The sequence below is a fragment of the Nocardia sp. NPDC004718 genome, assembly GCF_053601535.1.
Genome location: NZ_JBSGCA010000028.1, coordinates 56,404 through 98,546, shown reverse-complemented (window position 1 = coordinate 98,546; position 42,143 = coordinate 56,404). Strand labels below are relative to the sequence as shown.

The 42,143-nt window shown below is 68.9% G+C and carries 33 protein-coding genes and 1 pseudogene (1 of these 34 running past the window's edge); 17 read left to right on the top strand and 17 right to left on the bottom strand.

The features are described 5' to 3' along the window. From ACWEH3_RS21960 to ACWEH3_RS21940, 5 genes are all read left to right on the top strand, one after another. Positions 1-596, top strand: a 596-nt coding sequence (locus ACWEH3_RS21960) for an ATP-binding domain-containing protein (RefSeq protein ID WP_452358376.1), incomplete at its 5' end; no start/stop codon positions are given. 46 nt (positions 597-642) lie between these two features. Then, the gene (locus tag ACWEH3_RS21955; protein ID WP_450014990.1) at positions 643-1,116 is read left to right on the top strand and encodes an RNA polymerase sigma factor; all 474 of its coding nucleotides are present in this window, start codon (positions 643-645) and stop codon (positions 1,114-1,116) included. Further along, positions 1,116-1,727: a methylated-DNA--[protein]-cysteine S-methyltransferase gene (locus tag ACWEH3_RS21950; protein ID WP_450014989.1), complete on the top strand. Its 612-nt coding sequence runs from the start codon at positions 1,116-1,118 to the stop codon at positions 1,725-1,727. Before ACWEH3_RS21955 ends, ACWEH3_RS21950 begins: the two co-directional genes overlap by 1 nt. Continuing rightward, positions 1,724-2,521, top strand: a complete 798-nt coding sequence (locus tag ACWEH3_RS21945; RefSeq protein ID WP_450014897.1) for a 2OG-Fe(II) oxygenase — start codon at positions 1,724-1,726, stop codon at positions 2,519-2,521. The genes ACWEH3_RS21950 and ACWEH3_RS21945 overlap by 4 nt, the downstream gene beginning before the upstream one ends. Before the next feature lie 5 nt (positions 2,522-2,526). Further along, on the top strand, positions 2,527-2,775 hold the full coding sequence (locus tag ACWEH3_RS21940) for an Ada metal-binding domain-containing protein (protein ID WP_355070936.1): 249 nt from the start codon (positions 2,527-2,529) through the stop codon (positions 2,773-2,775). Positions 2,776-2,881: 106 nt separating this feature from the next. On the opposite strand, the gene ACWEH3_RS21935 is transcribed toward ACWEH3_RS21940, so the two are convergent. From ACWEH3_RS21935 to ACWEH3_RS21915, 5 genes and pseudogenes are all read right to left on the bottom strand, one after another. Next, a complete protein-coding gene (locus ACWEH3_RS21935) occupies positions 2,882-3,916 on the bottom strand; it encodes a cytochrome d ubiquinol oxidase subunit II (protein WP_450014896.1) in 1,035 nt (344 codons plus the stop codon). A 3-nt stretch (positions 3,917-3,919) separates the two neighbouring features. Continuing rightward, a pseudogene (locus ACWEH3_RS21930) lies at positions 3,920-5,262 on the bottom strand (cytochrome ubiquinol oxidase subunit I). A gap of 386 nt (positions 5,263-5,648) precedes the next feature. After that, entirely contained in the window at positions 5,649-6,143 is a 495-nt protein-coding gene (locus tag ACWEH3_RS21925) for a DUF1360 domain-containing protein (protein ID WP_450014895.1), read from the bottom strand. Between the two features lie 655 nt (positions 6,144-6,798). After that, positions 6,799-7,218 carry an Hsp20/alpha crystallin family protein gene (locus tag ACWEH3_RS21920; protein ID WP_450014894.1) on the bottom strand — a complete coding sequence of 140 codons (420 nt, stop codon included), beginning with the start codon at positions 7,216-7,218 and terminating at the stop codon, positions 6,799-6,801. A 170-nt stretch (positions 7,219-7,388) separates the two neighbouring features. Next, positions 7,389-8,015, bottom strand: coding sequence for a hypothetical protein (locus tag ACWEH3_RS21915; RefSeq protein ID WP_450014893.1), 627 nt, complete (start codon positions 8,013-8,015; stop codon positions 7,389-7,391). Positions 8,016-8,305: 290 nt separating this feature from the next. Here ACWEH3_RS21915 and ACWEH3_RS21910 point away from each other — a divergent pair, with 290 nt between their 5' ends. Further along, positions 8,306-9,409 (top strand): glutamate--cysteine ligase 2, encoded by a 1,104-nt coding sequence (locus ACWEH3_RS21910; protein WP_450014988.1) that lies wholly within the window; start codon positions 8,306-8,308, stop codon positions 9,407-9,409. A gap of 30 nt (positions 9,410-9,439) precedes the next feature. On the opposite strand, the gene ACWEH3_RS21905 is transcribed toward ACWEH3_RS21910, so the two are convergent. Further along, positions 9,440-10,435, bottom strand: coding sequence for an alpha/beta hydrolase (locus tag ACWEH3_RS21905; RefSeq protein ID WP_450014892.1), 996 nt, complete (start codon positions 10,433-10,435; stop codon positions 9,440-9,442). Positions 10,436-10,620: 185 nt separating this feature from the next. Between ACWEH3_RS21905 and ACWEH3_RS21900 the strand changes: the two genes are divergently transcribed. Then, positions 10,621-11,631, top strand: coding sequence for an alpha/beta hydrolase (locus tag ACWEH3_RS21900; RefSeq protein WP_450014891.1), 1,011 nt, complete (start codon positions 10,621-10,623; stop codon positions 11,629-11,631). Then, a complete protein-coding gene (locus tag ACWEH3_RS21895) occupies positions 11,628-13,046 on the top strand; it encodes an MFS transporter (protein ID WP_450014890.1) in 1,419 nt (472 codons plus the stop codon). The genes ACWEH3_RS21900 and ACWEH3_RS21895 overlap by 4 nt, the downstream gene beginning before the upstream one ends. Positions 13,047-13,274: 228 nt before the next feature. On the opposite strand, the gene ACWEH3_RS21890 is transcribed toward ACWEH3_RS21895, so the two are convergent. Then, the gene (locus ACWEH3_RS21890; protein WP_450014889.1) at positions 13,275-15,473 is read right to left on the bottom strand and encodes an MMPL family transporter; all 2,199 of its coding nucleotides are present in this window, start codon (positions 15,471-15,473) and stop codon (positions 13,275-13,277) included. 265 nt (positions 15,474-15,738) lie between these two features. Here ACWEH3_RS21890 and ACWEH3_RS21885 point away from each other — a divergent pair, with 265 nt between their 5' ends. The 3 genes from ACWEH3_RS21885 to ACWEH3_RS21875 are packed head-to-tail and all read left to right on the top strand — an operon-like array spanning position 15,739 to position 24,262. Next, positions 15,739-22,143: a type I polyketide synthase gene (locus tag ACWEH3_RS21885; protein ID WP_450014888.1), complete on the top strand. Its 6,405-nt coding sequence runs from the start codon at positions 15,739-15,741 to the stop codon at positions 22,141-22,143. Positions 22,144-22,171: 28 nt separating this feature from the next. After that, a complete protein-coding gene (locus ACWEH3_RS21880) occupies positions 22,172-23,569 on the top strand; it encodes a condensation domain-containing protein (protein ID WP_450014887.1) in 1,398 nt (465 codons plus the stop codon). Positions 23,570-23,578: 9 nt separating this feature from the next. Further along, the gene (locus tag ACWEH3_RS21875) at positions 23,579-24,262 is read left to right on the top strand and encodes a hypothetical protein (RefSeq protein WP_450014886.1); all 684 of its coding nucleotides are present in this window, start codon (positions 23,579-23,581) and stop codon (positions 24,260-24,262) included. A gap of 15 nt (positions 24,263-24,277) precedes the next feature. Here the strand turns inward: ACWEH3_RS21875 and ACWEH3_RS21870 are convergent, their stop codons facing one another. The 8 genes from ACWEH3_RS21870 to folE form a co-directional block, all read right to left on the bottom strand. Beyond that, positions 24,278-26,386 (bottom strand): MMPL family transporter, encoded by a 2,109-nt coding sequence (locus ACWEH3_RS21870; protein ID WP_450014885.1) that lies wholly within the window; start codon positions 26,384-26,386, stop codon positions 24,278-24,280. Continuing rightward, positions 26,383-27,582 carry a peptide synthetase gene (locus ACWEH3_RS21865; RefSeq protein WP_450014884.1) on the bottom strand — a complete coding sequence of 400 codons (1,200 nt, stop codon included), beginning with the start codon at positions 27,580-27,582 and terminating at the stop codon, positions 26,383-26,385. Before ACWEH3_RS21865 ends, ACWEH3_RS21870 begins: the two co-directional genes overlap by 4 nt. 26 nt (positions 27,583-27,608) lie before the next feature. Next, positions 27,609-28,655 (bottom strand): NAD-dependent epimerase/dehydratase family protein, encoded by a 1,047-nt coding sequence (locus ACWEH3_RS21860; protein WP_450014883.1) that lies wholly within the window; start codon positions 28,653-28,655, stop codon positions 27,609-27,611. Further along, entirely contained in the window at positions 28,652-28,933 is a 282-nt protein-coding gene (locus ACWEH3_RS21855) for a hypothetical protein (protein WP_450014882.1), read from the bottom strand. The genes ACWEH3_RS21860 and ACWEH3_RS21855 overlap by 4 nt, the downstream gene beginning before the upstream one ends. 2 nt (positions 28,934-28,935) lie before the next feature. Next, entirely contained in the window at positions 28,936-30,609 is a 1,674-nt protein-coding gene (locus ACWEH3_RS21850; RefSeq protein ID WP_450014881.1) for a fatty acid CoA ligase family protein, read from the bottom strand. Next, positions 30,606-31,520, bottom strand: coding sequence for a hypothetical protein (locus ACWEH3_RS21845; RefSeq protein WP_450014880.1), 915 nt, complete (start codon positions 31,518-31,520; stop codon positions 30,606-30,608). The genes ACWEH3_RS21850 and ACWEH3_RS21845 overlap by 4 nt, the downstream gene beginning before the upstream one ends. An 8-nt stretch (positions 31,521-31,528) precedes the next feature. Then, the gene (locus ACWEH3_RS21840; RefSeq protein ID WP_450014987.1) at positions 31,529-32,581 is read right to left on the bottom strand and encodes a 3-oxoacyl-ACP synthase III family protein; all 1,053 of its coding nucleotides are present in this window, start codon (positions 32,579-32,581) and stop codon (positions 31,529-31,531) included. Positions 32,582-33,130: 549 nt separating this feature from the next. Further along, positions 33,131-33,727 (bottom strand): GTP cyclohydrolase I FolE, encoded by a 597-nt coding sequence (folE, locus tag ACWEH3_RS21835; RefSeq protein ID WP_450014879.1) that lies wholly within the window; start codon positions 33,725-33,727, stop codon positions 33,131-33,133. Between the two features lie 174 nt (positions 33,728-33,901). Here folE and ACWEH3_RS21830 point away from each other — a divergent pair, with 174 nt between their 5' ends. Next, positions 33,902-34,603, top strand: coding sequence for a helix-turn-helix transcriptional regulator (locus ACWEH3_RS21830; protein WP_450014878.1), 702 nt, complete (start codon positions 33,902-33,904; stop codon positions 34,601-34,603). A gap of 87 nt (positions 34,604-34,690) precedes the next feature. Here the strand turns inward: ACWEH3_RS21830 and ACWEH3_RS21825 are convergent, their stop codons facing one another. Continuing rightward, positions 34,691-35,353, bottom strand: coding sequence for a TetR/AcrR family transcriptional regulator (locus tag ACWEH3_RS21825; protein WP_450014877.1), 663 nt, complete (start codon positions 35,351-35,353; stop codon positions 34,691-34,693). Between the two features lie 106 nt (positions 35,354-35,459). Between ACWEH3_RS21825 and ACWEH3_RS21820 the strand changes: the two genes are divergently transcribed. From ACWEH3_RS21820 to ACWEH3_RS21805, 4 genes are read left to right on the top strand one after another with little or no spacing between them, the layout of a single operon-like run. Then, a complete protein-coding gene (locus ACWEH3_RS21820; protein ID WP_356961934.1) occupies positions 35,460-36,335 on the top strand; it encodes a metal-dependent hydrolase in 876 nt (291 codons plus the stop codon). Next, complete coding sequence (locus tag ACWEH3_RS21815) at positions 36,332-37,399, top strand: PDR/VanB family oxidoreductase (protein ID WP_450014876.1); 1,068 nt, start codon at positions 36,332-36,334, stop codon at positions 37,397-37,399. The genes ACWEH3_RS21820 and ACWEH3_RS21815 overlap by 4 nt, the downstream gene beginning before the upstream one ends. 38 nt (positions 37,400-37,437) lie before the next feature. Further along, positions 37,438-38,910 carry a flavin-containing monooxygenase gene (locus ACWEH3_RS21810; protein WP_450014875.1) on the top strand — a complete coding sequence of 491 codons (1,473 nt, stop codon included), beginning with the start codon at positions 37,438-37,440 and terminating at the stop codon, positions 38,908-38,910. A gap of 5 nt (positions 38,911-38,915) precedes the next feature. Further along, a complete protein-coding gene (locus ACWEH3_RS21805) occupies positions 38,916-39,827 on the top strand; it encodes a short-chain dehydrogenase/reductase (protein ID WP_450014874.1) in 912 nt (303 codons plus the stop codon). A gap of 13 nt (positions 39,828-39,840) precedes the next feature. Here ACWEH3_RS21805 and ACWEH3_RS21800 read toward each other — a convergent pair whose 3' ends face one another. Then, entirely contained in the window at positions 39,841-40,524 is a 684-nt protein-coding gene (locus ACWEH3_RS21800) for a TetR/AcrR family transcriptional regulator (protein ID WP_450014873.1), read from the bottom strand. A 144-nt stretch (positions 40,525-40,668) separates the two neighbouring features. On the opposite strand from ACWEH3_RS21800, the gene ACWEH3_RS21795 reads away from it, so the two are divergent. After that, positions 40,669-42,143, top strand: the 5' portion of a protein-coding gene (locus tag ACWEH3_RS21795) for a succinic semialdehyde dehydrogenase (RefSeq protein ID WP_450014872.1). It continues 97 nt past the right edge of the window; the window shows 1,475 of its 1,572 coding nt (coding positions 1-1,475); the start codon lies at positions 40,669-40,671; its stop codon lies beyond the right edge, outside the window.

The following is a 42,143-nucleotide window of genomic DNA, read 5'->3' as shown; positions in this document are numbered from 1 at the left end:
CCGACGTGGTGCGGGCCGCGACGACGGTCACCGCCGCCGCCCTCGACGGCGACGCGACGGGCGCGCTGCACGCGCTGGAAACGCATCGCCTGCTGTGCGCGCACCGGCAGGGGCCGTTCGGCGTGGAGCGCTGGGACCGGATGGGCGCGGAGTGGGCCGCCGCCGCGGGGGCGGCCCCCGATTCGCAGCAAGCGCCCTGGTATCCCGGACAACCGCTGCTGGTCACCGCGAACGATCACGAGGCGCGGATCTACAACGGCGACACCGGCGTCGTCGTGCGGATGCCCGACGGCTCGCTGCGCGCGGCGCTGCAACGTGGCAGCGAACCGTACCTGGTACATCCCACGCAGTTCCCCGCGGTCGTCACCGTCTTCGCCATGACCATCCACCGCAGCCAGGGCAGCCAGTACGACACCGTCTCCGTCGTCCTCCCCGAGCCCGAATCCACGTTGCTGACCAGGGAATTGCTGTACACCGCGATCACCAGAGCACGCCGCCACGTCCGGATCATCGGCACCGAGGAGTCCATCCGCGCGGGCATCGCGCGGCGAGTGCTGCGCGCCAGCGGGCTGTCGCGCCGGGAAGGGCCCCGATGACGGGATCTCACATTCGCGGCGCCCGCGGCGTCTACCTGGTGTGAGCCTGCCCCCGTTCGAGGAAATAGTGGCCGAATACGGCCCGATGGTGTTGCGCGTCTGCCGGGCGGTGCTCGGCCCGTCCGACGCGGCCGACGCCTGGTCGGAAACGTTTCTCTCCGCGTTGCGGGCGTTTCCCGGCCTTTCCCCGGACACGAACGTCGAGGCATGGCTGGTCACCATCGCGCATCGCCGCGCGATCGACGTCGGCCGGGCGCTGACGCGCGCTCCCGTCCCAGCCGAGACGTTGCCGGAACGTCCCGCCACCGCCCCCGGACCCGCCGACTACGACCCCGACCTGTGGGCCGCCCTGCGGGCACTGCCGACCAAGCAGCGCCAAGCGGTCGCCTACCACTATCTGGCCGGGCTTCCCCACGCGGAGATCGCCGAATTGCTCGGCAACTCTCCGGACGCCGCCCGCCGCGCCGCCGCGGATGGCCTGAAGACCCTGCGCAAGCTCTACCCGAAGGACGAATCATGATGGCCACCCTCGATCACGGTGACGGGTTGTCGCGCGCGCTGACCCCGGACGCCGACCTGCTCGCCACGCTGCACGCGCGACTGACCGCCGATGCCGACGCCGCGGGCCTGCTCGATGTCGCCTACCGCCTGCTGGAGACCCCGGTCGGGACGTTGCTGCTGGCCGCGACGCCCGCCGGACTGGTCCGCGTCGCCTACCCGACCGAAGACCACGACGCGGTACTCGCCACACTGGCCGGGCGGATCAGTCCCCGGATCCTCGCCGCGCCCGCCCGCTTGGACGTGGCGGCCCGGCAGATCGAGGAATACTTCGCGGGCCACCGAACGCGTTTCGACCTGCCGCTGGATCTGCGGCTGGCCGCCGGGTTCCGCCGCCAGGTGATCGAGCACCTGCCCGCCATCGGCTACGGACAGCGCGCGAGTTATGGCGCGGTGGCGGCGGCCGTCGGGAACCCACGCGCGGTGCGCGCCGTCGGCTCCGCCTGCGCGCGCAACCCGCTGCCGGTGGTGATCCCGTGCCACCGGGTGGTACGCGGGGACGGGTCCGTCGGACAGTACGTCGGCGGCGTCACCGCCAAGCACGCGCTGTTGGATCTGGAGGCGGCGGCATGAGCGAGCCGAGCACCGGAACCGTTGGGGACGGTCGCTGCGCGGAGCATCGTGCCGGGCCCGCTCCCGTCCCGGGGCGGGCCGAAGCCGCCGCCCTGGCGGATCGCGTCGACGCCCAGCCGTGGCAGACACTGCTCGCGGAAGTCGACGCGCACGGCTGCGCGGCGACCGGGCCGATCCTCACTCCGCAGGAGTGCGCCGAATTCACCGCCATGTGGGATGACCTCACCCGCTTCCGATCCACCGTCGACATGGCGCGCTATCGATTCGGCGAAGGCACTTACCGCTATTTCGCGCATCCGGTGCCCGATCCGATCATGGAACTGCGGGCGGCCTTCTACCGAAAACTGTTGCCGCTGGCACGTTCCTGGGCCGATCGCCTCGGCGACGCGGCTCCGTGGCCGGAGGAGTTCGGTGATTGGCTCGACATCTGTCACGCCGCGGGGCAGACCAAGCCGACTCCGATCCTGCTGCGCTACCACGCCGGTGATTGGAACGCCCTGCATCGCGACCTGTACGGCGAGCTGGTCTTCTCGCTTCAGGTCGTCGTCGGGCTGGACCGGCCGGGGATCGACCACACCGGCGGGGAATTCCTGCTCGTGGAGCAACGCCCGCGCGCTCAGTCCAAAGCGACCGTGTCGGTGCTCGAACAGGGGCACGCGTTGGTTTTCACCACCCGCGATCGGCCGACGCCATCCAGTCGCGGCTGGTCCCGCGCCCCGATCCGCCACGGTGTCAGCCGCGTACGCAGCGGTGTGCGGCACACTCTTGGTCTCGTGCTGCACGACGCGGAATAGCCATCGTGTACACCTTGCTCGACGGCGACGGCCGACCGTATCGGAGCATCGTCCCCGGGCGATACGGCGGCCACCGTCGCAGCCGCATCTACGGCCGTCTGGACTGCCCTTCGGCGCTCCGTGCGCTCGCCAGGGGCGCCTACCGCACGCATCGCGTCTTCTTCGCGACCGAATCCGACGCGATCTCCGCTGGCTACCGGCCTTGTGCGGTCTGCGTGCCCGGGCGGTACGCCGCGTGGAAGAAAACGCGCTGATCGCGGATCGCGCCAGAGCCCGCAGCGCCGATTCGAACAGGGGCCGGCTGCTGTGCGGGTCCTGCCGCCGGCAACCCCAGGATCTGGTGCCGCTGGGGCGGAGTAGCTACGCCTGTTCCGGTGCGCCGGTGCGCGCGGGCTCGTCGCGGACCCACGCGTCGGTCTGGGTGAGCCAGAACAGATAGGCCAGGGCGGGTAGCACGGTGACCGCGGCGGCGGCGACGACGACGAGCAGTCCCACCAGGGTTGCTCGTGCACCGGCGGCATCCGCGATGAGCATCTGATCGACGAGGATCCATGGCGTCTGCGCGACGGCCCACCCGATGACGATCGCGGCGACCGCGACCGTCGCGGGAACGCGCGCCCACCCGAATCGGCGGCGGTACACCAAGGCCAGGGTGAGCACCCCCGCGGCCGCCGAGACCGCGATGAGCGGAAGGGCGCGCCCGAGGAGTCCGGCACCCAGGGTAGGTGCGTCGTGACGGATCGGCGCGATCGCCGCGATCGCGACCGCCCCGGTCACGCCACCGACGATCAGTGTGCGCAAGCGCAGGTATCCGGCGAGGGCGTCGTCGCCCGAGCGCGCGGCGTCGGCGGTGAGGAAGACTCCGGCCAGGAATGCCGACGTCCCGACCGCCAGAACACCGCCGAGAATCGAGGTCGGATTCAGCCACGACCGCAACCGGTCGCCGTACCCGTCGGCGGGCACCCGGCCGGAGGCGATCGCGCCGACCGCGGTGCCGAAGAAGAACGGCGTGATGAGCGACGCGCCCGCGAACAAGGCGCCGAACAAGCGTGCCTGGCGCAGCGTCGCGGAGTACTTGCGGAACGCGAAATTCGCACCGCGCAGCACTATTCCGAGCAGCGCCAGGCTCATCGGGATGAACAGGGTGGTCATGACGGCGGCGAACACCGCCGGGTAGGCGGTCCAGAGGAAAACCAGAATGTAGATCAGCCACACGTGGTTGGCTTCCCAGACCGGTCCGATGCTGTGGTCGATGAGCACTCGCAAGCGGCTGCCGCGCCGGGGTCCGCCCGCGGTCAGGTCCCAGAATCCGGAGCCGAAATCCGCGCCGCCGAACAGCGCGTAGAGCACCACCCCGGTGAACATCGCGGTCGCGACGACGTCCGAGAGATCCATCGGTCACGGCTTTCCGACGCTGCGGGCGCGCTGCGCCTGGTCGACCGGCGACGCACCCGGACCGTAGGGGGCGGTGATGGTCGCGGTGCCGGTGCGCCAGCGCCGCGCCATGGAACGCAGGACGACGGTCGCGCCCACCGTCATCCCGGTATACACCAGCAACACGCCGGCATAGGTCCACCACAAGCCGGTGCTCGTACTGGCGGCGTCGGTGGTGCGAAGGACCCGCCAGACCGTCCACGGCTGACGGCCCACTTCGGTCGCGATCCAGCCGCATTCCAGCGCCAGGATCGCCAACGGTCCGGCGGCCACCGCCGCCCCCAGGAACCAACGTTCGGCCAACGGATCGTGGCGCCGCCAGCGCAGCAGCCAGAACACGATCACCATGAGCGCGAGCAGGGTGCCGATGGCGACCATGGTTTGAAAGGCGAGGTGGGTGACGTTGACCGGCGGCCGATCCGTCAGCGGTACCGAGTCCAATCCGGGTACCGAGGCGGTCAGCGAGTTGCGGGCGATGACGGAACCCAGCCGGGGGATCTCCAGCGCTCCCCGCACCTCTCCATCGACGAGAACGCCGCCCAATCGCAGCGGGGCGGGCCCTTCGGTGGTGGTGGCCAGTTCGAACGCGGCCAGCTTCGACGGTTGCGTATCGTGCACCCGCATCCCCAGCACGTGCCCGAGGAGTGGTTGGGCGAGCGCGGCGACGGTCGCGAAGACGAACGGGACCGTGAACCCGAGCCGGTGATGAGGGTCGCGACGTCCACGCAGCAGACCGGCGGCATAGACGCCGGACACCAGGAATCCGACGACCATGAAGGCCCCGACCCACATGTGCGCGAACTGCAGGTACACCCGCCGTTGAACATCGCACGCCACGGATTCACGTCGGTCACCTCACCGTCGGCGAGCCGGAATCCGGTCGGGTTGTTCATCCACGCGTTGACGCTGACCACACAGAAGGTGCCGACCACCCCGGCGGCGCCCATCGGCACGAGCATGGCAAGGTGGCGGCGCGGCGGCATGCGACCCCATCCGTAGAGGTAGATGCCCAGGAAGATCGCTTCGATGAAGAACGAAAGCCCTTCGAAGGCGAACGGCAAGCCCAGCACATCGCCGAAGCGGCCCATCAGCCCCGGCCACAAGAGCCCCATTTCGAAACTGAGCACCGTTCCGGAGACCGCGCCGATGGCGAACAAGATCGCCGACACCGTCGCCCACCGCTTCGCCAAGCCCAGTGCCACGGGGTCGTCGTGAACGATGCCACGGCGATGCACGACGTAGATCATGGCGGGAAAGGCGACGCCGAAACAGGCGAGCACGATGTGCCAGCCCAATGAGAACGCCATCTGCTGGCGTGCGGGCAGCAGGCCGGGCGGCCCTTCGCCCGACGCCTGGTAGAGCGCGACGAGCGTGCTCGACACGATGCGGGCCCCTTTCACTCGGTTTCGATAGCCGCATGCTGCGCCACGCACGCTCCGCTCTCAGCCGGGGTATCCCTTTCGCGCTGTATCAAGCCGGTGAAGGCGTCGAACAGCGGGCCCGGCCGCCGACACCGACCGCGGACCCGAAGCCACCCAGGTGCTGACCTACACCCGCACCCACACCACCCCCGCGCCGCACGACCTGCCGCGACCGCATCGATCCAGCCGCCGATGCCGATTGCGGCTACGGCCGGGGCGATAGCCACAAACCTGGGCGGCCCGTGTAACCGGATCGGTGCAACACCGCTTCGTCAGCCCAGCGCCGCCGGCTTCTCGCCCTCGGCGATCTGCTGAGCGGTGGCATATGCGAGGTGCAGGAAATCGGCGCCTGCCAAGGCGGCCGCGGCGTCGGTCAGCACGCGCGTCATCCGCGGCGCGAAAACGTGTCCAATGGTCAAACCGGTGATCGCCCATACGTCGAAACAGAACGGGCAGCTGAGCAACTCGCCGATGCTGTGCTGGACACCGTGGGCCGCCTTCGGCTCCTCGGCCACCTCTCCGGGACCACCGTCAGCTGCGGCCGGTCGCGTGAACGCTGCGCGTACCGGAGCCGTCACCGCGGCCTTCGTCCCCAAGCGGGACAGCTTGTGCGTGGCGAACGCGGTGACCACCAGATCACGAATGGTCATATCGCGCGGAAGCTTGCGACCTGTCGCGTTCCCGAGCAGTGCGACCACCGCCACTACAGTCGCGTAGGCAACCATCGTGGCGACATAGCCACCCACGGGACGAGAGTTGTCGGTCACCGCCGGAATTCCGCGAGCATATCGTGAACGATCAGAAGCGCTCGTCGCATCACAGCCTCCTCTTGGCACCCTGATGAATCTCTTCCGGCCTACCCTGGCCGTGGCCCGGCAAACAGCCGGGGGGAGTCGGGGGAGGGGTCTGCGGTCCCTCCCCCGATCAGGAGAAGAGTGACGTGACTACGAGAGGTCGTTCCTGCGGCGAGCTGTCATCCCTGCGTGCCACATGGTGTGGCGGTGCGCGTGGAGCAGATGCTCGCTGGTGCTCGCAAGCGCCTGGTACAGGGAGCGGCGACCGCCTCGCCGCGGAACCGGATTCTCAGTGGGATACGGGCATCACCTCCTTCTTCCGATTTCCATTTCACTGTGCGGTGACGGTTGCGGAGGACCGCGTTCGGTGGCAGGCCCTGCTTCGGGGTGCCACCCGTGCGTCCCGAGCATGTCCCGGTCGGGACAAGGGCTCGGGGCGCGCCGCGGTCCCGGCGCCGGGATGGACGGGTGCCCCCACCCGCGCAATCGGGCCCGTGCCTCGCACAGGGTCGCGTCGACCTCGGCGAACAACCGTTCGAGGTCGGGGTCGAGCAGCCAGGCATCGCACTCGTCGAGTGACCGCGGACGTACAGCCGAATCGGACATGACGGCGTCTCCCGTCCGGGGGTCAGGCGTCGATCGCCTTGTGCCCGTTGCCGCGGCCGACCTCGATCTTGCGCGGCTCGGGCCTGTCCGCCAGCGGGATCCGCAGACGGAGCACGCCATCGGCGTAGTCGGCGCGGACCTGGTCGAGGTCGAGGTCGTCGCCCAGGAACAGTCGGCGGCTGAACTCGCCGCGAGGCCGCTCGGTGGCCAGCATCTCGCGATCGGCGTCGAGTTCCGGTCTGCGCGCCCGAACGGTCACGACGTCGCGCTCGACGTTCAGGTCGAGGGAGTCGTGATCGATGCCTGGTGCGTCGATCTCGACGACGAACTGGTCGCCCTCACGCCAGGCGTCCATGGGCAGGACGGCGGGGCCGGCCGCTGTGCCGAACACCTGCTGCGTCCAACGTTCCACATCGCGGAACGGATCAGTGCGCATCAGCATGATCGTCACCTCCAACTCACTCTATTCTGCATAGAACGAATCAGATAACTTGTGCCATGAGGCATAGATTTCTTATAGCACCTATTTGAGTACTGCGCAAGTACCCAGCCGAGGAACGCGCGCCCCCTCGCCATCACCAGCTCCGAGTCGATGTACCGCCCTGGTTCGGGTCAGCTCGCGGCTCGGTCCGGGAAGTGGAGTACGAGACCCGCGTCCCAGGCGCGGTCGATGATGTCGGCGATATCGATGTCGCGTATGCCGCCGAACGCGGGGCCTGCGAACAGTTCGTCGATGTAGCGCAGGATGTGCTCGGCCACGGTGGATTCGACCCGGCCGACGCCTCCGGCGAGTCGGGATGTGAGGTCGCGAGCGCGCATCCTGATGGTGAGGTCTTCGGCGTGGACCTCGTCGGTCCGGATGAACAGTCCGCAGGGTTCGCGGGGAATCAACGCGAGCCGGATCAGTACGCGGGCCGCGCCGATGTATCGCAGCGTTCGACAGGGCAGGCGGACGCGCAGGCGCAGCAGCATGGGCACCGCGATCGTCATATCCCAGGGTCCGCAGTCGCATCGCACGGCGTGTACGGGTCCGGCTTCGGCGATCGCGGTGGCGCGCACGAGTCCGTTCAAAGCTACCGGCACCGGCCCGATCTCGATGCGCTCACCCACGATCCGCGCGACGACGTCGGCGATTCGTTCCGGAGTTGCCGCGGCACGTAACACCCTGTCGGCGAAGTCCCTGCGCGACAAAACATTTGCCGGCACGCTGCCGGGTGCCGTGTCGTGATGTTCGGCCATGTCGCTACCTCCGTCGTGCGCGGTCACCGGAAGACGAGTGGATACACCGCAGGTACGTGGCATCTACCCCGCCAGCGCGATCTCAATCGAGGGGCGCCGCACCGGCTACGACGGCTGACCAGCCGGTGTCCGATCGTTTGGGTATGCGCGAAGGGGGTACGGCACGAACACATTCGCTCGCTCCGTCGACACACAGGTAGGCAAGTGGCCTGGGCGGATCACATCGGCGCGAGACGGGCCGCTATCACCGAGGAATACCGGCCGAAGTATCGAAGGGCGTGATCACGACCATGGACAACGATGTACCGACTGTCGGTGTCGAAGAGGAATTCCTGCTGACCGACCCCGAAACCGGCGCCCCTACACCGGCCAACATCCGAGTTGCCGAAGCGGCGAGGAAGGCGGACATCGATCTGCAGTTGGAGCTGACCAGCTGTCAGGTGGAAACCAGTAGCGGGGTGCATTCCGATATAGGCGCCCTGCTCACGGAATTGCGCACGCTGCGTAGGACCGTCGCGGAATGCGCGGCCGCCAATGACGCTCGGCTCCTCGCTGTCGCGGTGCCCCCGACCGTGCCCGAAGGCTTCCCGGTCACCGATACGCCTCGATATCGGCGGATCGCCGACAGCTTCGGCATGATCGCCCATGAACAAGGACTGTCCGGATGCCATGTGCATGTCGGTGTGCCCGATCGCGAGACCGCGATACTGGTCGGCAATCACGTGCGGCCGTGGTTGCCGGTATTCCTCGCGTTGACCGCCAATTCGGCGATTTACCGTGGCAGTGAGACCGGTTACGCGAGTTGGCGCAGCATTCTGTGGCGGCGCTGGCCCAGCGCGGGACCGCCACCGTACTTCGCCTCCGTCGAGGACTACGACGCGATCGTCGCGACGATGCTCGCCAGCGGCAGCATTCTCGACAACAAGATGGTGTATTGGGACATCCGGCCCTCGGAATCGTTCCCTACCGTCGAGGTGCGGGTCAGCGACGTACCCGCCACCGCGGAGGAAGCCGCGCTGCTCGCCGCCTTGGTCAGGGCCACCGTCACCATGGGGGTGCGGGCGATCGAACAGGGTGAACCCGCCCCGCCCGTCCCTGCCGAAGTACTTCGCGCCGCCTACTGGAACGCCGCGCAGTCGGGTTTGGACGGTGACGGACTCGATCCTGTCGAAGGGCGTGTAATTCCACACCGAGATCTGCTGGACGAACTCGTTGCGCACATCGAGCCCGCGCTGCGGGACTTCGGTGACCGAACCTTCGTCACCGAAGCGATCGCCGACCTCGGCAAGCGTGGCAACGGCGCCCGACGCCAGCTCGAAGCGCTGCGTGACCGTCATGAGATCGGCGACGTGGTCGATGAACTGGCACACGCAACCCTGGAAGGGTGCACCTGACGGGGCTGATCGCGGATCGCCCCGGAGCCGCTACCGCAGAACGGATTCGAACAAGGGCCAGCTGTTGTGCAGGTCGTGCTGCCAGTAGCCCCAGGAATGGGTGCCGCTGGGCCGCAGATCGAAGGTGGCGGGGACGCCGAGTTCTGCGAAGCGGTCGCGCAGTGACCTGGTGCAGCGGTCGGAGATGGCTTCGAGCATGCCGCCGATGGCCAACTGGTCCGCCATCTTCGCGGGGTTGCCGTCGATTCCCGTGCTGTGCGGCTGGTCCAGCGGGCCCGCCTGCCCGTTTCCGGAAGCCACGTAGATCGTCGTGCCGCGCAGCCGTTCCGCGTGCACGTAAGGATCGTTGGCCGCCCAGGCCGGATCGCCCGGCGGTCCCCACATGTTCGTCACGGTGCCGCCTTCCGCGGTGACGATCGCGGCCACCATGGCCTGTCCGGCGGGGTCGCTGGTGCGCACGCAGCCGCTGTAGGAACCGATGGCCTTGTACAGACTCGGTGCGGCCATGGCCAGCTGGAAGACCGAGGTGCCCGTCATCGAGACTCCGGCGATGGCGTTGGCGCCGGTGCCGCCGAAGGTGGCGTCGATGATCGGGGGAAGCTCGCGGGTGAGGAACGTGGTCCAGCGCGGACGGCCGAGGACCGGGTCGTCGGCGCGCCAGTCGGTGAAGTAGCTTCCCGCGCCTCCGACCGGCACCACCACGGTCACCTGCCGGTCGGCGAAGAATCGGTCGACGTCGGTCCGGTCGGTCCAGTCGTCGCCCGCGGTGCCGCCGTCGATGCCGTTGAGCAGATACAGCACCGGAGCCGGACGGGACGGGTCCGGGCGTGGCAGCACGATGACCGATACCGCTGCGCCCATCGCGGGGGAGAAGACGGTCAGCTCGACGGCTCGCCCGTGTGCGGGTCGCATCGGGGGTGGCTCGGCGACCGCCGGGCTTCCGGAGCAGATCAGCATCAGCAGTGCGAAGAGCATTGCGCGCCGGACCGTTCCGCGTGAGTCGCGGCACAGTCGAGGGAACGCCATGCGCTCGACGCTAGGTTCCGCCGCACCGGGATCGCAATGGTCGCGGGCCCGGTTTGGGAAATGCGGCAAACAGTCGACGAATCGAATTGGTAGGAAACACAGGATCACTCGAAAATCCGGCGGGTGGGCCGCCCGATGTTATTGACTGCGAATTCGAGCCCTCCTACCCGGGGCCAGGAGTCGACATGCCCGGATATTCGCATCGAACAGGCGCGGTACTCGCCGCGGTCCTGATTTTCACCTGCGTGATGATCGGCGCACAGCCGTTGGTCCGCGCCGATCCATCGCGACCCGTCGCGGCGGACGGCTCGCGAATAGTGGAAACCCGGTTCGAATCCGACCGGCAATCCGAACTCGAGGTGTACTCGGCGGCGATGAACAGCGCTACGCGAATTCGGGTGCTGCGCGCGGCCGATCCGGACACACCGGCGCCGACCTTCTATCTCCTCAACGGCGCCAACGGTGGTTCGGAGGGGAATTGGCTCGACGGCACCGATCTGGTCGATTTCTTTCGCGACAAGCAGGTGAACGTCGTGATCCCGTTCGGCGGTGCGGGAAGCTACTTCACCGACTGGCGCAGCGACGACCCGGTGCTCGGCAGGCAGCGCTGGTCGACCTTCCTCACCGAAGAGCTGCCACCGCTCATCGACGCCACCTTCAACGGCGCCGGGACGAACGCCATCGCGGGCATCTCGATGGCGGGCACCTCGGTGTTCCAGTTGGCCATGGCCGCACCGGGTCTGTACAAGGCCATCGGTTCCTACAGCGGCTGCGTGCGCACCAGCGACCCCGCGGGGCAGGCGGTGGTTCAGGCGGTCGTCACGCAGCAGCGTGGCACCGTCGTCAACATGTGGGGGCCGCCGACCGATCCCGCATGGCGCGCCAACGATCCGTACCTGCACGCGGACCGGCTGCGCGGCACCGCCATCTACGTTGCCACTGGTACCGGGCTGCCCGGCCCGAAGGACAACTTCGAGGGCGCGCACGGCGACTTCGCGCACCTGCTCTACCAGCTGGTATTCGGGGCACCGTTGGAGGCGGTGGCGAACCTGTGCACGCACCAGTTGCAGGACCGGTTGCGTCAGCTGGGCGTCGCTGCGACCTTCGATTTCCGGCCGAACGGCACCCACTCCTGGGCTTACTGGCACCAGGACCTGCGCAATTCGTGGCCCATGATCGAAGCGGCGATCCGATGACCCGCAAAGAGGCCGCGGTGGCGCTCGGATCGTTCGGGGCGTGCCTGATCTCGGTCTTCATGCAGATGATCGATGTGACGATCGTCAACACCGCCCTCCCGGTCGTCACCGCGGAGCTGCGGGCGTCGCGGTCCGAGCAGTTGTGGGTGGTGGCCGGGTACTCGCTGGCGTTCGCCTGCGTGCTGCTCACCGCCGCACGCGTCGGTGCGATCGTCGGCCGCCGCCGGATGTTCCTGTGGTCGACGGTGGCCTTCACGCTGGCCTCGGTGTGGTGCGGGGTGTCCACCACCGCGATGGAACTGGTGCTCTCCCGGATCGCGCAGGGCGTGGCGGGCGCGGGGATGGCGGCGCAGACCATCGCCATCATCACCGCGAGTTTCCGCCGTGAGCATCATCAGTACGCCTTCGCCGCGTACGGCGCGACAGCGGGTTTCGCGGGAATGCTCGGCCCGATCCTGGGCGGCGCGCTGATCACCCTGGATCCGTTCGGGCTCGGCTGGCACGCGATCTTCCTCATGAATCTGCCGTTGGGCGTGGCGGCGATCGCGCTGGCCGCGGGCTACCTGCGATCGGGCCCGGCGCGGGATTCGGAGCCATTGGATCTGCGCGGGGCCATGGTGGCCACCGCGGCGCTGTTCGGGCTGCTGTTCGCGCTGTCGGACAGTCAACAGGCGGGCTGGCGCCCGCTGCACGGGGTGTACCTCGCGGCCGCGGTGGTGCTCGGCGCGGTGTTCGTGGCACACGAGCACGCGACGCGCCGCCGAGGCGGCCGGGCGCTGGTGCGGCTGGACCTCTTCGCCGACCGGGGTTTCGCGGTCGGATCGGCACTGGTGGCGATCTTCTTCGGCCTGTTCACCGCGTTCGTGTTCACCGTATCGATCCTGTTGCAGGACGTGCTGCGGTTCTCCGCGCTGCGTACCGGGATCGCCATGACGCCGTTCGCCCTCGGTGCGGGCGCGGGTGCGCTGCTGTCACCGATCCTGATGCGCCGCTGGGGGACTCGAGCGCTGGCCGGCGGTATCGCCGTTTTCGGCGGCTGTGTCGCGGTAGGAGTGGGATACCTGTACGTAGGAGATGGCGCCGTGAACCTTCCGCTGGTGCTAGGGCCTACGTTTGTCGCGGGCTTCGGCGTCGGGGTCTTCGGTGTGCCGCTGCAACCGCTGATGCTGGCGGAATTGGACGAGCAGGCCATGGGCGAGGCGTCAGGCGTGCTGCCCACCATCGAGCAGATCGGCAATTCGGTCGGACTGGCGGTGCTCAGCGCGCTGTTCTTCCGCGCGCACACGCTGCCGGGCAGCATGATCATGCTCTCGGCCATCGCCGTCGCGGCTGTCGGCCTGGCCGCACTGGCACTGGCGCTGCCGAACCGGGCGCGTGCGGCCACGAGTCCGTTCAGTTGGTCGATCGCGGGCTGACCGCGACGACTCGGCGAGACTCGCCCCAGGTGGCGACAGCTGTAGGTGTTCCCGTTCGCCGGCTTCGCGCTCATCGTCTCCTCCACGACGACTCGGTTCTCGAATATCGCGGACGTCGTGCTGGCGAGAAACGGACAAGGTCATCCGCAGTGCGGCTACTCACCTCACCGCACAGCCGTTTCCGGTGTCGGCCGCGCTCCACGCCGGGGGCGCCCGGCCGTTCGAGGACTACGGGTGTTCGGCGCCGTGGACGGATTCGGTGCGTGGCTCCTCCGGTTCCGGAGACGTTCGGTGCGGCCCGCCGTGCCGCAGCCAGGACGGAGCCCACCAGCAGGCGTCGCCGAGCAGGCGCATGGTCGCGGGCACCAGCAGCATCCGCAGGATCGTCGCGTCGATGAACAGCGCCGCGACCATGCCGTAGGCGATGTACTGCATCATGACCAGATCCGACAGCGCGAAGGCTCCCGTCACCACCAACAGGATCAGGGCGGCGGCGGTGACGATCCAGCCGGTGCGTGCGATGCCCGCGCGCACCGCCTCGGTGGTCGTCGCGCCCGCGGCCCGCGCCTCCACGATGCGGGCGAGCAGGAATACCTCGTAGTCCGTCGACAGCCCGTAGATCACGGCGACGATCAGCACCAGTACCAGCGCCATGATCGGCTGCGGGGTGAACTCCAGCAGCCGCGCGCCGTGGCCCTGAACGAAGATCCAGGTCAGGATGCCGAGCGTGGAGCCGAGCCCGAGCAGATTCAGCAGCGCGGCCTTGAGCGGCAGCACCAGGGAGCCGAAGGCCAGCACCATCAGCACGGTGGTGACCAGGAAGACGAGCGCGATCATCAGCGGCATCCGGCGCAGCAGCGCGTCGACGCTGTCGCGCTGCATCGCCGGCTGCCCGCCGACCAGCACCGTCGTTCCCTTCGGTACGGGCATGGAACGCAGATAGTCGATGGTCGCGTTCGCGTCGTGCGCGTCGCGCAGCACGGTCGAGGTGGTGAAGACGCTCGGATGCGCCGGTCCCTGCACCGCGCGCGGGAACGGCGCGACGATGCCGGGGGCCCGTCCGGCCTGCGCGACCACCGCGTCGATATCGGCTGTGTTGTGGGTGATCAGCACCAGATCGATCGGATTGATCTGCCGCAGCGGAAAGACCTGATCGAAGTGCTCTTGCGCCGCGCGGGCCGGATGACGCGGCGGCAGGAAGCGCTCGGAGATGCCGCCGAAGGCCACGTCGCGCACCGGGGCGATGAGCAGCACCAGGACGGCCACCACGGGAACCGCGACGGCCAGTGGCCTTTTCATCACCCATCCGGCGACGCGGCCCCACGGATTGTCCGCCTCTCGATCGCCGGCGCGGCGCGCGTGGAACCGATTGAAACCCAACCAGTCCACGCGGGGGCCCAGCACGGCCAGCATGGCGGGCAGCAACGTGATCGAGATCAGCGCCGCCAGCGTCACCGTCACCATCCCGCCGAGGGCGAACGAGCGCAGAAAACCCTGCGGGAACAGCAGAATGGCGCCCGCGGCGACGACCACGATGGTCGCGGAGAACACCACGGTGCGTCCGGCGGTCGCGACCGTGCGCCGCACGGCCTCGGGTACCTCGCGGCCGTCGGCCAGCTCTTCGCGGAACCGGCTCACGATGAACAGACCGTAGTCGATGGCCAAGCCGAGGCCGACCATCGAGACCACCGGCGAGACGAAGGAGTTCACTTCGATGACGGTGGTCATGGCCCGAATGACCCCCCACGCCCCCAGCACGGTCAGCCCGCCGACAATGAGCGGCAGCGCGGCCGCCACGACGCCGCCGAACAGGAAGAACAGCAGCACCGCCACGGCGGGAACGGCGAACAGCTCCATGCGACGCTGATCGTGGGCCATGGTGTCGTTGAGGGCCGCCGCGACGGGTTGCCCGCCCGCGACCTCCATATCGATGCCAGGTATCCGGAACTGGTCGGCGACCTTTCGGTAGTTGCGCATGATCTCCGTGTCGTCGCTGCCGCGAATGGCGACGGAGGCGAAGGCGTAGTCGCGGTCCTCGGAGCCGAAGATGTCCGGTAGGTGCAGCCCGGTGTCGGTGGGCCAGTAGGTGGCGTTGATCTTGCCGATCCGGTCCGGAAAGCGTTGCGGCAGGCTGTTCAAATGACCCACGACCGTCGCGGCGAAGGCCGGGTCATCGATCGTCTTGCCCGACGGGGCGCGATACAACAAGAGCACATCGGCGATGTGGTCGTGGCCGAACGCCTCGGCTTCGAGCCGGGCCGCCCGCGCGGATTCCGAGGCCGGATCGTTCCACCCGCTGACGCTGAGGTGCTCGTCCAGCCCGAGACCGTAGGCGCCGAGCGCGAGCAGTGCGGCGACGACGAATCCGATGACGGTGAACCGCCGCCGGACGAGCGCATCGGTCCAGTGCGTGAACTCGGCGAACAATGCCGCCTCCTAACCGATGACATCATATTTCGGCGCGGCCCGGGGACAGTTGAAACCTAGCGATACCAAGGCATTTCACCGGCGGACGATCCGGAATTTCGAGATGCCACAACATGGTTCGCAAGCGGATTGTGAAGTCTCCCTGAGCCCACGACGGCCGGTGTGGTGGCCGTTACGCTGGGCCGGACGCCAAGTGTGCACAGGCTGATTTGTGAATCGCCGAAAAAGAATGGCGATCGAACTGGATCCGACCCGGAGGATGTGCATGTCGGATATTGCAATTGTCGGCATCGGCTGCAGGTTTGCGGGGGGCATCGACTCGCCCGAAACCTTTTGGGAATTCGTCCTGGACAAACGGGACGGTGTGGTCGAAATGCCGGCCGATCGCTGGGATTACCGCCGCTACTACGATCCGGAACCGCGTACGCCGGGGCGCAGCTACACCAAGCGCGCGGCGTTCATGACGATCGATCCGTGGGAATTCGACCCGGACTTCTTCGGCATCTCCCCTCGCGAGGCGACCGTGCTCGATCCGCAACAGCGGCTGATGCTCGAGGTGACCTGGGAGGCGCTCGACGACGCCGGGATCGCGCGACGCGCGGCGGGCGGCTCGATCGGCGTCTACGTCGGCGGGTTCGTGGTGGACCAGTCGGTGATCGGCGTGGTCGGCCCGGCTCTGTTCCACACCGACATGCACACCCCCGCGAGTGCGTCCTACACCATGCTGTCCAACCGGATCGCATACGCGCTCAACCTCGTCGGACCCGCGCTCACCGTCGATACCGCGTGCTCGTCGTCGCTGGTCGCGTTTCATCTCGCCTGTCAGGCGCTGGAGAACGGCGACTGCGAGGTGGCACTCGCGGGCGGTGTGAACGTGATGCTGCAACCGGAGACCTTCGTCCTGATGTGCAAGGGCGGTTTCCTGGCCGCGGACGGCCGCTGCAAGTCCTTCGACGCCTCGGCCGACGGTTACGGGCGGGGCGAGGGCGCGGGCATGGTGGCGCTGAAGAAGCTCGACGCCGCGGTCCGCGACGGCGACCGGATCTACGCGGTGGTGAAGGCGACCGGTTCGAATCAGGACGGCCGCACCACCGCGATCACCGTGCCCAGCGCCGAATCCCAAGAGGCACTGGCTCGTTCGGTGTGCCGCCGCGCAGGCCTAGCGCCGGAGACGATCACCTACGTCGAGGCGCACGGCACCGGCACGCTGGTCGGCGATCCGGTCGAGTTGCGCGCGCTCGGCCGGGTGTTCGGCGCGCCCGCGGGCCGCACGCGCTCACTGGGCGTCGGCTCCGTGAAGTCGACACTCGGGCACACCGAGGCCGCGGCCGGTATCGCGAGCGTGATCAAGGCGGCACTGGCGATCCGGCATCGCACCATCCCGCCGCAGGGCTGGCTGGACCAACCCAATCCGGACATCCCGTTCGACGAGTTGGGATTGCACATCCAACTCGAGGCGGAGTCGCTGCCCGCCGACGCCGAGCCGATGACGGTGGCGGTCAACGGTTTCGGCTACGGCGGCACCAATGCCCACACCATCTTGCAGGAGTTCCGGTCGACCGCCGCTGAACCTGTCTCGCCCCCGCGGCACTTCGGCGTCCTGCCGATCTCGGCGCGCAGCACCGGCGCGGCGCGCGCGCTGGCCGGTCGATTCGGCGATCTGATCGCCGCGGGCGCCGACCCGGAACAATTGGCCGAGGCCGCCTGGACGCGCATGGCGCACCATCAGTACCGCACGGGCGTGCTCCTCGGCGACACCGCCGGCCTCGTCCGCGATCTGCGCTCGTTCGCCGCGGGCGAGGGCCGCGACGCCGCGCGGACGATCGTGGCGCGCACGGCCGAACCGGTGTTCGTTTTCTCCGGCATGGGTCCGCAGTGGTGGGGGATGGCGCGCGAATTGCTCGGCAGCCGAGGCGTTTTCGCCGACACGGCGGAGGCGGTCGACGCCGAGTTCCGTTCGATCGCGGGCTGGTCGATCATCGAGGAACTGCTGCGGCCCGAGCAGGAGTCCCGGGTCACCAGCACCGAGGTGGCGCAGCCGGCCAATTTCCTCGTGCAGGTGGCGCTGGTGCGGGAACTGGCCGAGTACGGCATCCGGCCCGCGGCCGTGGTCGGGCACAGTGTGGGTGAGGTGGCGGCGGCCTACGTGAGTGGCATGCTGTCGCTGGGCGACGCGGTGCGGGTGGCCCACCATCGGGCCCGGTTGCAGGCGACGACCGCCGGATCGGGCGGCATGCTCGCGGTCGGGATGTCGCCGGAGCGGGCTCGCGAGCTCGTCGGCGACGACCATCGGGTGGATGTCGCCGCGATCAACAGCGCGAGCTCGCTGACCTTGTCCGGTGATGTCGACCGCCTCGACAAGATCGCCGAAAAGCTCACCGAAGACGGCGTTTTCGCGCGCAGACTGCGCGTCGAGGTGCCGTACCACAGCCGGTTGATGGACCCCATCCTGGACGAACTGCGCGCGGCGCTGGCCGGGCTGACGCCGATGACGCCGATCGTGCCGCTGTACTCCTCGGTCACCGGCGAACACGTTGTCGGTCCCGACTGGGACGCGGAGTACTGGTGCGCGAACGTGCGGCAGCCGGTCCGATTCGTCGACGCGGTCGCGAAGCTGATCGGCGCGGACAGTCGGGTCTTCCTGGAGGTCGGCCCGCACCCGGTGCTCTCGGGCAACATCCGCGAAGCGCTGCTCGGCGCGGACGTCAACGGCGCGACCGTGCCGACGCTGGATCGCAAGCAGCCGGATTCGGTGAGCATCCGCCGCACCCTCATCGGCCTCTACGGCGCGGGCGTGCTCGACCTGGACGAGCTGTTCCCGGCGGAGCGCGCCACCCCGCACGTGCCGCTGCCGCGCTATCCGTGGCAACGGACCCGGCTGCACGCGTCGCTGCCGCTGTTCGAGCAGGCCCGGTTGGGCACCCCCGGCGGCTACGCCATGCTCGGCGACCCCGACGTCGAGGGCAGGCCGGACTGGCTGCTACAGGTCGGCACCGAGCTGCTGCCGTGGCTGGCCGATCATGTGGTCAACGGCGTCAAGATCATGCCGGGCGCGGCGTACCTGGATGCGGCCTTGAGCGCGACGGCCGCCCGTCTGGGCGTGGAACGCGTCGCGCTGGAACAGGTTCGGTTCGTGGCCCCGCTGATCATGGGCGCGCCCGACGTGCCGCTGGTGGCGCTCACCGTCGAGGAGACCAGCGGCCGGTTCATGATCCGTTCGCGCTCGGCGACCGGGACGGCCTGGACGGTGCACGCGTTCGGCCGCACGCTGACCGGTAGCCACAAGCCGACCAAGGTCACGGTGCCCACCCTGGACGTCGGTCTCGACATCGACCCGCAGATGTTCTACAGCGGTCTGGCCGCGGCGGGACTGCAGTACGGTCCGGCCTTCCGCCGCGTCACCTCCGTGCGCGTCGGCGCGGACGCGGTGGTGGCCACCGTCGACGGCGCCATCGCCACGGATTCCGGACATCTCGCCCACCCCGCCGTGGTCGATGCCGCGATGCAGTCCGCGGCCCTGCTGTTCGCCGACGCCAGGATCGACGAGGGCACGCTGGTTCCGGTCGGTGTCGCGGCGGTGCGGCTGGTCGCGCCGCTGCCCGAGCGGATCACCGTGGTCGCGCGGCGCGATCCCCGGGCCCGGCTGCGCGCCGAGGTGGATCTGCTCGACGACGAAGGCAGCCTCGTGATGCGGTTGAGCGGCCTGCAGATCGGTGCGCTGGCGCCGGGCCAGGATCCGCTGCACCGGATGGTCGACTTCTACTACGCCGAGACGCTCGAACCGCGCGATGCCCTCGATCCCGCTGCGCTGCCGCGGGATTCGGTGTCCACGGTGATCGTCGCGCTGGGCGGCGACTGCCGCAGGGCGGGGCAGCTGGCCGCCGCGATCCCGGGCTCCCGGCTCTACGTGGCGGGCGTGGCGGGCCGTGAACTCGCGGCCGATCTGGCCGCGACACTGGCCGCCGCCAAGGCAGAGGGCGCCGACCGGCTGCACGTCTGCGTGGTCGCGGGCGCCGTCGAGGACGATGTTGCCGATCTGTGGATACTGGAGCGGATCGCGGTCGCTCTCGACGAGTTCGTCCACCCGGAGGCCGCCGAACAGGGGCCCCAGAGCGTCTTCGGTGACGGGTGGTGTCATGCCACGCTGGTGACCGAGGGCGCGTTCGCGCTGCCCGACAGCCCGATCCCGCCGAACTCGAATCATGCCGCGCTGGCCGGTGCGCGCCGGGTGCTGCTCAACGAGCAATCGGCGCTGCGCTGGCGGCTGATCGACGTGGAACCCGGCACCGAGATCGGCGAACTGCTCGGAGAACTGGCCGTGCCCGGCGCGTTCTGGAACGACAACCTCGACGAGGTGGTGCTGCGCGCGGGCACGCGCTGGGCCCCGCTGGTGACCAAGCCGCTGCAGGCGCGCCTGGACGCCCTCGACACCGCCGAACCCATGACCGACCCGGAAGCCAACTTCACGCTGGACTTGCCCCGGACCCGCTTGCTGTCGGCGTTGGCGTGGCGGCAGTGCCCGCGGCCCCAACCCGGACCGGGACAGGTCGAGGTGCGGATGAAGATCATCGGCCTGAACTACAAGGATCCGCTCAAGGTCATCGGTCTGCTCGGTGAGCGCGAGTTGGCGCCGACCTATTTCGGCACCGTACCCGGAATGGAGGGTGTCGGCGAGGTGGTGCGGGTCGGCGAGGAGATCACCGACCTCGCGGTGGGCGATCTGGTCGCGGTCGCCGCCAAGGGCATGATGCGGCGCTACGTCGTCGTCGACCGGCAACTGACCATCCCGCTGCCCGCCGACGCCGATCCCGCCTACTGCACCAGCACCATCGCCTTCGGCACGGCCGAGTACGCGCTGCTGGATCTGGCCCGGCTGGAACCGGGGGAGACGGTGCTGATCCACGGCGCCGCGGGCGGCGTCGGCACGGCCGCGATCCAGGTGGCCAAGGATCGCGGGGCGCGCATCATCGGCACCGCCGGTGCCGACGAGCGCCGCGCCCACGTGCTCGCCCTCGGCGCCGATCACGCGATCGACTCGCGCTCGCTCAACTTCGTCGACGACGTGCTCGAGCTGACCGGCGGCAAGGGCGTCGAGGTGGTGCTCAGCAGCGCGCCGGGTGAGATCCTGCGCCAGAACTTCAACGCCGTCGCGGAATTCGGGCGCATCGTCGAGGTCGGCAAGGCCGACATCTACACCGGCGGCCTGCTGGAGATGTCCAACTTCGACAAGAACCTGGCGTACTTCTCGATGGATCTGGACCGCCTGGTCGCCGTCGACGCGCAGCGGCTGGCTCGTTTGCTGCAGCGGGTCTACGAGAAGGTGCTCGCGGGCACCTACAAACCGTTGCCCTACCGGCTGTTCGAGACCGACGAGGTGAGCCGGGCGTTCGAGGAGACCATCCGCTCGACCGGTCTGTCCCGGATCGCGCTGCGCCTGGATTCACCCGCCCCGGCGGTGCGGCCTTACCTACCGGACCTCGAGATCCACAGCGCGGCGACCTATCTGGTCACCGGCGGGTTCGGCGGGTTCGGGATGGCCATCGGACGCTGGCTGGTATTGCGCGGGGCGCGGCGGCTGGTACTGCTCGGCCGCGGCGGCGCGAGTACGGAGGAGGCACGCCGCCAGCTCGAGGCGTGGCGCACCGTAGGCGTCGAGGTGATCGAGGAGCGGGCCGACGTCACCGATCCGGAGGCGGTCGCCGCGATCGTCGCACGCTCCCACAGCGCCGAGCACCCGCTGCGCGGAGTCTTCCACGCGGCGGGCGCGGTGGCCGACAATCGCCTGGACGCGATGCGGTTCGAGGAACTGGACAAGGTGTATCGCCCGAAGGTGCACGGTGCCCGGGTACTGCATCGAGCCGTGGCCGACGCCGGGATCGGGTTGGACATGTTCGTGCTGTGCTCATCGGGCGGCTCGATGTACGGCATCTACGGGCAGTACAACTACTGCGCGGCCAATGTGGCGGTGGAGTCGCTGGCCGAGGAGTGGTCGCGGGCCGGCGAGCGGGCGCTGTGCGTCGGCTGGGGTCACCTGTCGGGCGCGACGGGCGGCATGGCCGCCGACGAGACGGCCCTGAAGTACCTCGATCTGGTCGGCTTCGATCCGATCGACATGGCCGACGCCACCGCCTATCTCGAGCAGACACTCCGCTTGGGCGTGGCCCGCGCGGCGATCATCCCGACCGATTGGGCCAAGCTGACCGGCACCTTCCCACAGCTGACTCGCACGGGCCGCACCACCGCGCTCGCACAGGCCTCCGCCAAGGACACCTCCGAGCTGGCTCGGCTGCGCGCGGAGGTGGCCGCGATCGAAGAGGGCAAGCGCGGGGCCTTCGTCGCCCGCAAGATGGCCGAGGAACTCGCCGTCGTCATGGGCGTGCCGGTCGAGTCCATCGACATGACCGTTCCGGTGCCAGAACTCGGGCTGGATTCGCTGATGGCGGTGGAACTCGGCGCGCGGGTCACCAAGACCCTCGGTATCGATCTGATGTCACTGCAGATGGGCCGTTCGTTCAGCCTGGAGCAGGCCGGACCGAAGGTGGCGGAACTGATCTTGGCCGCGGATTCCGGTCAGGCACAGCCGATCGCGGATCCGGTCGCGCCGACCACTTCGAATGGCGCTGCGGCCGAACGCGTTCCGGTGCTGATGACGGCTGGGGCCAGGCCGTGACCGACCGCCGTCGAAACGAGGTGTTCCCGTGGTCCGTTTCGGGCTGATCGATGAGTGGGAGCCGGGGCCGGGCCGGCTGGTCGGCTGGTCGGCGTCACCGGAGTCGGTGGCGCGCGCCCGCCGGGCGCCGGTGCACCCGGCTCCGCCCTCGCACCAGCAGGAGCAGTATCTGCGGCTCGCCGATCGGCACGCCGACGCGGATTTCCGGTACTCGGGCCTGTGCCTGGTGACCGCGGAGATCCCGACCGGCGGCCTCGATCCGGCCGCGACGACGCGGGCGGTCAACGCGTTCCTGTTGCGCCACGACACCTTCCGAACCTGGTTCCGGGTCGACGCCGCCGGTGCGATCGAGCGTCACCTGGTGCCCGCGGAGGACGTCGATTTCGTGCCGGTCGACTACGGCCACGTGGACGAGGCAAGGGCGATCCGCGATCACGTCCAGAAGACGACGCCGGGGCCTTTCGACTGGGACTGCTTCACCTTCGGGGCGATCCAACGGGAGGATTCGACGACGGTCTACCTGGCCGTCGATCATCTGCACACCGACGGATTCGGCCAGTACCTATCCGGGTTCGACCTCGCGCTGCTGTATCTGCGCGAGGTGTGGGAAGACGTCGGCATGCTGCATCCCGCGGCCAGCTATCTCGACTACTGCACCGCCGAACGGGAGTACACCGGCCGGATGACGCTCGCCTCGCCCGGCGTACAGAAATGGCTGGAGCTGATCCGCGGAAACGACGGCGAACTGCCCTCCTTCCCCTTGGATCTGGGCAGGCGGACCGATGTCTACAACCGCAGCGCGCACCGCACGGTCACGCTGTTCGACGAGCACACCGCGCTACGGTTCGAGCGGGTCTGCCGCGACAACGGCGCGGAGTTCGTCGGCGGGATCTTCGCCGCGGCGGCGCTGGCCGAGCGTGAGCTCATCGACAGCGACTATTACTTCGGCATGACACCGGTCAGCACCCGCAGTTCCGCCGCCGAACGCGCGTCGGTCGGCTGGTATGTGACGTTGCTGCCGGTGGCCTTTCCGATCGCGCCGACCACCACCTTCGCCCGGGCCGCAGCCATCGCGCAGCACGCCTACGAGAACGGCCTGCGCCTGGCTCCCACCTCGTTCCAGCGCGTGGTGGAACTGCTGCCCGCCGACTCCGATCTCGACCTGGAACCGGGCTGGTCCACGCCGATGATCTCCTACGTCGACGCCCGAGAACTGCTCGGCAACGAGATGTTCGACCTGGCGTCGTGCGGGTTGTACGCCAATCGCGCAGCGTCCGAACAGGTACTGATCTGGATCAACCGGCTCGCGTCGGAGACCACGCTGAGCGTCATCTACCCGGACACCCCGGTGGCGCACGGTTCCGTCGAGCGCTACGTGGCCACGCTCGAAGCGGTGTTCGCGGCGGCGGCCGAGGACACAGTGTGAGGAGGACATGTGCGCACCGCTTTTCGTGACCCGGGGATACCCGACGGAGAGAAGTCCGTCTACACCGTCAGCGTGGCCGATCGGCCGCCGAAGCTCGATCTGATCAGCGTGGTATCGCACGACGGTGACGGTTACCGCTCGATGCTCGAGGTCGGCCTCGGACACGCGAATTTCGCGATGACCATCGAGCAGCGGTTCCAGCGCTCGGGAGATCGGTTGTCGGCCGAGCGCTATCGCGCCGAGACACGCTCGGGCACCACGGTCGTCAGCCGCGAGGAGGCCAACTTCGTCGGCACCACCCATCTTCAGTTCGGCGGCGGGATCGTGCCGTTTCCGGCCAACGTGATGCCGCTCGCCGGCGGCCTGACGCTGCTGCGCGGCCTGGACTTCGCCGAGGGTGCCGAGGAGTGCGTCGACCTGTGGCTCGCCTTCTCGGTGCACGTCCCGCTCGGTGCGAAAGTGGAGCAGCGCACCGTCGTCGACGTACCGGCCGGTCGCATCACCAGCTGGCAGGTGCGTCTGCGGCCGCGGCTCACCGGGCTGAACACGATGGTGGAAAAGGTGATCGGCGGGTTCCTGCCACCCGCGGTGGCGCACTTCGACGCGGTCGCCCCGCACCGGCTGGTCCGGATGAGTTTCCCGACCGGGCCGATGCCGTGGGATCCACGCGGCCTGCTGGAACTGGTCGCTTAGCACCGCTGGACTCCGTCAGGCCGCGGACGTGCGTTCCCGGATGCGGTCGACGGTGGCCGGGATGATGCGGCGGCGCGGTGACCACCAGTTGGCCGGGCCCATCAGCTGGACCAGCGCGGGCACCAAGAGCATGCGGACGAGGGTGGCGTCCACGACGAGTGCGATGATCATGCCAAGACCGAGGAAGCGCATCGGGGTCAGCGGGGAGAGGGTGAACGCCCCGGTGACGATGACCAGCAAGGTCGCCGCTGCGGTGATCACGCGCGCGGTCTTGACCGTGCCGACGCGCACCGACGCCGCGGTGCCGGCGCCCGCGTCGTGCGCTTCGACCATGCGCGACAGCAGGAACACCTCGTAGTCGGTGGACAGCCCGAAGACGACCGCGATGATCAGCACCAGCATGCCCGCGGTGATCGGGCCGGTGCTCACGCCGAGCGAACCGGACAGATGCCCGCCGCAAAAGATCCAGGTGAGCACGCCGAAGGTCGCGGCGAGGCTCAGGAAGGCGAGGGCGACGGCCTTGAGCGGCAGGACGATCGAGCGGAATGCGGTGAACAGCAGCACCAGCGTCGCGCCGACCATTACGAGGATCATCCACGGCATCCCGGCGACGATGGACCGCACGCTGTCCACGGTGGCCGCGGTGTCGCCGCCGACCCACAGCACGGTGCCGTCCGGCGGCGTCAGGGCACGGATGCCGCGCACCGAGGCGCTCGCCGCTTCGGTGCGATCGGTATCGCGCAGGAACGCGTGGAAGACGACGAAATCCTCGGCGCGACCCACTTGGACGACCTGCCGCACACCGTCGACCTTGCCCAGCGCCGCCGCGGTGGCATCCACCGCGGCTGCCTGCGGCGGCCCGTTCGTGCCGTGCAGCACGGCGGTGGCTCCGCTGCCCGCCGCGGGAAACTGCGCGGTGAGCTCTTCGATGGTGACGCGCATGGCGTTGTCCGGGGGCAACGCGTGGTGGTCGATGTCGCCCAGCCGCAGCCCGGCCAACGGCGCCGCGAAGACCAGCAGGACGGCGCCGACGACCACGGTCACCAGCCCCGGCCGCCGCAGCACGCGGTCGACCAGGCCGCCCCAGAACCGGTCGGTGCGATCGATCGCGCGCGCGGTGCCGAGGCGCGCGCCGAACAGGGCGAGCAGGGCGGGCAGCACGGTGAGCGAGAGTCCGGCGGCCAGCGCGACCGCGGTGATCGCGCCGATGCCCAGCGAGCGCAGCACCGCCTGCGGGAAGACGAACGTACCCGCGAACGCGCAAACCAGCAGCAGTGCCGAGAACGCGATGGTGCGTCCCGCGGTCGAGTAAGTGCGGGTGATCGCGGAGCGCACGTCGTGCCCCTCGGCGACCTCCTCGCGGAATCGGGTGACCAGGAACAGCCCGTAGTCGATGGCCATTCCGAGGCCGAGCAGGGAGGCGATGTTCACCGCGAATGTGCTCACCTCGGTGAGTTCGGCGAGCACGCGGATGGCGCCCAGCGCGCCGAGCACGGTCAGGCCGCCGACCACGACCGGGAAGGACGCGGCGACCAGACCACCGAACACCAGCACCAGGATCAGCAGCGTCAGCGGAAGCGAGAGCGCTTCCGCCCGGACCAGATCGTGCTGGGACTGCGCGTTGATCTCCGTGGAGACCGCGCTGTAGCCGGACAGATCGGCCGGAACACCCGGAACGCGAAGCAGTGGTTCGATGTCGGGGTACACGGCGACACGCTGGTTGGCGTCACCGGCGAGATAGACCACGGCGAGCGCGTGCCGTCCGTCCGCCGCGCGCAGGAACTGCTTTCGCGCGAACCCGGCGTTCCAATAGGTTTCGATCGGCCGTTGCAGCATCGCCGGATCGATCCGCGCCAGCGCCTCCTGCACCGAGGGGCCGATGTCGTCGAGCGTCTGTCCCTCCGGAGCGGTGTAGCGCACGACCACGTCGGGATTCTGCGGTCCGAAGTGCTCGCTCACGAGCTGATCCACGTGCGCGGACTCGCTGCCGGGATCGATGAACCCGGCAGCGGTGACCTTGTCCGACGCTCCGATGCCCAAGAGACCGGACAGCAGCATCACCCCGGTCACGACGGCGAGCACCATCCGTGGCCGGGCGAGGACGACCCGGGCGACGGCGGTCATGCCACGGCCGCCTCGTGCGGCGCGAGCTCGGCCTCGAGCCGCGCGGTGATCTTGTCCAGCAGCGCCTCCAGCCGGGGCTCGATGCCCGCGCCGTTGCGGCAGGAGACGGTCAGCTCCAGCTTCCCGCGCGATTCGACCATGGCGAACAGCAGCGGCATCGCGCCGCTGTGCTGCGGCAGCAACCGCATGGTGGTCGGTGTCCAGCCGGGGACGGCCAGCTCATCGAGATCGCAGCTGCCCAGGTGGGAGACGGTGGCCGACACCATGTTCCGGTTCAGCCGTGCTCCCAGCCAGTTGCTCCCGCGCAGCACCGTGCGAATGACGGCTTCCGGGAACTTCGACAGCTTGCCGTTGTCCAATTCGTTCAGTTCGCGTTTCTCCCGCAGACCGACCCGCATCCGCTCCCTGACCGCCTCCCAGTCTTCGCCTGGCGCCACGTCCAGAAACAGGGGCAGCGCTAGGTTCGCGGTGGACCGCAAGCCGGGATCGTGCCTGCGCAGATCGACCGGAATCATGAAGCGCGACTTCGTCTCCGACTCTTCGGCCAGGATCGCCGCCACGCGCGCGACGATGCCCCTGCCGGTCGCCTCGATCGTGCGGTGGCGCAGCAGCCAGCGCGGGGCCGCCGGATCCTGGCGGCCGTGTCCGGACGGCGCCTGGAATGTGGGCAGCACCAAAGTCGGTCTGCCCGCAGCGCCGACCCGCGCGACCAGTTCGGCGTCCGCGACCGGGTCGGGAGCGCCGAGCGGCCGCTGCCCCCGCAGGGCGCGCAACACGTCGTCCACCCACATGCGCATGCCCATGCCGTCCATCACGCCGTGGAAGGCGCGGAACAGCACGGTGGTCTGCGCACCCGTGAGCAGCAGCACCTCGGTGGTGCGGTCCGGCGTTGGACCGATCGGGCTGTTGAGCACCGCGTCGTGCTCCAGCGCGTCGTAGTTCAGCGACCATCCCGGCACCACGCGCACGGTGGCGGCCAAACCGCTGTCCACCCAGTCGCGGCCGTCGCGGACGAGGCGGGTGCCGGGAGCGGCCGCCGAGGCCACGTCGACGGCGGCCTGCACGGCGGCCGGGTCGAGGCTGCCTTCACCATGGACGGCGATGTGCATCACGAACGGCGGAGTCACCTGTCGCGTGGCGAAATAGAGGCGTTCGGTGGGGGTGATCTTCCTGCGGAAGACGGGGGCGTTGCTCATGCTGGTCTCCGGTAACGGGGAAGTGCTCAGCGCAGGTCGCGGGTGAGTTCGACCGCTCCGCCCTGGCTTTGCAGCCAGGTGAGAAAGGCGGCCAGCCCGCTGTCGCGGTCCACGACGGGCCGGTAGCCGAAATCGCGCGCGGCGGCGCCGGTGTCGTAGGTGGCGCTGCGGGTGAGCAGAGCGACGGCGTAGCGCGAGAGCGGAGGCGACCAGCGTGTCGCGACGGCGGGGATGCGCCAGATCGTCTCGATGACCCGCACCGCCGCGTCGATCACCTTGGGGTTGGGTTTCCTGGTCGGCGGCTGGTATCCGAGCTGGGCGGCCACCTGGCCGAGAAAGCCCCAGACGTCGGTCTTCTCCGCGTCGGCGATGAAATACGCTTTGCCGCCCACCGTGTCCGAGGCGGCTGCTCGCACACAGGCATCGACGATGTTGTCGACGTGGCACAGCGAGGCGTACACGGTGCGGCCGAACGACAAATCCGGCAACGTTCCCGCGCCGGCCCGCCCGAGCATCCGCACGATGGGACCGGACCGGTCGCCCGCACCCCAGATCGCGCGCGGGCGCAGCGCGCAGGTGCGGAATCCCTCGGTGTCGGCGGCCAGCACCGCCCGCTCGGCCGCGGCTTTGGTCTCCGAATACAGGTTCAGATAGCGCCGCGGATACGGCACCGACTCGTCGACGTCGATCTGGTCGCCGCCGTAGTAGTCCATCAGCGCACTCGGGCTGGAGATGAACACGAACCGCGCGGTCCCGCCGCGCCGAGCCGCCTCCAGCAACCGCTCGGTGGCCCGGACGTTCTCGTTCCAGAACTGTTCCCGGGTGCCGCGCTCGTCCACCCGGGCCGCGCTGTGGAACACGATGTCGACGCCGCGGGTGGCTCGCTCGAGCGACGCCGGATCGGCCAGGTCGCCGTAGACCAGCTGGATCTTGTCGAGGTCGGCGCTCAGGTCGGACAGATCGCTGGTGCGGCGCACCAGGATCGACACATGGTGCTCGCCGTCGCGCACCAATCTGCGCACCAGCGCTCCGCCCAGAAAACCGGACGCGCCGGTCACCAGAACTTTGCTCATTGCCTTTTCTCCTTGCCGGGCTGGGTCCGCCACCAGGTCAGGCCGAAGATCTGCGTCAATATCGCCGTACGGAGGCGACCGCTGCCGGATCCCTCGGCGGCGCGCAAGGCCACCGGGATCTGGGCCGCGTGCACGACGACGCTGAGGAATGCGTCGATCCACCAGACGGTGCGCAGGATCCGGCTGTCGGGGGCACGGCCGGTGATCGCGGCGAGCGCGCCGCCCGCCAGATACAGCCATCCCAGGACGGGAACCGCCCGCAGTGCGGTCGTTTTCATGATCAGGTATCCGTTCCGAGGCGCTCGGCCGCCCACCCTGTGAGCTCTTCGCGCCCGATCTTGGCGTTGTGCCGGATGTCCACCGGGAACGACGGATGGACCAGGAAGTCGGCGATCGTCCTGGTGAGGTCGAACTGCGCCCCGTGGGCCCGCAGCGCCGGCTCGATGACGGCCGGGTCGGCGCCCGGCTTCACTTCGACGCAGAGCACCGGTCGCTGCGCGCCGCGCCGACCGATCCCGACCAGCGCCGTTCGGGCCACACCCGCGACAGTGTTGAAGATCTGCTCCACCTGAACGGTGAACATCGGTCCCCGCGCCGTGACCACGCGCTGACTCTTGCGGCCGCAGAACCAGATCCGCCCCTGTTCATCGATCCACGCGAGATCGCCGGTGCGATGCCAGACCCGATCGCCGTCGACGATCTTGCCCAACGCGTTCGCCTGTTCCGGCCAGTAATACCTGGTGCTGACGTTCGGCCCGCTCACCACCAGCTCGCCGATGCCACGAGTGTCCGCCAGACCGCCCGCGAGTTCTTCGGCCCGCGCCCACGTCGGTATGGGGTCGTCGGTGATGGCGACGACGCGCGCCTGCACCTGGTAGGAGGGCCTGCCGATACAGGTTCCCGCGCCGCGGTGCGCCCGTTCGACCAAGCCGTCCAGCAGTTCCCTGGACTCGATGGTGGACATCGGCAGCGCCTCGGTGGACCCGTATCCCGCCACCACCTTCGCGTCCTCGCCCAGCACCGCGCGCAGTCCGGCGATGCACCAGTCCGGCACCGGCGCGCCACCGGAATAGATGCTCTCCAGCGACGCGAGCGGAGTCGGGTGGGCACGCAAGTATTCCAGTAGCGGGATGAGTACGGCGGGGGAGGCGAACATGGTACTCACCCCGAACCTCTCGATCGCGTCGGCCACATGCGCCGGATCGGTCGCGCCCACCTTGCTCGGGATGAGCGGCGGCAGCACGCAGCGCGAGCCGAGCAGCAGATCCAGCACACCGACCAGCGGAAGGGTGATCAAGGAGGCTTCCGGCGCCACCTCCCCGCGTGCTACATGCACCTGCTCCACCATCGCGGCCAGGTTGCCGTGTGTCAGCTGCACGGCTTTGGCCGGGCCGGTGCTGCCGGTGGTGAAAGCGATGAGCAGCAGATCGTCTGCGGTGGCCGGGCGGCCCACGGGCATCGAGCCGGTGGGCGTGCGGCCCCAGGCCCGCAGCGACTCGCCGCGCCAGAACCAGCGTCTGCCGACCGTCACCACCGTGTGGACGGTGCGGAAGCCGCGCCGGAACAACACGCGCAGCGCATGCGCCTGCGGGATGCCGATGAACGCCTCGGCATCCACGGCGCGCAAGCAGCGCAACATCTTTCGCACGCCCATGCCCGGGTCGATCACCACGGCCACCGCGCCGATCTTGAGCAGCCCGAACATGATCGCGTACAGTTCCGGGCTCGGCAGCACCAGCACGATGGTGCGCGTCCCGGTGCCGACACCCGACGCGGCGAGCCGCTGGGCGATCGTGTCCGACCACGCGTCCAGCTCGCGATAGGTCAGGTGCCGGTAGGCCGGCAGGCCATCGGGGCCGACCCCGTCCGCGTAGCGCACGGCCACCCGGGTGGGGTCGGTGCGGACGACCGCACGGAACCGATCGATGGCCTGCCAGTAGGTTCCCGTTGTCACGCAGGCGCCCCGGCGAAGACGGGCAGCCGGTAGAGCACCGCCGCCGCGGAGGGACCCGCGCCCGCCGCGATGAACAGCAGTTGGCGATGAGCGGCGAGGGCGTCGTCCGCTACCGCTTGGTCGTAGGCCGCGGTGAGCGCGGCCGTGTGCGGGTCGCCGTCGCGCAGATCCGGTGTGCGGACCGAGCTTTCGTCGATGCCGAGCGCGGCGGCCAGCTTCTTCGGGAACTCCGGGCTCGGCGTCGAGGCGATCAGCGCGATCTCGTCGAGCGAGGCGTGGTCGGACTCGGCGAGCGCCCGGCGCGCGGCGTCGACGGCCACCTCCAGCAGGCGGTCCTCGAAGCCGGGCTCGCGTTCCACCGTCATGGCGCCGCGGCCGGTGTTGCCCATGGTCGTCACGTCCACGTAGGCCTCGATCGCGGGCGTGCCCTCGCCCGCGACGGTGTGCACCCTGCCGAAGCCGGTCGGCTCGTCGGTGTGTTCGAGCAGCAGCGCCGCGCCGCAGGTGGCGTACGGGAACCGGTCGTCGCCGACGGAACGCAGCAGGGACGGATGGGTGTCGCCGGAGACGACGAGCACGTGCTCGGCGCTGCCGGTCTCCAGGACCGACGTGGCCACCTGCACCGCGTTGAGCACGCCGATCGCGCCGTTCATCAGATCGAACGAGAACGTCCTCGGGTCGTCCTTGGCGTATTCCAGGCCGATTCCGGCCGCTTTCTGGATCAGCGCCGACACCGCGGGCTCGACGGTGTTGGAATCCCGGAAGATCCCCGCGTTGATCAGCAGGCCGATCTGGTCGGGACGGATGCCTGCACGCTCGAGGCACCGCTTGGCCGCGCGGCCGCTGTGCTCCACGATGCTGTTGGTGTCGCCGCCGCGGCTGATCGCGGTGGACTTGATACGCACACTCATGACCGGCCTCAGACCTTCAGCGACGAGATGGTGGTGGACAGGAACCCGGTGACGATGCCGGAAGCCGCGGGCACCAGCAGCAACTTCGAGCCCGCTGGGATGCTCTGCTCGCTGAGCTGATCGTGCAGCACGATGAAATGCGATGTGGTGGAGGTATTTCCGTACTTCTCGATGACCCGCAGGTCCGGCGGCATCTGACTGCCGAACTCGCGCTCGGCGATCGCGTTCATCCACGGGATTGCGGTGGCGCCGAACTGATGGTGGATGACGTAGTCGAACTTCTCGTCGGCGAAGGTCTTGCCCTGTGCCTCGAGGAATTTCCGCTGGGTATTGGTGCCGAGCAGGAAGCGATCCTCGTTGTGCATCCTGCGGTTGTCGGTGTACATCGCGATGCCTTGCGTCTTGCCGCTCGGCATGCCCAGACACAACCGCGCGTATTCCGCGGCGGTCATCATTTCGATGTAGTGGATCATGTCGTTTTCATCGACCGCGCGATCCAGCACGATCGCGCATCCGGAGTCGCCGACGGACAGCGAAGCGAATTGCGGATCGTATTTCTGGGAAATCTCGGCAACTGCGGTCTCGGCGATCGGGGTAATGGCTTCACCACTGACCACGAGGCCATTGCGAACGGCGCCGGAACGGATCATCCGATCCAGGATGTACGTGCCGGTGAGCATTCCTGCGCAGGCATTGGTGATATCGAATGTGATCGCGTTCTTGGCGCCGATAAGGCGGCTTATCGAACCGGCGAACGACGGCTCCATGTACACCCTGGTCGCGTTCTTGCTCCGCGTGATCGAGGCGGAGATGATGACGTCGATCTCCTCGGGTGCATACTGTGACCTGGACAGACAGTCTTCGACAGCTTTGATGGCCAGTGTGAACGAGTCCTCGTGACTTTCCGGCCTGGTATCGCGGAACCGGCGTTCACGGACGCCGGTGATTTTCTCAAGATCGAATGAAGGCGGTTCTTTCAGCCCGGAAAGAAGCTCCTCCGTGGTGACGACTCTGGAAGGCAGATAAGCGCCGATGGATTCGAAGCGAGAATGGGGAGACACGAGCGCTCCTGAAATCGTGGGGAAATACGGTTCCGGATCGACTCTGATCGTCGGTGCAGTGAACACTACCCGACAGTAACAACGAATGGCTATATCACCTTCGAGCACTCCGTCTGAGACGGAAATCACTGCCGAAGGTATCTGTTTCGTGAGGTATCACCAACCGGTGACCGGCTGGCTATGGCGTTCGCAGTATTGCGATGTGAGCTGCCGTTTCGGCTTGTCACGGTGTTTCGCGTCGCGGGCCGTATGCGGCGGCCCGGGTGGGCGAATGCGTCGCTTTCGGAATGGCAACCGATCGGCTATTGCCGAATGGCGGCAATGTGTGAGTACTCGGGGAGACGTCTCTGTCGTCGGATGTGAGTGACTTCACTGCGAACCGTGCGTCCGGTGGGGGATCGGAGTGCTGCGGCCGGTGCACCGATATGTGCCGAACATTGCTGTGGCACAGAAGGTTTGCCCACTATTGGACGTGCCGGACGATCCGGGCGACGCCGCAGTGCGGGCGGTCGCTGCTCGGCGGGGGTTGTGACTCGACGGGGGAGATGGTCAGGGCGCTATCCCGCTGAGGGAGAGGAACTCCTGGCGAGAGCGGGGGTCGTCACGCAGTGTGCCGAGCATGGTGGAAGTGACCGTGGTCGTGCCGACCGCCTGCACGCCGCGCAGGGTCATGCAGGTGTGTTCGGCTTCGATGACGACCCCGACCCCTTTGGGGCTCAGATTCGTCGCCAGCCAGTCGGCTATCTGTTTGGTCAGTCGTTCCTGCACCTGCGGGCGGCAGGAGAAGTGCTCGACTATGCGGGCGAGCTTGGACAGGCCGAGGATGCGGTCGCCCGGTAGATAACCGACGTGGGCGACCCCGACGAACGGCAGCAGGTGGTGCTCGCATACCGACCGCAACGGGATGCGGCGGGCCAGTACGAGCTCGTCGTAGCCCTCGTCGTTGGGGAAAGTGGTCAGGTCGAACGGGCGGGGAGTGAACAGTTCGGCGTAGGCGCGAGCCATGCGGCCCGGGGTGGCCTTCAGGTGTTCGTCGTCGAGGCCGACGCCGAGCGCGGAGAGGAACTCGCCGGCCGCGCGCTCGGCGGCGGTCAGGTCGACGGTGGTGCCGGAGTCGTGGACGACTCGTAACGCGGAATGGGACATGAACGCTGGCTCCCCATGTCGAGGGCGGCTCGTGGCGCACCGCCGTGGCTGGTCCGAATGCGGTCGGCTATTTACGACAATTATTATTGGTTAAATTGTCCGATGTGGTCAAGAGCTGGGCATATATCGCATCAAACTGATTTCAACCAGTGTGGTGAGTGCTATCGTGATCCTGTGACCAGCGATGCGGCGATCGGTGCAGTGGCCGCCCTCGATGACGAACTGCGGCGCGGGATGTATCGGTTCATCCGTCGCGCCCGTCGCCCGGTGACCCGGGACGAGGCCGCCGAGCAGGTCGGGATATCCCGCAAGCTGGCCGCGTTCCACCTGGACAAGCTCGTCGACGCCGGATTGCTGCGGGCCCGCTACGAGCAGGTCGGCGGCGTCCGGCGGGTCGGGCGCACGCCGAAGGTCTACGAGCCCGCCGACACCGAGGTCCAGGTCAGCATTCCTGAACGCCGTCACCAGGTGCTGGCAGAGATACTCGCCGGCGCCGTTCTCGCCGAGTCGGCCGAGGAGACCTCGCGGGAGGCCGCGATACGGATAGCCCGCGATCGCGGCGCCGAACACGGACAAGCGCTACGGCAACAGCTTCGGCCGGGACGCCTCGGCGCCGAACGTGCGCTGACCCTGCTGCAGTCGACGCTCACCGATCAAGGGTTCGAACCCGGCCGGGAAAGCGCGGGATGTCTGCGCCTGCGGAACTGCCCGTTCCACCCACTCGCGGCCAAGGCTCCGGACCTGGTGTGCGGAATCAACCACGCCTACCTGCGTGGCTTCCTGAACGGCCTGGAAGCGGACACTGTGACGGCAATGCTCGCGCCTGCGGCGGGCGAATGCTGCGTCGAGCTGCGTTCGACCGGCGGCCGCGTGTGATCGATCGCCGGCCAGGAGCGGCCGGTCGGCCACGTTCGGGTCGCGCCCGTCGAGCCGCATGGTCCGATCGGGCGCTCGGCGTCGGAGCTAGGCTTCGGTGCTCAGCGAGGAGCGCGCCGTGGCGATCCGTTCGAGCACGTCGGACGTGTGCGCGTCGAAACGCTCTCGGGGGACCTGGATCTCACCGTCGAGCCAGGGGCGATAGAGGTAGGCGAGCGCACCGAAGATGGCGCTGGCGTTGAGTTCGTGATCGTGCTCGTCGGGCATCGGCTCGGTGTAGTCGCCCGCGCTGATGACCAACGCGATCGGCGCGGTGAAAAGGCCGATGAGTTCATAGGCGCGCGGCAAGAGCACGGGCGTGGCCTGCGACTCGACGAACATGATCCGCCCGCGGCGGCGGTCCTCGAGCAGATAGTCGGTGAAGACGGCGACCATGTGGCGGAACATCGCGTCGCGTTCGACGGGTGCGTTGGGCAGCTCGTCCAGCAACCGGTCCCGCGCGCCGAGCACCACGGTGTCCAGCACGGTGGTCAGCAGCGCGTCCAGGTTCGGAAAGCTCTCGTAGAAGTAGCGCTCGGTGAGTCCGGCCTGTCGGCAGACACCTCGCATGGACGTCTCGGCCGCGCCCACGGTGGCCATCAATTCCGTGCACGCCTCGATCAGCTGTTCCCGGCGCGCGGCGACGCGATCGGCGGGGGATTGCCCGCGCCAGCGGCGCATGCCAGGAATCGACCCGTCGGCTTCGTCCATGGCCGTCATCCTCTCATAGCGGCCGAATTGACATCATGTGATGTTGACAGCATGTGATGTCAACAATACATTGCGAAGACCACCGATCGATCACGAGGGGTGCGAGATGGGTTCTGCCGTATATGCCGACCAGACACACGCCATCAACGCGCGGGCCGTGGAGTTCGACTTCGCCACGGTGCCGATGCATTACATCCCCGGCGAGGCGATGGCCACCCACATCATCAACGTGATGCACCTGGTGCTGCCCGAAGGCGAGCGCGCGATGGCGCAGGCGCTGGCCGAGGCACTGCCGCTGATCGACGACGAGCGGTTACGCGAGGAAGTCCGCGGCTTCATCGGCCAGGAATCCATGCACGCCAGTTCGCACGAGAAGGCGCGTGAACAGTTGGAGCGGCTCGGCCTGGAGGTCGGCCCGATGGTCGACCGGGTCACCTGGCTGGTCGACCGGATACTCGGCGACCACGGACTGTCCGGCCGGGCCAAGCGGGAGTGGTTGTGCGAGCGGCTGGCGTTGTTCGCGGGCATGGAGCACTACACCGCGGTCATCGGGGAGTGGCTGCTCACCAACGACAAGCTCGAGGCCAAGGGCATGCACCCGGCGATGCTGGATCTGATCCGCTGGCACGGCGCGGAGGAGGTCGAGCATCGCAGCGTCGTCTACGACGCGTACATGCACGTCGACGGCGGATACGCGCGCAAGGCGCGGCAGGCGCTGCTGGCCAGCGCGGGCTTGCTCGTGTTGTTCGTCATCTCCGGGGGCTACCTGTTCCACAAGGACCCGTCGAAGCACAAAGGCCGATTCTGGCCACTCCAAATGGCCAGCGCCTCGGTACGCGGCGTGGTGCCGAGCTTCACGACCTTCTTCACCGAGATCCCGCGTTACCTGCGGCCGGGCTTCCACCCGTCGCAGCTCGGCCCGATGGACAACGCCCTGCGTTACCTCGCGCAGTCGCCCGCGGCACGGGCGGCGCGCGGGTGACCGCCGTCGAGCGGTTCCAGCCGGGGCCCGCGCTGCGCCTGATCGGCTCGGCGGCCGACGCCTACAAGCGGCTGTTCGTGGAAGGCGACGCCGCGCGACTGCTCTCGCGCCCGGATCCGGTCCGCCGCACCGGCTACGAATTCGAGGTGGTCGTCGACCGGATCGGCCAGGAGGCCGACGGTGTGGTGAGCTTGTGGCTGCGCCACCCCGACGGCGGCCCGCTGCCCGCGTGGACGCCCGGCGCGCATCTGGACGTCTTCCTGCCGTCCGGTCGCCAGCGGCAGTATTCGCTCACCAACGACCCCGCCGACCGCGGGTTCTACCGCATCGCCGTCCGTTTCATCGCCGACGGCGAGGGCGGCTCCGCGGAGATCCATCGGGATCTGCGGGTGGGTGACCGCCTGGGCGTGCGCGGGCCGCGCAACGCGTTCCCCTTCGTCGCCGCGCCGTGTTATCTGTTCGTCGCGGGCGGCATCGGGATCACGCCGATCCTGCCCATGGTCGCCGCGGCCGAGCGTGCCGGGGTGCCGTGGCGGTTGATGTACCTGGGCCGCTCCAGGACGCGCATGCCGTTCCTGTACGACTTGGCCCGCTACACCGGCGGTGACGTGGTGGTGCGGCCGGACGACGAGTTCGGCGTACCCGACGCGCGGATGATCTTCGAGCAGACGCCGCCCGGCGCCGCGGTCTACGTCTGCGGGCCGCCGCCGCTGGCCGAGGCCGCGCGCGGGGTGCTCGCGCTGCACGATCCCTCGGCCTCGCTGCACACCGAGCGGTTCTCGCCGCTGCCCGTGCGGGACGGGGAGCCGTTCCGGATCAGATTGCGTCGCAGCGGGTTCGACGTGCAGGTCGCCGCCGACGAGTCCGCGCTCAGCGCGATCCGCCGCGTGCTGCCCGGCGTGGCCTACTCCTGCGGGCAGGGTTTCTGTGGCACCTGCAAGACCCGGGTGCTCGCGGGCGCGGTGGAGCACCGGGACCGGTCGCTGCTCGAGTCCGAGCGCGCGGAGGCGATGCTGACCTGCGTCTCCCGCGCGCACGGCGGCGAACTCGAACTGGATCTGTGAACTCGCCGGGCAACGTCGCCCGCGAGTGGGAGGAGGACATGGCAGTGGCTGCGCAGCCGGAGCACGTCCCGATCGCGGTGATCGGAGCCGGGATAGCCGGAATCGGTCTGGCGGTCGCGCTGCGCGAGGCGGGTATCGAGGATTTCGTGCTGCTCGAGCGCGCGGACGATCTCGGTGGCACCTGGCGGGCGAACACCTATCCGGGCTGTGCCTGCGACGTGCCCTCGCATCTGTATTCGTACTCCTTCGCGCCCAATCCGGATTGGTCGCGCACCTACGGGTCGCAGCCGGAGATCCTCGCCTACCTCCGCTCGGTCGCGACGCGCCACGGCGTGGTGCGCCACATGCGGTTCGGCGTCGAACTGCTCGAGGCGCGCTGGGACGAAGCGGCCACGCGGTGGCGGCTGTGCACCGATCGCGGCGATCTGACCGCGGACGTACTGGTCTGCGCCGTCGGTCCGTTCAGCGAGGCGCGGATCCCGCGGCTGCCGGGCGCGGAGACCTTCGAAGGGGCGCAATTCCATTCGCTGCACTGGGACCACGAGCACGATCTCACCGGCGGGCGCGTCGCGGTGATCGGCACGGGCGCGTCGGCCGTGCAGTTCATCCCCGAGATCCAGCCGCTGGTGGGCGAATTGACCGTGTTCCAGCGTTCGGCGCCGTGGATCGTGTCGCGGTTGGATCGCCGCACGCTGCCCGCCGAACGTGCGCTGTTGCGCCGGGTGCCTGCGCTCGGCCGCGCGCTGCGCGGCCTGTACTACACCGGCATCGAAGGGTTCGGCCTGGTCGGCTTCGTGGACAAGCGATTCCGCCATCCGTACGAGGCGCTCGGCAGACTCCAGCTGCTGCGTCAGGTTCGCGATCCCGAGCTGCGGCGCAAACTCACCCCCGACTACGTGATCGGATGCAAGCGGGCGATCTTCTCCGACGCCTACTATCCGGCGCTGACCCAACCGAACGTCGAGGTGGTGACCGAGGGCATCCGAGAGATCCGCGCCGGGTCGATCGTCACCGCCGACGGCGCGGAGCGCCCTGTGGACACGATCATCTGGGGTACCGGATTCGGTGTTCCCCCCGCCGTTTTCGATCGGGTGCACGGAATCGGCGGGCGCTCCATCGGTGAGCGGTACCGGGAGCGGCCGAGCAGTTACCTCGGCACGACCATGGCCGGGTTCCCGAACTTCTTCTGCACGCTGGGTCCGTTCGGGGCGGCGGGCAATCAGTCCGCCATCTATATGATCGAGGCGCAGGTGCGCTATATCGTCGATGCCGTGACCACCATGCGTGCGCAGAACATCCAGCGGATCGATGTGCGCGAGGAGGTGCAGCGTGCCTTCCTCGACGAGGTGACCGAGCGCAGCCGCGACACCGCTTGGCTGACCGGGGGTTGCCGCAGCTACTACCAGACCGCCGACGGCGGCAACGCGGGGCTGTACCCGAACTGGAGCTTCGAATATCGCAGGCGAACAAGCCGTTTCGATCACGAGTCCTACCGGCTGCGGGCGGGGTGAGCGCCGTGGTCGTCGACCTGCTGCGTCAGCTGCTTTCCTCGCCCGCCGAGCGCCCCTTCGACGTCCGCGACCGGGTCGTGGTGATCACCGGCGCGGGCACCGGCATCGGCCGGGCGCTGGCCGAAAAGCTCTACGCCTCAGGCGCTTCGGTGGCGCTGATCGATATCGACGAGGCCGCCGCCGCGGCCGTCGGGCGCTCGATGGGGGAGCGCGCGCTGGTCGTGCGCGCGGACGTCTCCGATCGAATCGGAATGCGCGAAGCCATCTCCCGGGTGCGCGAGCGGTTCGGACGGATCGATGTCGTGGTGGCCAACGCGGGCGTGGTGCCCGAGCCCGCGACCATCCGGACGATGAATCCCGGCGACTTCGATCGGGTCATCGGGATCAACGTGACCGGCGTGTTCAACACTGTGCATCCGGCGCTGGACGACGTCGTCGCCGCGAAAGGGCATGTGGTGGTGGTGTCCTCCGCCGCGGCGTTCGCACCGGGCATGGCCGGTTCGCCCTACATGGTCAGCAAGGCCGCCGTCGAGCAGTTCGGGCGGGCGCTGCGGGTGGAGCTGGCCGCGGTCGGCGCGACCGCGGGCGTGGCGTACTTCGGCATCGTCGACACCGCGATGACCCACGGCACCCTCGACGAAGACGATCTGGGCGCCGATCTGGGCGCTTTGCTGCCGTGGCCGCTCAACCTGCGCATCACCGTGCGCGACGCGGCGGAATCCATCGCCGACGGCATCGCCCGTCGCGCCGCGCGCACCATCGCGCCGCCGCAGTGGGAGCCCTACGCGTTGTTCCGCGGCGCGATCAACGTGGTGCTGGACAGCAGGCTGGCCCGGGACCCGCGCGTGCACGATCTGATCCACCGGGTCGAACAGCGCGTCCTCGACAGCCACCCCGTCACCCCGGTTCCGCGCTGACGCGCGGGCCGGGCTATGGCTCGGCGGGGAAGATCGTGGGCAGCGTCAGCGCGTATTCCACATCGGCCCGCGTGCCGAGCGTCGTGAGCAGCACCCGGATCATGGTCAGGCGTGCCGCGGCGACCGTGTCCGCGTCCGGCTCGGCGCCGGGTGCGGTACCGGCGGAGATCCGGTAGACCACGTACTCGCACAAATGCAGCGCGGCGTCCAGGTCCAGCGGACTCGGCACCGGGCGGCCCAGCCCGGCGAACGTCTCGCGCACCAGCGCGCGGATGTCGTCGAGCGCGCGCTCCCGGTACACCGACACCGGCGAGCCCGGATCGTGCAACTCGGCGAACAGTGGCCGCAGCATGGGACCGTGCCCGCGCGCCCAGTCCAGGTAGGCGTCGATCAATCGGATGCCGAGCTCGACCGGCTCGTCGGTGCCGGTCAGCGCCGTACGAATGCCGCCGACCAATCCCTCGTTCGAACTGTCCAGCACCGCGAGCAGCGGTTCGTTCGCGTTGGCGAAGTAGCGGTAGAAGGTCGGCCGCGCCAACCCGGCCTGCTCGATGATCTGCGCGACGCTCAGCCCGCGGGAACCGGTGCGGGTGAACACTTCCGCCGTCGCAAGCACGATCCGGGCGCGCACCTCTTCGGCCTGTTCCGGGGTCTGCGGCGGTCTGCCGCGCCGCGCGGCCGACGTCTCAGCGGGCATGGTGCCACCTCACAAAGCGGCCCCCGGGATACCTGTGCGCCACGACGAACAGCTTGACACGAGCAGTGACATAGACATTAATCTAACACCACTGTTCATTTAATAGGGCGGGCACGCGGCCCACCGTTCTCGAGAGGGCCGAACATGACCACCGCCTCCCACCCGGTCACCGCCGACGCGCTGCCCTCCGCGCTGGTGCGGCCGTTGCTCGCGCACGCCGTCGCGGGCGGCGCCCCCGCGGTCGAAGTGTTCGCGCCCGCGACCGGCGCGAAGATCGCCGACCTGCCGCAGTCCTCCACCGGCGACATCGAGACCGCGTTCGCCACCGCCCGCGAAGCGCAGCGCCAGTGGGCGCGGCGTCCGGTGCGGGAAAGGGTCGCGGTGCTGCGCCGGTTCCACGACATCGTGCTGACCGAGCAGGACACCATCCTGGACATCGTGCAGACCGAGACGGGCAAGGCACGGGCGCATGCCTTCGACGAGGTCGGCGACGTGGCCGTGAACGCGAGGTACTACGCCTCGGTGGCCGGGCGGCTGCTGGCCACCCGCAAGCCGCGCGGAGTGCTGCCCGTGCTCACCCAGGTCGACGTGCTGCACCGGCCCAAGGGCGTGGTGGCGGTGATCTCGCCCTGGAACTACCCGTTGGCACTGGCCGTCTCCGACGCGTTGCCCGCCCTCGTCGCGGGCAACGCGGTGGTGGCGCGCCCGGACAACCAGACCGCGCTCACCGTGCTGTGGGCCATCGATGCCGCCGTGCGCGCCGGACTGCCGCGTGGGCTCTGGCAGGCGGTGCTCGGCCGCGGTTCGGTGATCGGCGGCGACGTGATCGCCCGCGCCGACTACGTCGACTACACCGGCTCCAGCGCCACCGGGCGCACCATCGCCCAGCAGGCGGGCGAGCGGCTGATCGGCTACTCCCTCGAACTGGGTGGCAAGAACCCGCTGCTGGTGCTCGCTGACGCGGACGTCTCCCGTGCCGCCAAGATCGCCATCCGCGCCTGCTTCGCCTCGGCCGGGCAGCTGTGCGAGTCGATGGAACGGATCTACGTACACGACAGCGTCTATGACCGCTTCGTCGCCGAATTCGTCGGGCACGTCGAGGCCATCGAACTCGGCGGCGGGCTGAACTACGACAGCGACATGGGTTCGCTGACCTTCCAGCGTCAGCTGGACACGGTGCTGGCGCACGTGAACGACGCGGTGGCCAAGGGCGCCACGGTGCTGGCGGGCGGTCGCGCGCGCCCGGACCTCGGCCCGTACTTCTACGAGCCCACCGTGCTGGCGGGCGTGCGGCCGGGCATGACGGTGCATCGGGAGGAGACCTTCGGGCCCGTGGTCTCGATCTACCGCGTGAGCAGTGACGACGATGCCGTTGCGCAGGCCAATGACACCGCCTACGGCCTCAACGCCAGCGTCTGGACCAAGGACACCGCCCGCGGCCGTGCGGTGGCGGCGCGGATCAACGCGGGCTCGGTGAACGTCAACGAGGGCTTCATCGCCGCGTGGGGCAGCGCCGACGCGCCGTCGGGTGGGCTCGGCATCTCCGGCACGGGGCGCAGGCACGGTCCCGAAGGCCTGCTCAAGTACATCGACACCCAGACCATCGCGGTGCAGCGGGT

Coding starts and splice junctions, on each gene's coding strand:
- ACWEH3_RS21920 (WP_450014894.1), bottom strand. CDS start 7,218: ATGCTGATGCGCACTGATCCGTTCCGCGATGTGGAACGTTGGACGCAG.
- ACWEH3_RS21885 (WP_450014888.1), top strand. CDS start 15,739: ATGTCGGATATTGCAATTGTCGGCATCGGCTGCAGGTTTGCGGGGGGC.
- ACWEH3_RS21825 (WP_450014877.1), bottom strand. CDS start 35,353: ATGGACGAAGCCGACGGGTCGATTCCTGGCATGCGCCGCTGGCGCGGG.
- ACWEH3_RS21870 (WP_450014885.1), bottom strand. CDS start 26,386: ATGACCGCCGTCGCCCGGGTCGTCCTCGCCCGGCCACGGATGGTGCTC.
- ACWEH3_RS21800 (WP_450014873.1), bottom strand. CDS start 40,524: ATGCCCGCTGAGACGTCGGCCGCGCGGCGCGGCAGACCGCCGCAGACC.
- ACWEH3_RS21845 (WP_450014880.1), bottom strand. CDS start 31,520: ATGAGTGTGCGTATCAAGTCCACCGCGATCAGCCGCGGCGGCGACACC.
- ACWEH3_RS21915 (WP_450014893.1), bottom strand. CDS start 8,015: ATGGCCGAACATCACGACACGGCACCCGGCAGCGTGCCGGCAAATGTT.
- folE (WP_450014879.1), bottom strand. CDS start 33,727: ATGTCCCATTCCGCGTTACGAGTCGTCCACGACTCCGGCACCACCGTC.
- ACWEH3_RS21865 (WP_450014884.1), bottom strand. CDS start 27,582: ATGAGCAACGCCCCCGTCTTCCGCAGGAAGATCACCCCCACCGAACGC.
- ACWEH3_RS21945 (WP_450014897.1), top strand. CDS start 1,724: ATGAGCGAGCCGAGCACCGGAACCGTTGGGGACGGTCGCTGCGCGGAG.
- ACWEH3_RS21895 (WP_450014890.1), top strand. CDS start 11,628: ATGACCCGCAAAGAGGCCGCGGTGGCGCTCGGATCGTTCGGGGCGTGC.
- ACWEH3_RS21900 (WP_450014891.1), top strand. CDS start 10,621: ATGCCCGGATATTCGCATCGAACAGGCGCGGTACTCGCCGCGGTCCTG.
- ACWEH3_RS21810 (WP_450014875.1), top strand. CDS start 37,438: ATGGCAGTGGCTGCGCAGCCGGAGCACGTCCCGATCGCGGTGATCGGA.
- ACWEH3_RS21820 (WP_356961934.1), top strand. CDS start 35,460: ATGGGTTCTGCCGTATATGCCGACCAGACACACGCCATCAACGCGCGG.
- ACWEH3_RS21950 (WP_450014989.1), top strand. CDS start 1,116: ATGGCCACCCTCGATCACGGTGACGGGTTGTCGCGCGCGCTGACCCCG.
- ACWEH3_RS21935 (WP_450014896.1), bottom strand. CDS start 3,916: ATGGATCTCTCGGACGTCGTCGCGACCGCGATGTTCACCGGGGTGGTG.
- ACWEH3_RS21905 (WP_450014892.1), bottom strand. CDS start 10,435: ATGGCGTTCCCTCGACTGTGCCGCGACTCACGCGGAACGGTCCGGCGC.
- ACWEH3_RS21910 (WP_450014988.1), top strand. CDS start 8,306: ATGGACAACGATGTACCGACTGTCGGTGTCGAAGAGGAATTCCTGCTG.
- ACWEH3_RS21860 (WP_450014883.1), bottom strand. CDS start 28,655: ATGAGCAAAGTTCTGGTGACCGGCGCGTCCGGTTTTCTGGGCGGAGCG.
- ACWEH3_RS21855 (WP_450014882.1), bottom strand. CDS start 28,933: ATGAAAACGACCGCACTGCGGGCGGTTCCCGTCCTGGGATGGCTGTAT.